General features: G+C 39.4%; 48 protein-coding genes (2 of these 48 only partly in view). 14 read left to right on the top strand and 34 right to left on the bottom strand.

Features of this window, described 5'->3' with window-relative positions; translation table 11 throughout:
• The 8 genes from AC6H0V_RS03825 to AC6H0V_RS03790 all read left to right on the top strand — a co-directional run.
• Positions 1–287, top strand: partial view of a glycosyltransferase family 2 protein gene (locus AC6H0V_RS03825; protein WP_497562385.1) — the 3' end only. Its footprint begins 520 nt before the window's first position; only the last 287 of its 807 coding nucleotides appear in the window; its start codon lies off the left edge, out of view; the stop codon is at positions 285–287.
• A gap of 1 nt (position 288) precedes the next feature.
• On the top strand, positions 289–1698 hold the full coding sequence (locus AC6H0V_RS03820) for an oligosaccharide flippase family protein (protein ID WP_497562384.1): 1410 nt from the start codon (positions 289–291) through the stop codon (positions 1696–1698).
• Positions 1699–1817: 119 nt separating this feature from the next.
• Positions 1818–3482, top strand: a complete 1665-nt coding sequence (locus AC6H0V_RS03815) for a hypothetical protein (RefSeq protein WP_497562383.1) — start codon at positions 1818–1820, stop codon at positions 3480–3482.
• Positions 3475–4485 carry a glycosyltransferase family 2 protein gene (locus tag AC6H0V_RS03810; RefSeq protein WP_497562382.1) on the top strand — a complete coding sequence of 337 codons (1011 nt, stop codon included), beginning with the start codon at positions 3475–3477 and terminating at the stop codon, positions 4483–4485. The genes AC6H0V_RS03815 and AC6H0V_RS03810 overlap by 8 nt, the downstream gene beginning before the upstream one ends.
• Positions 4475–5611: a glycosyltransferase family 4 protein gene (locus tag AC6H0V_RS03805; RefSeq protein WP_497562381.1), complete on the top strand. Its 1137-nt coding sequence runs from the start codon at positions 4475–4477 to the stop codon at positions 5609–5611. Before AC6H0V_RS03810 ends, AC6H0V_RS03805 begins: the two co-directional genes overlap by 11 nt.
• Positions 5608–6717, top strand: a complete 1110-nt coding sequence (locus tag AC6H0V_RS03800; protein ID WP_497562380.1) for a DUF1972 domain-containing protein — start codon at positions 5608–5610, stop codon at positions 6715–6717. Before AC6H0V_RS03805 ends, AC6H0V_RS03800 begins: the two co-directional genes overlap by 4 nt.
• Positions 6718–6804: 87 nt before the next feature.
• Positions 6805–8043: an O-antigen ligase family protein gene (locus AC6H0V_RS03795; RefSeq protein WP_497562379.1), complete on the top strand. Its 1239-nt coding sequence runs from the start codon at positions 6805–6807 to the stop codon at positions 8041–8043.
• 634 nt (positions 8044–8677) lie between these two features.
• Positions 8678–9595 carry a nucleotidyltransferase domain-containing protein gene (locus AC6H0V_RS03790; protein WP_497562378.1) on the top strand — a complete coding sequence of 306 codons (918 nt, stop codon included), beginning with the start codon at positions 8678–8680 and terminating at the stop codon, positions 9593–9595.
• Between the two features lies 1 nt (position 9596).
• Here the strand turns inward: AC6H0V_RS03790 and AC6H0V_RS03785 are convergent, their stop codons facing one another.
• From AC6H0V_RS03785 to AC6H0V_RS03765, 5 genes are read right to left on the bottom strand one after another with little or no spacing between them, the layout of a single operon-like run.
• Entirely contained in the window at positions 9597–10430 is an 834-nt protein-coding gene (locus AC6H0V_RS03785) for a class I SAM-dependent methyltransferase (protein ID WP_497562377.1), read from the bottom strand.
• Positions 10418–11881 (bottom strand): B12-binding domain-containing radical SAM protein, encoded by a 1464-nt coding sequence (locus AC6H0V_RS03780; protein ID WP_497562376.1) that lies wholly within the window; start codon positions 11879–11881, stop codon positions 10418–10420. The genes AC6H0V_RS03785 and AC6H0V_RS03780 overlap by 13 nt, the downstream gene beginning before the upstream one ends.
• On the bottom strand, positions 11878–12930 hold the full coding sequence (locus AC6H0V_RS03775; RefSeq protein WP_497562375.1) for a radical SAM protein: 1053 nt from the start codon (positions 12928–12930) through the stop codon (positions 11878–11880). The genes AC6H0V_RS03780 and AC6H0V_RS03775 overlap by 4 nt, the downstream gene beginning before the upstream one ends.
• A complete protein-coding gene (locus tag AC6H0V_RS03770; RefSeq protein ID WP_497562374.1) occupies positions 12930–13658 on the bottom strand; it encodes a class I SAM-dependent methyltransferase in 729 nt (242 codons plus the stop codon). The genes AC6H0V_RS03775 and AC6H0V_RS03770 overlap by 1 nt, the downstream gene beginning before the upstream one ends.
• Before the next feature lies 1 nt (position 13659).
• Complete coding sequence (locus tag AC6H0V_RS03765; protein ID WP_497562373.1) at positions 13660–15162, bottom strand: B12-binding domain-containing radical SAM protein; 1503 nt, start codon at positions 15160–15162, stop codon at positions 13660–13662.
• Positions 15163–15308: 146 nt separating this feature from the next.
• Between AC6H0V_RS03765 and AC6H0V_RS03760 the strand changes: the two genes are divergently transcribed.
• From AC6H0V_RS03760 to AC6H0V_RS03750, 3 genes are read left to right on the top strand one after another with little or no spacing between them, the layout of a single operon-like run.
• Positions 15309–16049 (top strand): class I SAM-dependent methyltransferase, encoded by a 741-nt coding sequence (locus AC6H0V_RS03760; protein ID WP_497562372.1) that lies wholly within the window; start codon positions 15309–15311, stop codon positions 16047–16049.
• A complete protein-coding gene (locus AC6H0V_RS03755) occupies positions 16046–17203 on the top strand; it encodes an amidohydrolase family protein (protein ID WP_497562371.1) in 1158 nt (385 codons plus the stop codon). The genes AC6H0V_RS03760 and AC6H0V_RS03755 overlap by 4 nt, the downstream gene beginning before the upstream one ends.
• Positions 17204–17206: 3 nt before the next feature.
• Positions 17207–18307 carry a glycosyltransferase family 4 protein gene (locus AC6H0V_RS03750; protein WP_497562370.1) on the top strand — a complete coding sequence of 367 codons (1101 nt, stop codon included), beginning with the start codon at positions 17207–17209 and terminating at the stop codon, positions 18305–18307.
• Here the strand turns inward: AC6H0V_RS03750 and AC6H0V_RS03745 are convergent.
• The 3 genes from AC6H0V_RS03745 to AC6H0V_RS03735 are packed head-to-tail and all read right to left on the bottom strand — an operon-like array spanning position 18283 to position 21743.
• On the bottom strand, positions 18283–19356 hold the full coding sequence (locus AC6H0V_RS03745) for a glycosyltransferase (protein ID WP_497562369.1): 1074 nt from the start codon (positions 19354–19356) through the stop codon (positions 18283–18285). The genes AC6H0V_RS03750 and AC6H0V_RS03745 overlap by 25 nt on opposite strands.
• Complete coding sequence (locus AC6H0V_RS03740) at positions 19343–21007, bottom strand: ATP-binding cassette domain-containing protein (protein WP_497562368.1); 1665 nt, start codon at positions 21005–21007, stop codon at positions 19343–19345. Before AC6H0V_RS03740 ends, AC6H0V_RS03745 begins: the two co-directional genes overlap by 14 nt.
• 4 nt (positions 21008–21011) lie before the next feature.
• Entirely contained in the window at positions 21012–21743 is a 732-nt protein-coding gene (locus AC6H0V_RS03735) for a sugar transferase (RefSeq protein ID WP_497562367.1), read from the bottom strand.
• 237 nt (positions 21744–21980) lie between these two features.
• Between AC6H0V_RS03735 and AC6H0V_RS03730 the strand changes: the two genes are divergently transcribed.
• Positions 21981–23219, top strand: a complete 1239-nt coding sequence (locus tag AC6H0V_RS03730; protein ID WP_497562366.1) for an LVIVD repeat-containing protein — start codon at positions 21981–21983, stop codon at positions 23217–23219.
• A gap of 137 nt (positions 23220–23356) precedes the next feature.
• On the opposite strand, the gene AC6H0V_RS03725 is transcribed toward AC6H0V_RS03730, so the two are convergent.
• The 8 genes from AC6H0V_RS03725 to AC6H0V_RS03690 form a co-directional block, all read right to left on the bottom strand.
• A complete protein-coding gene (locus AC6H0V_RS03725; RefSeq protein ID WP_497562365.1) occupies positions 23357–25522 on the bottom strand; it encodes a hypothetical protein in 2166 nt (721 codons plus the stop codon).
• Positions 25523–25674: 152 nt separating this feature from the next.
• The gene (locus AC6H0V_RS03720; RefSeq protein ID WP_497562364.1) at positions 25675–26616 is read right to left on the bottom strand and encodes a YncE family protein; all 942 of its coding nucleotides are present in this window, start codon (positions 26614–26616) and stop codon (positions 25675–25677) included.
• Between the two features lie 24 nt (positions 26617–26640).
• The gene (locus tag AC6H0V_RS03715) at positions 26641–27489 is read right to left on the bottom strand and encodes an NAD(P)-dependent oxidoreductase (protein WP_497562363.1); all 849 of its coding nucleotides are present in this window, start codon (positions 27487–27489) and stop codon (positions 26641–26643) included.
• Between the two features lie 167 nt (positions 27490–27656).
• Entirely contained in the window at positions 27657–27938 is a 282-nt protein-coding gene (locus tag AC6H0V_RS03710; RefSeq protein WP_497562362.1) for a DUF6958 family protein, read from the bottom strand.
• Between the two features lie 83 nt (positions 27939–28021).
• On the bottom strand, positions 28022–28429 hold the full coding sequence (locus AC6H0V_RS03705) for a VOC family protein (protein ID WP_497562361.1): 408 nt from the start codon (positions 28427–28429) through the stop codon (positions 28022–28024).
• An 11-nt stretch (positions 28430–28440) separates the two neighbouring features.
• Positions 28441–28890, bottom strand: coding sequence for an SRPBCC family protein (locus AC6H0V_RS03700; RefSeq protein ID WP_497562360.1), 450 nt, complete (start codon positions 28888–28890; stop codon positions 28441–28443).
• A gap of 23 nt (positions 28891–28913) precedes the next feature.
• Positions 28914–29294 carry a DoxX family protein gene (locus AC6H0V_RS03695; protein WP_497562359.1) on the bottom strand — a complete coding sequence of 127 codons (381 nt, stop codon included), beginning with the start codon at positions 29292–29294 and terminating at the stop codon, positions 28914–28916.
• A 12-nt stretch (positions 29295–29306) separates the two neighbouring features.
• Complete coding sequence (locus AC6H0V_RS03690; protein ID WP_497562358.1) at positions 29307–29726, bottom strand: SRPBCC family protein; 420 nt, start codon at positions 29724–29726, stop codon at positions 29307–29309.
• Between the two features lie 130 nt (positions 29727–29856).
• On the opposite strand from AC6H0V_RS03690, the gene AC6H0V_RS03685 reads away from it, so the two are divergent.
• Together AC6H0V_RS03685 and AC6H0V_RS03680 are read left to right on the top strand one after the other, a co-directional pair.
• A complete protein-coding gene (locus AC6H0V_RS03685; protein ID WP_497562357.1) occupies positions 29857–30834 on the top strand; it encodes a GlxA family transcriptional regulator in 978 nt (325 codons plus the stop codon).
• A 120-nt stretch (positions 30835–30954) separates the two neighbouring features.
• Positions 30955–31983: a redoxin domain-containing protein gene (locus AC6H0V_RS03680; protein WP_497562356.1), complete on the top strand. Its 1029-nt coding sequence runs from the start codon at positions 30955–30957 to the stop codon at positions 31981–31983.
• Positions 31984–32114: 131 nt separating this feature from the next.
• Here AC6H0V_RS03680 and AC6H0V_RS03675 read toward each other — a convergent pair whose 3' ends face one another.
• The 18 genes from AC6H0V_RS03675 to AC6H0V_RS03590 form a co-directional block, all read right to left on the bottom strand.
• Positions 32115–33878, bottom strand: a complete 1764-nt coding sequence (locus tag AC6H0V_RS03675; protein WP_497562355.1) for a HAMP domain-containing sensor histidine kinase — start codon at positions 33876–33878, stop codon at positions 32115–32117.
• Between the two features lie 72 nt (positions 33879–33950).
• Positions 33951–35063: a sensor protein KdpD gene (locus AC6H0V_RS03670; protein ID WP_497562354.1), complete on the bottom strand. Its 1113-nt coding sequence runs from the start codon at positions 35061–35063 to the stop codon at positions 33951–33953.
• A gap of 142 nt (positions 35064–35205) precedes the next feature.
• Positions 35206–36276 (bottom strand): porin, encoded by a 1071-nt coding sequence (locus AC6H0V_RS03665; RefSeq protein ID WP_497562353.1) that lies wholly within the window; start codon positions 36274–36276, stop codon positions 35206–35208.
• 83 nt (positions 36277–36359) lie between these two features.
• The gene (locus AC6H0V_RS03660) at positions 36360–36923 is read right to left on the bottom strand and encodes a K(+)-transporting ATPase subunit C (RefSeq protein ID WP_497562352.1); all 564 of its coding nucleotides are present in this window, start codon (positions 36921–36923) and stop codon (positions 36360–36362) included.
• Positions 36924–36964: 41 nt separating this feature from the next.
• On the bottom strand, positions 36965–38995 hold the full coding sequence (kdpB, locus tag AC6H0V_RS03655) for a potassium-transporting ATPase subunit KdpB (RefSeq protein WP_497562351.1): 2031 nt from the start codon (positions 38993–38995) through the stop codon (positions 36965–36967).
• 79 nt (positions 38996–39074) lie between these two features.
• Entirely contained in the window at positions 39075–40793 is a 1719-nt protein-coding gene (gene kdpA, locus AC6H0V_RS03650) for a potassium-transporting ATPase subunit KdpA (protein WP_497562350.1), read from the bottom strand.
• Positions 40794–40906: 113 nt separating this feature from the next.
• Entirely contained in the window at positions 40907–40984 is a 78-nt protein-coding gene (locus AC6H0V_RS03645; protein ID WP_372820355.1) for a potassium-transporting ATPase subunit F, read from the bottom strand.
• A gap of 246 nt (positions 40985–41230) precedes the next feature.
• Positions 41231–42568 (bottom strand): sigma-54-dependent transcriptional regulator, encoded by a 1338-nt coding sequence (locus AC6H0V_RS03640; RefSeq protein ID WP_497562349.1) that lies wholly within the window; start codon positions 42566–42568, stop codon positions 41231–41233.
• A gap of 127 nt (positions 42569–42695) precedes the next feature.
• A complete protein-coding gene (locus tag AC6H0V_RS03635; RefSeq protein WP_497562348.1) occupies positions 42696–43394 on the bottom strand; it encodes a DUF1826 domain-containing protein in 699 nt (232 codons plus the stop codon).
• Between the two features lie 386 nt (positions 43395–43780).
• Positions 43781–45367, bottom strand: a complete 1587-nt coding sequence (locus AC6H0V_RS03630; RefSeq protein ID WP_497562347.1) for an aldehyde dehydrogenase (NADP(+)) — start codon at positions 45365–45367, stop codon at positions 43781–43783.
• A 33-nt stretch (positions 45368–45400) separates the two neighbouring features.
• The gene (locus AC6H0V_RS03625; protein ID WP_497562346.1) at positions 45401–46774 is read right to left on the bottom strand and encodes a sugar porter family MFS transporter; all 1374 of its coding nucleotides are present in this window, start codon (positions 46772–46774) and stop codon (positions 45401–45403) included.
• Between the two features lie 51 nt (positions 46775–46825).
• Positions 46826–47689 (bottom strand): amidohydrolase family protein, encoded by an 864-nt coding sequence (locus AC6H0V_RS03620; RefSeq protein WP_497562345.1) that lies wholly within the window; start codon positions 47687–47689, stop codon positions 46826–46828.
• A gap of 57 nt (positions 47690–47746) precedes the next feature.
• Entirely contained in the window at positions 47747–48709 is a 963-nt protein-coding gene (locus AC6H0V_RS03615) for a Gfo/Idh/MocA family protein (protein ID WP_497562344.1), read from the bottom strand.
• 5 nt (positions 48710–48714) lie between these two features.
• Complete coding sequence (locus tag AC6H0V_RS03610) at positions 48715–49845, bottom strand: mandelate racemase/muconate lactonizing enzyme family protein (RefSeq protein WP_497562343.1); 1131 nt, start codon at positions 49843–49845, stop codon at positions 48715–48717.
• A gap of 66 nt (positions 49846–49911) precedes the next feature.
• Positions 49912–50880: a U32 family peptidase gene (locus tag AC6H0V_RS03605; RefSeq protein ID WP_497562342.1), complete on the bottom strand. Its 969-nt coding sequence runs from the start codon at positions 50878–50880 to the stop codon at positions 49912–49914.
• Positions 50881–50919: 39 nt separating this feature from the next.
• A complete protein-coding gene (locus AC6H0V_RS03600) occupies positions 50920–53034 on the bottom strand; it encodes a DUF2961 domain-containing protein (protein ID WP_497562341.1) in 2115 nt (704 codons plus the stop codon).
• Between the two features lie 216 nt (positions 53035–53250).
• Positions 53251–54813, bottom strand: a complete 1563-nt coding sequence (locus AC6H0V_RS03595) for a RagB/SusD family nutrient uptake outer membrane protein (RefSeq protein ID WP_497562340.1) — start codon at positions 54811–54813, stop codon at positions 53251–53253.
• Positions 54814–54851: 38 nt separating this feature from the next.
• Positions 54852–57671, bottom strand: partial view of a TonB-dependent receptor gene (locus AC6H0V_RS03590; protein ID WP_497562339.1) — the 3' portion only. 477 nt of this gene lie beyond the right edge of the window; the window shows 2820 of its 3297 coding nt (coding positions 478–3297); its start codon lies off the right edge, out of view; its stop codon occupies positions 54852–54854.

Here is a 57671-nt window from a genome sequence, read left to right as displayed (position 1 = left end):
AATGTGATCAAAAAGCAATGTATTATGCAGGTCTTAGTGCCGAAGAGTACTCAATGAATCATCACAGGTTCTATTTTAAACTTTATGTTTCTCCTACTTACGGATTTATCAGAAATTATATCATTCGACTGGGGTTTTTGGACGGGATAGAAGGTTGGAACATTGCTTTAAGCATCTATAAAAATACCTGGACAAAATATGCGCATTTAAAGCACCTTCAGCATAAATCAGAACTTAAGAGCACCACACCACAGATCCTAAAAGATCTTGATATGGAATATAAATAATTTGAAAAACAAGCTGCTTCAGAATTTATCGGCAAATGCTATACAACTCATTGTTAATCAACTTTGTGGATTGGTAATCTTCTATATCCTTTCTACCCAATTAGATAAGGGAAGCTTTGGCAAGATCAACTTTGTTTTAGCCATTATGCTCGTTTCTTTTAATCTGCTTACTCTTGGGATCGACCAGATTTTAATCCGCAAAATTGCTTCAAATCATGAGCTTAAAGAAATAGTATCCCTCTATTTTCTACATGTTTTAAGTACTGGATTTCTCTTTTTTACCATTTTGATCTTGTGCAGCTTTCTGGTGCGCCCAGCAAATGAACTCTATTCCATCCTACTTACTATTGGGGCCGGCAAACTTTTAATCTATTTTTCTACACCTTTTAAAACATTGGCCAACGGACTAGAGAAATTTAAGCTATTGGCCTATATGATGGTTATTTCTAATCTTGTTAGAAGTTCAGGACTGCTGGTTTTAGCATTAGTTAAGATCGTTACCTTACAGGAAGCTATTTTAATTTTTGTGTTTGGAGATATCGCCGAATTTATCTTGTGCATGTATCTGTTCAAAAGAAACATAAAAGTTCCCATTAGCGTATCACTAGAAAAGAGAACCTATTTGGCTCTATTGCGAGAATCAATGCCCCAAACCGGAGTGGTAATGTTAACGGCATTAATGTCGCGTTTAGACTGGATTTTTATTGGGGTGATGCTTTCTGCCGTAAAATTAGCCGAATATAGTTTTGCTTATAAAGTTTTCGAAATAGCCACACTCCCACTCCTAGCTATAGCACCTCTGTTGTTACCCAGACTTATTAAAACTTTCAATAGTGGACGTGAGGCTGTGGGTAAGTTTAGGTTCGCGATTAAAATAGAGTTAGGTATAGCCATGTTAAGCTGTTTAACATTAAATATATTGTGGCAACCAGTGGTTGATTTTGTTACTGATGGCAAATATGGGGCGATCAATGTTAATACCATTTTTTTCCTTTCACTTTGTATTCCTTTTCTTTACCTAAACAATTTCTTGTGGACCATCTATTTTGCGCAGGGCAGGATGAGGATGATCTTAATTAGTTTTATCATTTCCTTTTTGTCTAACCTGTTACTCAATATCATTTTAGTGCCTTATGCCGGAAACGAAGGGGCTGCCATCGCATTTTTAGGTGCCACTATTGTACAGAGCATATTTTATCTTTCAAAAAATCAGCTGCAAGAATTAAAACCAATAGGAACTGATCTGATTATCTTTCTGGTATGCGCTCTTTTTTGTGGTTTCCTATTTAAGCAGTTACAAATGGCCTATCTTGTGAACCTGATTTTATCCTTATCATTATTTATTGCGTTGGTGCTTATCACAAAACAATTTAAATGGAGTGAGATGAAAGCATTTATCCAAGGGGCTTAAACCTAAAACTACATAAGGCAACCAATTCATTAGGCCGCTCGTATTCTCCAAAGAGAGTAGTAGAAAAGCAATCCATATCCAAAGACTTAAGCAAACCTATTCTCATTAAAAAAGGATGAATGTTTGTTTTAACAAGTGGAAATTTCAAAAAGTTAACTAATCTAATAGATTGGAAACTTCTTTTCTTATTGCTATTTTTTTTAAATGTAAAAATGGCAATAAAGGTTCCTTCAATTGCCCTGATTTATTTATTACAGCCCAACCTTCGTTTTGGTTTTAGTTTTAGAAACTCAAGACTACCCCTTTTTTATCCTTTTGTAATCATGCTTGCTCTGCTGGCAATGTGTGTAAATAAAAGCTACAACAACCCCCACTACCTTTTAGTGCTATTAACCGGGATGGGATTTTGGCTGCTCTGCATTTTAACTATCCATCAGTTAAAATTAAGGGTAGATCAACAAGCAGTGGAGATTATACACCAAACAGTAATAGTTTTTTTCATCATCAATGCGTTATTTTCTGCACTTAACCTAGTTAAGATCATTTGGGAAATTGGCACGATTAACCCCTATCTATACCAAGGGCTCTATCAAAAATATTTTATGGGAACTGGAGATTATATCAAAGGGGTCACTTTTGATACCTCCACAACCAATGCTATATTAAATGCGATGGGCGTAATCTACTTTTTAACGAAGAAACAATACCCTATGTTGATCCTGTGCATGATCGTGCTCATTTTTACAGCAAGCAATTTCTCAAATATTATACTCTTAGTTATTCTTGCCGGACTTTTCATTTTTAAAAGTACGAAAGACCAGAAAACCATGATCATCATATGCCTGCTGCTACTTGTGGTATTTATGGTAAAGGTATCTCCCCAAAACAATAAATATGTAAATGAAACATTCAAAAGAGTATTTGAGAAAGATTGGAAGGAAAACCTCAGCTCAGCGCAAAATAAGCCCATCCCTTTAGCAGAAAGAGCAGATTCTACCTTAACGCAGAGCGAAAGGAGAGATAAATTTGCCATCAACTATTTAGACAGCATCACCAGTTTACAAAATCTTAATACACCGCAAAGCCTGGCAAACAAAAATGAAACTATAATCCAAGATGAAAATGGGAGGATTCTCTTACCTCAGGACAATATCCATTCTGCAACATTCCAGAGTATTAAAGTTCCTTTAAAAATACAAGAACCCATGATCTTGTTTATTGAAAAACATAGGGGTTCTTTGCCCTATTCTTCAAAACGCATACCCATTCCCTCTTTACCCGGAAAAGCGATAGGCCTGCGCCAAACCTTAGAGTTTTTTAACGATCATCCTTCAAAAGTCGTATTAGGAGATGGAATGGGTAATTTCTCATCAAAATTAGCCTTCCGCGTAGCCAATTTGGGCATTACGGGAAACTATCCTAAGCAATACACCTACATTAATACAGATTTCCTTTCGAACCATCTTGATGTTTACCTCTACTTTTTTAGCAAGCAAAGCGGATATCATTCCCTTACCAACAGCCCCTTTTCGGCGTATGACCAATTGTTGGCAGAATATGGGATAATAGGCATAGTACTTTTCGTCATTTTCTATCTCGGTTATTTCTATAAACATCTGAGGAAATTAACGTATGGTGTGCCTTTATTGTGTTTACTCGTTGGAATCTTATTTATAGATTATTGGTTTGAACAACTCTCTGTGTTAGTGCTATTTGAGCTGATGTTACTATTGAACATCAAAGAATCTTCACTTCAAATTTTGGGAGGAGAGGAAAATGAATAGCCCAAAAATCACGGTCCTCATGCCTGTTTACAACGCAGGCCAATTTATCGAAAAAGCAATTAAATCGGTATTAAATCAAACATTTGAAGATTTTGAGCTATTGATTGTTAACGATGGCTCAACAGACAATTCGGTAGCTGTAATCAAAGGTTTTATCGATCAAAGAATCAGGCTAATAGAACAGTCCAATAAAGGTGTGGCTGCCGCTTTAAATAACGGTTTAACCCAAGCAAGCGCCGCATATATTGCTCGTTTTGATGCTGATGACATTTGCTATCCCCATCGGTTACAGGTACAATATGATTTTATGCAAGCCAATCCCAGCTATTCTATCATCGGCACCGGCGTTGATTATGTGAGCGTAGCTGATGAATATATTTTTACGTATAGACCCAGCGCACTTACTTACACTGAAATCCTAGCACTTCACCCTAAGATCTGTCCGTTTATCCACTCCAGTGTATTTTACAAAAAAGAGGTGATTACGAAGTATGGCGGCTATAACGAGTATGCCTACACGTTTGAAGATCATTTGTTATGGGCAAACATTATAAAAAATGAGAACGTTTGTAATTTAAGTCAGGCCCTTATTAAAGTTAGGCTTAATCCAGGTTCAATTACGATAGACGAAAAATGGCGGACTAGATTATTTAAAAAAATAAAATATACGGCACTTCTCCAACTCGACATTTCAAGACATGACGGGCTTAAATTAATAGAAATCTGTAAAAAACAATATGTGGGTAGAATTAAGGAAGGTGCCTATTACGCACTGCTTGGAAAAAAATACCTCTGGAACAATTACCAACCTATAAAAGCTAGAGAAAACCTGCGCAAAACATTATCGATCAGTCCTTTTCATCTAAAAAACTATTTGCTGTTTCTTGTATCTTTTTTGCCAGAAGGGATTTTACACAAAGGATACCATTTGTTCAAAACCAACTTGGGCTATCAAAAGCACGACCTTTCCATTAACTCAACTAATTATAGCCATGGTACCTAAGCGCCTGAAAATATTTGTTGATGGACATGTCTTTGATCAGGAATATCAAGGTACGCAAACCTTCTTAAGAGGCCTATATACCCAGTTAATGGTCGATTATCCCACACTCGAAATCTATTTTGGGGTTCAAGACGTCGCCAAGTTCAAAAAGCAATTTCCCCATTTTCCCGCAGAGCGAATTTTGTGCTATCAAAAAAGATCCTTTGGGCTATTACGCTTTGTTTTCGACATTCCTTTTTACTTAAAAAAACACCGGTTCGATTTTGCGCATTTCCAATATATCAGTCCTAAACAAACAAATGACTGCAAATACATTGTAACCCTCCATGATACTATATTTAACGATTTCAAAAGCGATTTTAGCTGGGCTTATCGCATAAGTCGGAATGTATGTTTTGGGTATTGCATTAAACATGCCAGTATTAAGACTACGGTAAGTAATTATTCAAGGCAACAAATCCACCAACATTATCAGGTGCCACTTCAACAATTACATGTAATCCCAAATGGGATTGATAGCCATTTGCCCATAACCGATAATGTAAGGCAAAAGGCAGTGGAAAGGATTGAAAAAGAATTTGGGATCAAAAATTTCATTCTTTATGTATGTCGGATCGAGCCACGAAAAAATCATTCGCTAGTGTTAGAGACATATTTAAAGCTTAAATTATATCAGCAACAGATCTCCCTTGTTTTCATAGGATCAGAATCCATTTCGGTTTCAAAGTTTAATTCATTGGTTACAAGTCTCGATCCCGAACAACGTCAATTCTTCCATTGGATAGAAAAAGTTGATCAAACAACACTTAACGATTTTTATCTAGCCTCTAAGCTTTTTGTATATGCTTCAAAGGCCGAAGGTTTTGGCATCCCGCCACTGGAGGCCGCGGGATTTCATCAACCGGTTTTATGTTCAAAGGCAACTGCATTGAAAGATTTCGACTTTTTCGAACCGTACTTTTTTAACCCATTGGATAGAGCAGAATTTGAACATAAGTTGAGTTCTATGCTCACCTCTCCCCCAAGTGCTACTTATCTAAACAACGTTGCTGAACAAATTAAAGAGAAATATAACTGGAAAACCAGTGCAGCCCTATTTTACAATCTTTTAACTACAGCCCCATGAAATTGAATATCGCCATACTCGGCACACGTGGAATTCCAAACCATTACGGTGGTTTCGAACACATCACCGCACATATTGGAGCGGGTCTTGTGCAAAAGGGCCATTCGGTTACAGTATACAACTCTCATAACCATCCTTATCAGGAAAAAGAATGGCAAGGTGTAAATCTTATCCATTGTTATGATCCTGAACATTTAATCGGAACAGCTGGCCAATTTATCTATGATTTTAATAGTTTGAGGGATGCCAGGAAGCGAAGTTTCGATGTTATCGTGATTATGGGTTATACCAGCAGTTCGGTATGGGGACACCTATATCCTAAAAAAAGTGTAATTATTACCAATATGGATGGATTGGAATGGAAAAGAAGTAAATACAGCAAACCTGTTCAACAATTTTTACGGCATGCAGAGAAATTGGCTATTAAACACAGTCAATTTTATATCGCTGATTCCTTAATTATAAAATCCTATTTAAAGGAAAAATATGGAGTAAACAGTTGCTACATTCCGTATGGTGCAGATCTTTATTCCTTTGAAGAAAAAGAGCAATTCAACGCAAGTGAGATAGGCAGGGAAGAATATTTCTTGTTGATGGCCAGAATGGAACCTGAAAACAATATCGAAACCATCTTGGATGGCTTCACAAGTAGCAATTCTGAAAAAGTTTTCAAAGTTTTGGGTGATACGGGAAATAAGTTTGGAAAATTTCTTACCCATAAATATAGGAACGAGGATCGTATCCAGTTTAAAGGTTCAAACTTTAACAACGCTACGGTTCGTTCATTACAGCACAATTCTTACCTCTATTTTCATGGGCATAGTGTTGGGGGAACAAATCCCTCCCTTCTTGAAGCAATGGCCAGCGAAGCGCTGATTGCGGCACATAACAATCCGTTCAATAAATCGGTGCTAGAAAGGGATGCGTTTTATTTTAGCAACGCAGTTGATGTATGTAAACTGGTTGAAAGTGTGAAACGAAAGAATTCTGAACATCAAATGGTTCAAAACAATCTACTTAAAATCCAATACCAATTTAATTGGGAGAAAGTGATCGATGCCTATGAAAAGTTTATCATTGAATGTTATCGTCAGATGAAATTCTAAGAATTGTAAATCGATCGTTTTGTAATGACATTAGCGTCCGTCTTATTTACTCGCCAACAATTATAGCCGCCCTAACTAAGTAAACCAATGAAAGAACTATTTCAAATTAACGATCATACGGCAAATAAGGTCAGTTATTATCTTATTCTTTTGTTGTTATCGAGCTTACCGTTCGACAGATTTTATAGCCATTTGATTTTGATAGGTCTTTTGATCCATACGCTCATCCATGTACAAAAAAAGCACATCAAACCTATAATTACATGGCCAAACTTGGCACTTGCCTCTATTTTTTTAGTTACAGCAATCAGTACCATTTACAGCAACGATAAAGTTACGGGCTATCATGAAATTGGCAAACAGGCCTTCATTTTATTGATTCCCTTGTTATTCTGTTTAAACCCAATTGACCTTAACAAATATAGACACCAGTTTTTTTTGGTGTTTTCAATAGCTTCGAGCTTATATGTCGTTTACCTTTATCTGCAAGCTGTAGTAACTATCTGGCATTATCACTTGCCTTTATCGGCTTTATTTTCCGCAGCCTTCACTAGTCACAATTTCTCTGAACCATTTGCCATTCATGCCACTTATTTTTCGATGCAGTTATCTCTGGCATTGCTCTATTTGCTATCTATCGTTTTAAAAGGACCTATCAGCAAATTTAAACTCTTATTGATATGTTGCTGTGGCATCTTACTTGCTGGCATACTTCAATTGGGTTCCAAATCAATCTTTATTGCCTTATTGGTGATCATCAACTTTGCTATTCCCTATTTTTTGCTTCATTCTAAAAAACGTATTTTTTATATGGGAATTACCATCACCTTAACTGCACTACTTTTTATAATGATCAATAACACTACCAGCCTTAATGCGCGCTACTTAACAGAGTTTAAAAAAGATCTCAGCACTACGGCAACTAAAAATTTAACAGAACCACGTTTAATGCGTTGGCAGGTTGCGATGGAAGTGATCTCATCAGCACCGCTATTTGGCCACGGAGCGGGTTCTGAAACAGAGCTTTTGAGAACACGCTATTTCGAAAAGAAGTTTTACCGTTCGTATTTGGCTTCGTTAAATGCACATAATGAGTTTTTGAGTATGTGGATAAAAGCCGGCATTTTTGGGCTTCTTGTTTACTTGGTTACCCTAGCTTTTGGTTTAAGGACAAGCATTACAAACAACGATTTTTTGTTCTTTGGTTTCCTTATTTTGATAATCGTAGTATCCTTTTCAGAAAATATTCTCGATGTGGATAAGGGAATTGTTTTTTATAGCTTTTTCTTTTCGTTGCTTTATTTTTCAACACGGGCTCAGACTTAAAACTAAGGATGAGACTTGGGTGTCTTGGTTGCCTAAGGTGGTGAAAAAATTAACGCAGAGGACGCAAAGGCAGTATTCAGTTACCGGGTTTTCAACGGCCCCACCCTGAACTTGACGAAGGGTTCAAATGGTCTTCGACTTCGCTCAGACTGACAATAGAGGGATGGAAACTTAGGTGGTAGAACTTAGATGCTCTAAGATGGTGAAAAGGTTAATGGTCTTCGACTTCGCTCAGACTGACAACTAAGGATGAGACTTAGGTTTCTGAGGTGTCTAAGGTGGTGAAAAAATTAACGCGGAGGACGCAAAGTATTCGCAAAGAACGCAAAGTCAGTGCGCCGTTACCGGGTTTTCAAGGGCGCCACTCTGAACTTGACGAAAGGTTCAAATGGTCTTCGACTTCGCTCAGACTGACAATAGAGGGATGGAACTTAGGTGGTAAAACTTAGATGTTCTAAGATGGTGAAAAGGTTAATGGTCTTAGACTTCGCTCAGACTGACAACTAAGGATGAGACTTAGGTTTCTTAGGTGTCTAAGGTGGTGAAAATAAGCGCAAGGCAACCCAGTTAACAAAAAAAACGTTCTCTATATAACTGTATATTTTTATTAAACAGTTTTAACAGAAAAAATGAATTGCTAAACCTCAAGAAAAACATTGTTGCTACGCTAGCCTATTTCGATATGTTTGATTATCCACTATCATACAGCGAAATCTTCTTGTTTTTGGACTGCAAGTGTGATGAAACGGAGTTGAGGGAAGCAATAAATACACTGGTTTCATGCAATTTAATCTATCAGTTTGATAAATTTTATTCCCTAAGAAATGAGGATTTCATTATTACCAGAAGATATGATGGCAATAAAAAGGCAAAAGAATTACTGGAAAAAGCAAAAAATGTGGGGCAGTTTCTTATCAAATTTCCTTATGTAAGGGGTGTAGGGATTTCGGGATCGCTCTCTAAGAACTTCGCGGATGAAAATTCCGACATCGATCTGTTTATCATTACCAAAAAAAATAGGTTGTGGATCGCCAGAACCTTCATGCATTTTTTCAAAAAACTCACTTTTTTAGTGAACAAGCAACATTATTACTGCATGAATTATTATATAGATAATGCAGAACTCGAGATCGTAGAAAAAAACCTTTATACCGCCATTGAAGTAGCAACATTGATCCCTTTACAAGGAGAGGATGCCTTTTCAGATTTCTTTTTGGCCAACAACTGGATCACCAATTTCTTGCCCAATAACGCCATACGAAATCCCTCGGCAAAGCCAATAGCCCCCCATCTGCTAAAGAGCAGTATAGAATTTTTGTTCAACAATGCTGTAGGAAGTTGGGTAGACAAAAGATTAATGGGAATAACGGCAAAGAGATGGAGCAAAAAAACAGCATTGAAAAAATTAAACTCAAGGGGTACAATTATGGGTATGTGTGCAGCACCACATTTTGCCAAGCCAGATCCTAAGAATTTCCAGTTTAAACTTATTGAAAAATATCAGACCAAATTAGCCTTCCTCTTGGCACAAACCGGGGTAAAACTGGTTTAACCTATGGGCGCTTTTTAAGCGAAATGATATAATAATCGCCAATGTTTCTCCAGGGCCAGCTGCGTTTTAAGCTATTTTCGAGCTTAACCAAAAACTTATAGGTCTTTGGGTGCTTTTCGGCAAAGTTTTCTATGTAAGAAGGAGGTACAATTGTACATAGCCCTTCTACACTTAATACTTCAAAATCATCTTTCAGCACTGCTTTCACAAACGAAGGCGAATAATACCAACAGTTGAAATACGTTCCTTCTATGTGCGAAACCCTTCCCTTGTCGCTAAAAAATCTACGAAATGCCGTATAAAATTTGCCTTTAAATACCAATGCTATTTCCCATAAACAGAATTTGGGCAAAATAACCAAGGTTACAACTCCATCATTTTTTAAAAGTTTAGCAAAAGACAAAAGTACTACATCCAGCTCTGCTGTACAATTTAGTCCGGCAAAATTGGAATAAATGAGGTCGAACGGACCTTTATTTTTCAAAGTCGCCAATTGTGTAAAAGAACAGCACTCTTGACTTACATTCGCTTGTTGTCTTCGGCTAATCACCTTTTCTCTAAGCTTTACCTGCATTCCTGCCGAAATATCGGTAGCGTGAACATTAAATCCCCTCTGGGCAAAAAAAAGAGCATCCTCTCCGGTGCCACTGTTCAGCTCTAAAAGGTTTCCTGCAGGTTTTACATATTGGAGGATATGATCCCGTACCCGCTGTCGCTTGTAGTTAATGATGGTATTGGAATTATAAAGTTCATCAAACGAGTTAGCCTGCTTTGTAAAGGCAGATGCCACAAGAAGTTCATTCTTTATATTGCTATTTTCCATCAGCTGTTCCATTCTAATCTATCGAGCTTTAATTTGGCCACAAAGGTTAAGGGACCATAATAAATAACAGAACATGCTTTTTTCAAGCTTGAACGATTAACAGTAAGGGGATTTTTTAGCAAGCCCAAGGCACTGCTCTTTGCTAAATGTTTATGGTAGTTTTGGTGTACATAAGTATGTAATTGTTTATAATAGGATGCAGGAAAAGTATTCCTGAATAGTAATGCCATTTCATCAGAATCCGTCCAATTGGTTTTGCTTTTAAGTTCATTTTTTACGCTCTCATAAAACAAGGTTCCAGGCAACGGATAGGAAACCGAAATCCCTATTTCGAAAGGCAGCAGTTCATTGATCATTTCAATGGTACACCTAATATCAGCTTTGCTTTCTCCGGGATAACCAAATTGGATAAAGAAAGCCGGTTTTATATGATTTTTCTTCATCAAAAGGGTTGCAGTGCGAATTTGATCAACGGTAATGCCTTTATCCATGGCGTCTAAGATTCTTTGCGAACCGCTTTCTGCCCCTATCCACACGGTTTCGCAACCGGCAACTCCCAAGGCTGCAACCAGCTCGTCATGCACTAACAAATCAGCCCTTGATTGGATCTTAAACCTAATTTTAAGACCTTCCTTTTTCAAAAGAGTGGTAAACTCTAACACCCAACCCGGTTTCAACCCAAAGATATCATCACAAAACCAAATATGATCCATTTGATAATTATGCTGTAAGTACTTGATTTCTTCTACTACATGCATCGGACTTCTAGAATTGTAGCGATTTCCATAAATCGGCTTTGCGCACCAATTGCACTTAAATGGGCACCCTCTAGTTGTGCTGATATTAACTGAAAAGTAACCTTTACTTTTGGTCCAAATTTCCTTATATCTTTTCATGTCTACCAAATCCCAGGCGGGCATGGGCAGCGAATCCAGGTCTTTGAGCACGGCCCTGTTCGGGGTCTTTTGCCATCCGTCTTGCGTTTTAAAAGCTAGGCCGTTAATGGTATGATAAGCTAGAACTTCGTCTTTTAGTGCATTTACGAGTTCTAATAAGGTCTGTTCTGCCTCTCCTAAGATCACAAAATCAGCCCCTTCGTTAAGGTATTCGGCAAAGCGATCGGTAGAATCGGAGCTAGAAACAATTACCGTACAACCTTCTGCTTTTGCTAGTTTGCACATTTCGAAGGCCGCTTCGCGCATATTGGTAAGACACATTTTTGTGAGGTAATTAAATCCATCATCATAGATTACAAAAAAGCGTGGTTTCCATTTTTTTAGCTCAGGAAAAATTTCTGAGGCACTTGCAGCAAACATCGTATCGAATAAAGCAATTTTATATCCTTTTTCTCTCATCAGAGAAGCAGCATGCAGCGTGGCCAAGGGTGCATAAGGTTGCTCCAAAGCCCATTGTTTGGGGTCGAATCTCGAAAAATAGGAATGTGTAAATAGGATATCCATCATGCCTGCCCTATTTTAGCTAATGGTGAAAGATTTAATGAACACACACATTTGATGCAGGTGGGGTTAGTTTTTATAGCTAACGATTTTCTAAAATCCATTGCAGCCTCTCCATTTAAGATTTGATCTAGCGAGGAGTGATAAATATTTCCAATGCCCTCATGAAAAAAGCAGGGCCTCACCTCTCCATCTGCTTCAACTACGGTTGATACCCAAGGAGCGTTACATTTCTTGAAGGGAAAATTGTTGAGGCCATAAAATGCAGCGTAATAACGGTAAATATCCATCATTTTGGTGGGAGACTCCGCGATAAACTTTGTACTCATATCAGCTGAATGCACGATGAGCAACTCATCGAGGATAGATTTTAATTCTGGGAGTTCGTTTTTACTTGGCAGGATTTCGTGCTGTTTTGGTTCGCTCCAAGCTGCTTGCCTATTAAAGGCATGACTGCTCACATCAGCAGGTAAAAAACTGATCTGGTTAATTCCTATCGCCTTTGCAGAAACAATAATTTCTTTCCAAGTTCTAAAATTTAATCGATGGATAACGGTTCTTGCCGTAATGCGAAAATTAGGATCAAGGTGATGAATAAACTGTACCCCTTCTCGTAATTTATCAAATGCACCGGGAATATTTCTGATCGCATCATGTAAAAATTCATCTCCATCTATAGAAACTATCAGATCGTCTATCCACTTTAAAATTTCAATCGCATGTTTTTTAATGGTTAGACCTGTAGAGAGCAAGGTAATTTTAATGCCTTCTTTCTTGAGGATTTCGCAAAGGGTAAAAAAATTGGTGTTTAACAGGGCTTCGCCACCAGACATGACAACTTGTTGTGTTCCCAATTTTTTCAGGGGCAAGATCAGCCCCTGCACATCTGAAATGGTTAATTGCTTTAAATTCTTATTGTCTTTCCAGATATCGCACATTACACACCTACAATTACATGCACTATGAGGCATCAAAATCACAATTGGCAAAGCCGAAATTCGGTGGGTTTGCAAGGTGTGATAGCGTTTAAATGTTTGGGCGAATGGCAATTTCATTAGTTTGACCGAATAAGGATCCAATAAAATGGATTTTTAACAAATAGCCTATTGAAAAAGGATTTGGGATGATACTTAATGTGATAATTAAAACTGATTAACTCATCCAGTTGATGGTGAAAGTAAAATGGGCACATTTCGGGCGATCCCATCGTTTCAAAATACTTTTGGGTTCTTTCTTTTGCTAATTTAGCCGCTAATGGGGTATAAAATTTGGTATCTAAAAGGTGGATTTCTCCATCATCCAAGAGCAAGCGCTGGGCTTTGGCAATAATTTCTTTTGCAGAGGCAAAATACTGAAGAGATGCTGCAAATAAAATGATATCAAATTTTAGATCAACAACATCAGTTGTTTCAAAATCCCCTACTTTTAACTTCAAATTTTCTCTTTTAAAATTTCGCTGCCCTTGATTAATTTCTTCGGAATTAGGATCAATTCCAATCACCTCGGTTTGTGCAATTGTTGCTAGTTTTGAGGCCAGCCATGCATTACCGCAACCAATTTCCAAGATTTTTAATGGTTTTTCTTTTTTTTTCAAATAAGCGATGAGCTTTTGGGAGGATTGTTTTCTAACAAGCCACTCTTTAACATATCGATGGGTTTGAGGTACGTTGGGCAATTTTTTTAACTCTTCATCGGTATAGATGCGCTGCTCCTTTGTCCTTAAGGAATGATAGGCACGCTCAAATGCGGTAGGCTGAGGTGGTATGTCTATTGAAACTTCCATTTCAGAAACCTTGGATTTCGGGCTGACGGTAGCGCCAAACCTTTTGTAAAAGTTTAATTTCGTACGGATAATGGTATAAGCTGATTCGGTAACGCAAACTCGAAATTAGCCTGATCGCCAACCTTTTTACCCTATTTAGTCTGATATCGGTTACTGTTGGGTACACTCCGTTCAATACGGTTTCAAAATTCCTGATTTTATTGATGATCTCGGGTGTAAGCCAAGGAGTTAAAGGATTTTTACGAAGATCGAAATTCTCCCATGCCGGGCTTATCCAATCTTCTAATGTTTCAGGAAATTTAAATCCCGTTGCCAATACCTGTTTAAACAATTCTGAACCTGGCGTTGGAACTGGGCTATAGGTATAGATTACAATTTCGGTACGTGGATTAACCTGTTTAACTTTCTTGATAAATTCTATCTCAAAGTTAATCTGGGCCTCTACCTCTAATTGCGTTGGTGCCGGCGTGCCCAGCACAAAAGAATATTCGGGAATGATATTGAACTTTTTAAGTCTTTTGGCAAATTCGATAATCTGTGCTCCAGTTTGCGTTCCTCCTTTATCCAATTGCTCCAGGATGGTATCACTTCCACTTTCTGCGCCAAAAAAGATGATCTGACAACCTGCTTCACTAATGGCTGCTAACGACGAATCCTTAAATTTAGACATGGTATCAATTCTTGCCATTGCCCACCACTTCATCTTTTCTGGAGCAATCAGTTTCGCAAATTCAACCGCTCGCTTTTCGGACACAAAAAAATTATTGTCGTGAAATTCTATGGCATCTGCGCCCCAATTATCTTTAATGTATTTAACATCGTTGTAAACTGTTTGTGCGGATTTAGCTTTCCATCGGGCCTCAAAAATGGGCACTACCGCGCAAAATGAACAGGTAAATGGGCAACCTATGCTCGAATGGTAGGCCATTGTTTTTTCTCCGAGATAGGTTTTCCCCAAAAATTTTTGAAATGGATAAAACGTTGCCAATTTATCATAGGGCAGCGGTGGTAAAGTATCCTGTTCCATTAACTCTTCTTTTTCTGTTTTAAAGATTTTCCCATCCACTCCTCTATAGATCAAATTCTTGATAAATTCGTAAGGTTTATCACTCGCCAAGGCATCAATCAACAAAGGAAATGCATAATCGCCAGGACCGTTGATGATAAAATCTACATAACCAGAATACAGTACGGCTTCTGGTTGGCTAGAAGGAAAATAACCGCCCCAGATCATTTTTGTAAAGGGAAATTTGGTTTTGATGGCCTTTGAAAATGCAATTGCTTGTTTCAATTGCGGGCCAGGCATTACGGTAAATCCCAAATAATGATATGTTCCGGTGTTCAGGTACTCCTCGAGTTTTGCTAAGGCATTATTTTCAAAATTTCCATCCACTACCACCCAATCGTATTTCCCTTCTATCGAAGCTGCGATACTTAAAATTGAGTTTGGAATACGGTGTTTATGGTCGGCGCTTTTAGGATTAAACAAGAGAACTTTTTTCATAGGCCTTAAACAAAATAACCCTGATAATTGATGGCTATCAATGAATACGATATCCGAAGTACAAAGGTTGCCAACGCGTAATTTAAGCCTAGGGCAACCATTTTGGTAGCTAGAACGTATCCACATTCAATCAGCGTACTATAGAAATGATTGCTACCCTTAAGAACTACCTTAAACATACGTTCTTCACTTCGCCCATCAGGGAGAAAGATCCCATAGCGGCCTATGATCTTTGGGCGAAAAATTACGATTCACAACCTGGTAATCTAATGCTCGATATTGATAAGATGACTTTAGATAAATTGCTAAAAGACATCAGTTTATCGGGTAAAAAAATTGCTGATATAGGCTGTGGCACAGGAAGGCATTGGCCGAAAATTTTAGCAGAAAAACCGGCTGGCCTTATAGGATTTGATGTTTCGGAAGGGATGCTGGATCGTCTAAAAGCCAAGTTTCCATTAGCGAATACCAAACAGATTACCGATAACCTTTTCACGGATATTCCGGACAAGAGTTTCGACATGATTATTTCTACCCTAACCATGGCCCACATCGAAGACATTGTTGATGCGCTAAAGGCTTGGGCAAGAATCTTAAGAGACGAAAGCGAAATCATTATTACAGATTTTCATCCCAAAACCCTCGCCTCTGGAGGTAAAAGAACTTTTATGTCTGAAAATGGATTAATCTCCGTTCAAAATTTCGTTCATTATACGGATCATATCATATCCATTCTTGCACAACATGGCTTTACCTTGATCAAGCAAGAACAGATCCATATTGATGAAACCTTTAGGCATTACTATGAAAACAAAGGGGCACTTAAGGTATATGAGACTTATGAGGGTTTTCCAATTTTATATGGATTATACTTTACAAGACAATGATCCTGGCAAATGTGGTTCTCGTAGCAAACAATCAAACAGTAACTATTGAGGTTAAAAAGGGCAAGATTTCAGCAGTTTTAACCCACACAACTACTGATGATTTGATCCACATACAATTTGAGGATGCGATTGCTTTTCCAGGTTTGATCAATTCTCATGACCATCTTGATTTCAATCTTTTCGATCAACTTGGCGATGGGACGTATGAAAACTATACCGAATGGGCAAAACATATCCATCAAAAATATAGTCAACAAATTGTGGATATCCTTAAAATCCCAATCTTATTGAGGGAACACTGGGGGATATATAAAAATTTGATTTGTGGGGTTACTACCGTGGTAAATCATGGTCCGAAGCTAAAACTTGCAGAAAAACTGATCAATGTAGTTGAAGATGGTCAAAGCCTACATTCAGTCCATTTTGAAAAATGGTGGAAGATTAAACTTAACAATCCTTTTAAGCGCAATAAAAACGTAGTTATGCATATTGGAGAGGGCATTGACCAGTTGGCAAGCAAAGAAATTGATACCTTAATTAAGTGGAACCTGTTAAACCGAAATTTGATAGGCATCCACGGTGTAGCAATGGATGCCAAGCAGGCCGCAGCTTTTAAAGCCTTGATATGGTGCCCACTATCCAATTATTTTTTATTAAATGAAACTGCCAATATCAGCGCAATAAAAAAATCGAGCCCAATTCTTTTTGGAACCGACTCAACACTAACGGCTAACTGGAATATTTGGGATCATCTTAATTTTGCGCGGAACTTAAACGTATTAACCGATCAAGAGCTTTACGATAGCAGTACAACCAATCCTGCAGAGGTTTGGCGGCAAACGGGTGGTAAAATAGAAAAAGGTGCTGCTGCCGATATAGTCGTTGCTAAAAGAAAAAACAATCCCGAAGCACTTGATGCCTTTTTTAGCATTCAACCAAGTGATCTTTTAGCAGTAATCTGCAAGGGGAAAATCCTACTTTTTGACGAAAGCTTAAACCTGCAGCTACAGGCATTAAACATGGATAACTACCAAAAAATAGCAGTTAATGGCAGTTTAAAATATGTGTTTGGAACTATGCACGAGCTTATTAAGCAAATCCAATCGTTTCAACCTAAAGTTAAGTTTCCTGTCGAAATTGTTAAAAATCCATAAGTTATGCGTTTTGTCTTTGCCAGTTATACATATACGAAAGAATTTGACAATCCCGCAATCTGGCTCGACCGCATCAATACCTTTACGGGTTTTCTCTCGGCTCTGGCAAAAGAAAATGAGGTCCATTCTATCCAGCAGATTAATTTTAAGGGATCTCTCAAGGTTGAAAGTGTTAACTATCATTTTAAAAAATATAACGGTTTAGCCTTACGTTTTTTTCCTTTAAAGCTAAATCTGGATCTCAAAAACCTAAAACCAGACGTAATTATAATGCAGGGCCTGCACTGTCCACTTCGTGTGATCCAGCTTCGCTTAATTGTAGGTTCAACAGTAAAAATCATTCTGCAGCACAGAGCAGAGAAGCCTTACAAAGGATTTAAAAAAATCTTTCAGCGATGGGCAGACAGGTTTGTTGATGCTTATTTTTTTGGCTCAAAAGCTATGGGCATGGAGTGGATGAAACTGGGCAACCTAAAAAGTGTTGAAAAACTCTATGAGGTTGTGGGTTTATCGTCAAGGTTTTACCCAATAGCTAAAATAATTGCGCAACACTACACTAAGGTTAGTGGAAATCCAGTCTACTTATGGGTTGGAAGGTTAAATAGCAATAAAAATCCCCTTACGGTGATCGATGGTTTTTTAGGCTATCTAGCTATCAATCCGGATGCCCAACTCTATATGGGCTATCAAACAACAGAACTCCTAGCAGAAATACAAACAAGAATTGGCAATCATCCTAGCGGGAAAAATATCTCCTTAATCGGAGCTATTGAGCACAACGACCTGCTCTATTGGTTTAATGCCGCTGATTATTTGATTTCAGGCTCCTATTATGAAGGTGGTGGAACGGTAATTACTGAGGCCCTATCGGCTGGATGTATGCCCATTGTAACCGCCATTCCATCTTTTAAAATGTTAATCAACGATGGTGAATGCGGCTTTCTATACGAACCAGGAAACGCAAATGAACTAGTAGAAATACTAACTAAAACGCAACATTTGGATTTGGTACAACAAAGAGAAAAATGTTTAGCTTTTTTTAAAACCCGCCTCTCTTTCGAAGCGATTGCGCATAAAATTCAAGAGATTGCATCCGTTTTGTAACCATACAACTGCAAAACCGCTCTAGCAGATGCTGATGCAGCAAAGGGCATTACTTGTTTATAGTGATGATCTGCCTTTGTTAAGATTTCTTTTATCAAAAAAAGCATGTCTTTAGGGTTAGCTACATGAAACCAGTTTTCTATTTCATGGCGCATGGGTTTAACAAAGCTGATTACTTTTGCTCCTGCATAGAGTGCTTCTAGATTTACGAGGCCTAAGCCTTCATAATTTGAGGTATGAACCAACAACTTTGATCTGCCCATAATCCGTAATACCTCTTGATGCGGCAGTTCCCCCGTTAAAGTAACATTAGCTGTTAAGCCGAATTCTCTGATCCATTCGTTTAACTTCTCCCTCTCGGGCCCATCGCCGCAAATTAGCACCTTTATACTAGGAAAAAGTGGCTTTAAATGTTTAGTTATGACTAACAATAAATCATATTGTTTAAGAGGAATCAATGATCCAACACCTATAATATCAATGTCTTTAGTTGGGTCTGGCTGATTGAACATGCTGGGGTCTATTCCGATAGGAATGACATGCTTGGGCAAAATCTGAAAGTTCCGATAAAATTCATCAGCAATAAAATCAGAAAGTGCAATTAATGATTCTCCTTTTGGTTTAATCATCTTTACAAACCTGTTCTGTTTTTTTGCATCCTGGCCCATTAACCAACAAAAGTGTGGAATCTGGTATCTTTTACCCAAAATGGTAGCCAAAAATGCACTTTTATCTAGCCAAAGGCTAAGTAAACCTACAATATCAAATTCCTTTCGTAGCTTCCCAAACCTTAGCAGCACTTGGCAAAAAGTAAACCATCTAGAAAATCTCCCTTTATTTTCTCTGCCAAATGATATTACCCTGATCCCATGCCATTGATAGGTTCTATAAAAAAAAGGGTATTGAAGCGATAAAACTATCACATTTAATAAAGGATCCACGCTTTTCAAGGCCTTTAAAGCAACCTGTATGGGAGGCACACAGGCTGTATCATCCTCATCCTTAGGAAATCCTAAGGTAATTACGATCAATGCTTTAGGCTTGTTCATTATCAACAGCGATTATTTTATTGCAAAAACTTAATCCAAGTTTACCGTGGGTAATAAGCATAATAATTTTTCCGGCTTTGGTAAGCATTGATAACTTGCTAAGGATGCGATTTTCGGACACCTCATCCATCTCACTAAATGGCTCATCTAAAATCAGCATATCAAAACCATGATATAGTGCACGGGCCAAAACAATTCGTTGACATTGCCCCCCACTTATGTTTTTACCATTCTCAGTTAAATTCTGGTAAATACCTTTTGGATATTGGCTCAATAAGTTCTCCAATCCACAAAACTCAACTACTTCAGCTAACTTGGTTTTATCAGCAGTATCTGAAAGGCAAATATTTTTAAGGATAGTATCGTTAAAAATAAAGGACTGTTGTTTTACATAAGAAATCCTATCCCAGTACTGTTGCCTTGTTAGTTCATCCGCTGGTGCATAATTGATAGAAATTACCCCTTGCTTAGGTTTTAAAAACCCAAGTAAAAGATTAATAATGGTCGTTTTACCCGCTCCAGATTCTCCAGAAATTCCCACAAAATCTCCGGCACTAAGATTAAAACTAAAATTAGACAATGGCTGTTGGTTGCCATAGTTAAAATTTACCTGATCAAATTTAACCGAATTGATACTCTTGCTTTTTGCTAAAGGTTTTTCCGTAGGCTTTGCATCAATAAGGAGATCAGTCAATGTAAAATCATAAGCTTTAATTTGGCCCATGCTACTTAAAATTTTCACAATCCCAGGAATAATCTTATACGAAGCGGCCATAAAAATGCCTATTTCGAGCAGATCAATTTTGAGTAAGGGGTTGGCAAACTTGTTCATTGCCAAAAGAATTAGGAAACCTAGGATCGCAACTACCTCAATCATTCTTGAAGGCAGTCCCTGTAATGCCTGTTGTGCAGCAATAGTTGAATTTAATTTTTCTTGGTATGCATGATAGCGTTTGATAAAAAAATCTGCGCTACTATAGATATTGCTTTCTACAAATCCCGACAGGGATTCTTGCAAATGTTGAAGTGTTTTTTCGCTGGTTAACTTTATTTGTCCTCTGATGTTCTTGAGTTTCTTTTTTATAAAATAACCTAGGATAGCAATTGGTGGTACCAATATTAAAAACAGCAATAAAAATAAATTGGGATGATAGCACAGAATAGCGATAATAGTGAATAATATCAGCACACTTTGAGAAATGATTTGTTGTACATTAACCAAAATATAATTACTGAATTCAATTGGCTGCTGCCCAATTTTTCTGATCTGCACAGCAGAACCAGTATCTACAAATTGGCTGTAGTCTTCATTGAGGTAATGTCTGATATTTCGTTCTGACAATCGAGAGGCAACACTAAAAAAAAAGTGCCTTTGCAATGAGGAGATATAATAACCGAGCCAGTTTTTAGCGCTAAATAACAGAAAGAATACGATGATGAGGGTTAAAGAATCAGATGTGCCCGAATAATAATTGTGGAGCAAATTCTTTTGCGCACTACTATTTGTATAAAAATCAATCACAAGTAGCGTAAGCCCCAGAAAAGCAATGTCCAAAATTCCTATCACCAGATCAAATGCGATTAGATTGATCATTTTGAGCCTTTCTTTTGTATTAAGAATAGCCAAAATTGCAGTGGTTAAGCGTTTCAAGGTATTAGGGGATAAGCAACTTTTTATAAACGATGGTTACGGTATCCACAAGAATTTTCAGATCCAGAGAGGAAGACCAATTTTTAATATAATGGATATCGTATTCGATCTTCTTTTCTACCTCACTTGGGCTGGAAACTGGTCCGTGATAGCCCAACGACTGGGCCAGGCCAGTAATGCCTGGTTTTACCGAATGTCTTTGGTGGTAAAAGGCATACATCGAGTTATATTTAAGATTTTCGAAAAACATATGCGGGCGGGGGCCAATCACAGACATATCGCCAATCAGTACATTAATTAATTGCGGAAGTTCATCAAGGTGGCTCCTGCGTAAGAATTTGCCCAACGTTGTAATCCGTTGATCGTTTACTGTGGCGGTTAAAGTATCTGATTGCGCATTTACTACCATCGTTCTGAGTTTGAGGCAGTAAAAGAATTTTCCGTCTTTTTTATTTCGTTTTTGCACGAAAAACACTGGTCCAGCAGAATCCAGTTTTATGAGTAGTGCTAAAATAGGCAAGAGCCATGAAAGGACGAATAAAACTGCAGTGGCAGAAATAGCGAGATCTGTTATCCGTTTAATTGCTCTATTTTGGAGCTTATACAACGGTGAAGAATTAACACCGCTTATTAATTTTAAATTTACTACTCCGGTTACTTCCGAAGCCATATAGCTTTCGCTTGGAATATAACGATGATCGTAACGATCTTTTAATTTGAGTAAACTATTGTTCATTAATTAGGCCTCAATCTTAAGTGGATACCTACTATTACGGACTGGTGTTGAATTGGTTGCCTTATCAATTTAAAAATTTTAGACGCTACCAACATTTACATCCTCCTTCGGGGATAATTAGGGTTGCATAGGCCGAAGATGTTTGTACATTATTAATCCATTTTCCTAAAAAAGATAAAATAATGCTGTAGCGTTTCTACTAGTCTTTGCGTATTAGGTAAAAACAACTATAGCCCTATGAAAAAATTTTTATTATTTAACCTACTTATCCTTCTCGCTTTCTTGGTATTTACGCAATGCAAGAAAAACGAAGGCGAAAAACTAGAAGTTATTCAGATAACCAAGCTTATGTCTGCAGCCCAAATGCGGAATTTGCCAGTTGGAATAACCACCCCTCAAAAAGCCAGAAAAAGCGGCAAGATATATATCTATAAAGATTTGTTGTTTATTAACGAGCCCTATAAAGGCATCCACATATATAACAATGCTAACCCAAATTCACCTGTTAACATTGGATTTTTGCAAATACCCGGAAATATTGACATTGCCATCAAAAACGACATTTTATATGCTGACAGTTACATAGATCTATTGGCTTTTGATGTTTCAAACGTAGCGAACATAAAACAAGTTAAAAGACTTACAGATGTCTTTAGGCAGTTTTATACATCCACTGGAGCGCAGAATTTCGTAATCACTTATAAGGATACAGTAGTTAAAACCAGTCCTACTAAATATTATGATGCTGTTGCGTTTAGTACCGCAAGCACGAGTTCTTCTACGGGCACCGGCGGTTCTATGGCGAGGTTTGCTCTACTGAACGATTATCTTTACACTGTAGGTCAGCTGGATCTTAGCCTATTCGACGTAAAAGCACCATCAACTCCGACCTTTGTGAAATCAATCAGTTTGAGTTGGGGCGTAGAAACGATTTTCCCTTACGAGAACAAATTATTTATAGGTACCAATACCGGCATGCATATTTTCAATGCTGCTGATCCAGCAAATCCAGTAAAATTATCTACTTATAGCCATGTTTTGGCTTGTGATCCAGTATTTGTGCAAGGTAAATATGCTTATGTAACCTTGCGTACTGGAAATATGTGCAGACAATCGATCAATCAATTAGAGGTAGTGGATATCGAAGACCCAACTAAGCCCAAACAAATAGCGGTATTTCCGATGCTTAATCCACACGGGCTTAGTGTTAGTGGAGATAACCTATTTCTGTGTGAAGGTAGCAATGGATTGAAGTCGTTTAATATTTCAGACAAAAATAAAATAGATAATAACCTGTTGCAGTATCTAAAAACCATTAAAAGTTTTGATGTTATTGCTGGTCCCAAATCACTTATAGTGACGGGCGAAGATGGTATTTATCAGTTTAATTACAGCAATGCAGCTAATTTAATAGAACTCAGCAAAATCACGGTGAAAGCTACTACCTCAATAGAAATTTTTAACTTAAGCAAGTAAGCGATTTTCGGAGGCACAATATGCCAGTGAGGGGAAGATTGAGAAAGAAGACTTCAATTAAACACCCAAAAAATAATAACAAACAAAAGCCACTCATTTAAGTGGCTTTTGTTGTTAAACGTAATCGTATACTCCAATTAGCATAGACCAAAGCATCGCTTTGCTTTCTTAGCCAATTTCTTTAGCGTTTTCCCTCCTTCATTGATTATGTTTTTTGGGATATCACCTATCGCTTTACCTGGTGTTTTTCTGAATTTATCGATTTCGTGGCTTACATTTTTTAGGGCTTTGGTGATTTCATTTGACTCGCCAAGATTTTTTTCTGCATAGGAACTAACCGTTTCAAAAAATTTATAGGTGATATCATCTAGAGGCGTGGTATCGTTGATCATATCGCCTACGGCATCTATAATTTTAACAATTTCGTTATTATCTCCAGGACCTTTTATGATATCGTTCCAAGAATTACCTAAAAATTTAAGGATTTCATTGTTCGGTCCAAACTCCACCCCGGCTGCATGTACCAACATCGGTTCTTTCTTGCAGGTTAACTTAGTGTTTTTTAGTAAACTAATGGCTAGAAGCTGAAGGGAATCCGTCTTAATGAGGTCATTAACTTTTGTGCTATCATTGGTGAATGAAAAATTGGTATTAAACATCGTCTCAATACCAGATTCGGTAAGATTAAATGATTTGGGAACCGTTGCATATATGAGGTATTGATAAGGTAATGTAACCACCATTGAGTCGGATTTCGAAACCAAATAGGTTTCTTTCTTAAGCAATATTGATCTTGGAACGGAGCTTAAAACACTAACTGCTGATAATTTATTGTTTTCGATTTCAAAGGGTACGGTAATTCCAAAGCTTGGGATCTTGGTCCACCCGTAATCGAATTTGAATTTATCATCCGTTACGGCTTTTATGCCTATGCTTGTACAGGGAATGGTGGGCCGTGCCAATACAACGGGATATCCCATCACGGTATCAAGCTTGAATGTTACATTTGTCTTGAATGATTCACGGATGGATCCCAATATCCCAACCTTCGTTCCAACACCTCCACCAATATAAGGATCAACATGCAGATGGACATCGGCTTTTAAATCAACTTTCAGATTTAGCGACAAGTCTAGCCCTTTTTTTGCATCCCAATTGCTTTTTAGCCCCTCCAACAAGATTGATGTTTTTACCGCATTCAAATCCTCGAACCTGGCAGAAAATTCTCCATCACCTAATATTGAATTTTTCCATACTTTTTTGGATAAGTATCCCCCTATTTTCTGAGAATTGATATGCACTGTCCTTTTTTTCGCATCCAATACATTTATATTGTCTAAAGCCTCGGTCATCAAAAGTTTATTGATCCACAAATAAGTAGACGTTTTTGCCAGGTTGTTTCTGTTCACATATCCAGTGATGTCATTATCCATTTGATCATTTATTGCTCTCAAATTAGCCCCCTTTGATGCCAACGTACGAGATAGTGGTGCCGTCATTGGCGTGTCTGACAAGAGGAAAGATAACCATATGCCAGATTTTATAAATGCGGGCTGGTTTAGATGTAAGTATTTTCTTATGGTTGTGTTTTCCAAACTTGTCTTTAAGTCTACAAACCAGTTTTCGTCTTTGTCGATCACGATGTGCTGGTCCTTATCCGGCAGTAATTTTGCCAGCTCTATTTTTAGTCCATCTTTTATGGAGATTTCAAAAGAAGTTAGATTTTTCGAATGCAAATATATCGCCGCTAGGTCTGCTAATACTTTCTTGTACTTGCCCATTTGTAAATTAAACGCAAAAATCTTGGTCTTTGGATTTATAGAAACGGGTAATACCTCATATTTAACCACAATACTTGTATCGGTTTTTCGCAGCCCTGAAATGGTTAATTGAGCTTCAAGATCGATCGCAAACCTTTTTTTCTTTTTAGGATTCAATATACTGGAATGAAGGGTGATAAAGAAAACTCCATTTTCAGGCGAAGTATTTACCGAATCTACCTTTAGGGTCCAATTATTCAATTTCTTCACAGACCGGATTTGGGTACCTGAAATACTTTTGATTGCTGTATTGATCGTTTCCTTTGGTACAAAAATAGCCAAGGAAGAATTTGTGGGAAAACTCGCTTGTTTAATAACGCTGGCGGTAGAGTTCAGTCCATCCGCTCTCCATTGTTGCTTGTCCTTTATCACTACTTCCTTGAAAGATTTGCAGCTGATGAAGGTAAGGATTACCAGGTATGCAGTAAGCTTGATGAAGCATATAGCTACTGGATTTTTGATGATTGTAGGTTGAGAGTCCATTGTTTAGGGATTTAATTTTTGATAAGATGTATAAAGTTTTAGGCACTATTAACTTATCAAATTTACCCTGTGAGAAAACCGTAGACAATACCTATTACTAGGTATTTTATACCGAACAATGGAGAAGTTAATTCGTAAGAAAGACTTTTTCCCTAATTAACTTTCTCGTAAATATATAGCTCGTGGATTTCGGTGGTGTAACCTTCATTTATCAACGGGCCCTGAGACATCCCAAGAAGAATCTGTGTGCCACGATTGTTTAAAACAACAAGATCATCATTTGTTGGATCGATTGAAAGACCTTCTATCTCTCCGGCTCGCTTAAAATCAGACATTTCGCGAAAAAGCGTTAAACGCCCTCCCATCGCTCCGCTAGCAATTTTGCCCGGTGTTTTTAACGGTTTATTATCTACGATAGAAAATTGTTCGCCATCTTTTAGGCCAGTATATGGAACATTCCTTATATCGGCAATATAAATGTTATCAGCAATATTGTAGGTAGCTTCTCCATCATCGGCGGCAAAAAGTATTTTTCCATCAGCAATGAATATACCCTGGCACCAATAAGGCGCAGGGCGACATTGCATTTTCGTATAATACTTGCCGGTTTCTAGGCTATAGCCATACACATATCGACTATCTACCCAATCAGACATCCAAACCATTTTTTTTTCCCGATCAATGGCGATGCCCGAAACTTCCACCTGACCTGAACCTGGTTCCCAATTTATATCGCGTTTCCACTGCAATGTTTGTGCGTCATAGACCGAAACAGCAATATTCTGACCGCGACCGTACTCAAACTTTTCGATGCCGCAATAGATTTCGCCGTTAAAGATATCGATATCCCCGAAGTGGTTGGCAATTTCTGGGTTCTGGAAGGGCTGTAGGTTTTTCATCACCAAATTCCCGTTCTTATCGTATTTGTAGAGCGCCTTCGTGTCTGAAACGTAATAATACTTTTTATCGATGGCGATTCCCTGCCGCCCCAATACGGGTATCACTTTCTTTAAGCGATAAGATTTACCTATATGTTGGGCATTTACCGCCATTCCGGCAAGCATCGCCACAACTAATAAAAGTGCTTTTTTCATTGGATTTTATCCTTCTTGCAAAACCTAAAGATTATCTTTCGCGATAATGGTCCAATCATCAGCGCCATTTCCTTTTGCTATCCAATTATCCATTTCAGCAGCAACTGCAGGTAAAACGGTTAATTTAACTCCTTTATTTTTCGCTGCGCTCATCATAAGTCCTGCATCCTTACGTGCCATTTCCAATTCCCATGATGGTTTTCCAAAATTTCCGGTCCTAATTTTTTCCAATCTGGCGGGCGCACCTGCTCCTGGATTCCAAGAACTAAAGAGTGCCGATACCTCGGCTGAATCAATGTCCAAGGCTTTTGCTAGTGCAAGCGCATCAGATAGGCCAGCTGTCATTGCTATCAAAAAGAGATTACCAATCAATTTTATCCCTGCCGCCTTGCCCTCTTCAGCGCCGAAATTGATAAGCTTGCCAGTCATCTTAGACAGTTCGCCCTCCACCCTTTTGATTACCTGCTGATCACCAGACACCAGCATATTGCCGCTAGCCTCTAGCGCATTTGGTGGGCCCATAAAAACAGGCGCATGTAGATAGGTAAATCCCTCAGACTTCCATTTGAGCGTTCGTTCTGCAGCACCCTCTGCCGAAGTAGTTGTATGGTCAATTATCGTCACGCCAGGTTCGAAACCTGAACTTGCAGCCGCTAACACTTCGTTTACCGTTTCATCGTCTTTTAACGTTAGGTGGATTGTTTCTACCCCTTTTACTGCATCAACTATATTTTCAAATGCTTTTGCGCCATCGGCTTCAAGGGCTTTAGCTTTTGATGCCGTTCTGTTCCAAACCTGAACCTGATCGCCCCTACGGAGCATCGCTTTCACAAAGTTAGCCCCTAAAAGGCCCGTTCCTAAAAATGCTTTCATAAATGTATTTTATGGTAGTAAAGGTATGGACTTATGCTTTTGTTTTCATAACAAAAAATCCATGCTAATCACATTTACCCATATCGCATCATTGCGGAAGGCCCGCGAACTCCTGATATGCCCTTTCTAAGTGCATATCATCGGTTTCATTCTATAGCATTTGAGGTTTAGCGGACCAATCGATATTTCTGAGGCTTTTGTTCGGTCCTTTCGATCAGTTTCCTGGCTTCTAGATCAAGCTTAACTGTTTCGCCATACCACTGTACCCCTCCCACAAACTTGTCCTTTACATTTTGATGCAGTGTTTCCATCAGTTCGCTGTGGGTGAGTTCGCCTCTAGATAGGATAGCTAATAGCTGAGCCTTTATTTGCTCATACTTCTCCTCCGCAATTACCTTATTGGTCTTTAACGGATCGGGATGAAGTGTTTGGATGGTCTGTGTTTTCATCACAATTTGATTTGATCAAATATAACGAAATATTAATTTAGCCGACACATCTCCTGCCAAAAAGCCAACTCTCTAAGTTGCATTTAATTTACGCTGCTAAGTATCCATCTTACCCCAAAATTATCCACTATTTCAATCAGCTTTTGCTGATTATGTAGGTTTAATGCAGAATTATTTTTGGTGTTAACTAGTTTTTTGATAAGGGTTTCTCTGGCGGTATTATTTTCGCAGTGCAACACTATAGCCATAAAATTCCCTACTTTTCTACCTTCACTGGGCACCAGATCTGAACCATAAATAGTGAGTTGCTGCGCAACTAGTGAGCCACTAACAACTGGCTGCGTGATATAGCCATTTAGCTCGCCTTCAAAAGTATCGAATTGTAAGCGGCCCCCGAAACATGTTTGGTAAAAGGTGAGGGCCTTTTTACAATTTCCAGAGAAAGTGATAAAAATGGCACTAGGTAATGGGTTATAACTATTTTCAATCATTGCCTTATTACTTAAGCATCAGGAATTTCGGGCTCTACCAATTTGATCAACTTCTCGAGTGATTCTTGCCATCCGAGATAGCACATTTCTGCAGGTATGGCCTCAGGAATTCCTTCTTGATGCACTTTAAGTTCAGTGCCACATAAAACCTTACGAAGCGATATACTGGTTGTAGTTTCTCCTGGTAAATTAGGATCATCAAATCGATCTACGTATTTGATAAATTCGTTTGGTTTGATTTCAAGGTATTCGCCACCGAAGGACTGGCCTTTTTCGGTACTAAAATTAATAAAGGTCATTTTAAACGTGCCTCCTATCTTAAAATCCATGTGTTGTACGGTACATATAAATCCATAAGGCGGAAACCAGGCAGAATTGGCTATTGGATCTGCAAATGCCCGAAATACCTTTTCTGGGCTCGCTTTAATTACTCGATGTAGGGAAACTGAATTGCTTTTCATTTTATTAAAATTTAATTTAAAATTTATTTACTGTTGTACTGATTGATTTTATTGCGATACAAATAGGAAACCGCTAGTATGGCTGCAAATACGAGCGGCATTAGCATATATCCAATGTTCTTATCAACACAGGCATGGCTAATAAAGGCAAAGATCAGGCTAAAGAAAAGCCCGGCATAGGCCCATTCTCTCAGCTTTGCTGGTGTTTTAGGATAAGCGATTGCAAGAACTCCAAGTATCTTACAGATTATCAACGCATAGGCAAAATAGTCGGGATAGCCCAAAGCTTTAGTACCGATGGTTACATATTCCGGTGCAAACAACATGGTAGCAAGCGGCATTACACCCTCCCATAGTACGATGATGATGGTGGCCACCCAAAAGATTATTTTATTTCTTTTCATGATAATTGATAATTAATTGGATTCAACATAGTTAATAAAGTTGTTCAAGATAGACTGCCATCCTTGTTTCTGAAATTCAGGGGCGTTCTCTGTTTCAGGATCAAAAGTGCTGGCTATATGGGTTTTGCCGTTTTTTTCACTGAAGATCGTGGTCACTTTTCTTCCATCACCCATGGTGTACGAAATTTCTTGATGTAGTTTTACTTTGTCATACACCCCTCCGAAATCGAAACCAAAACTACCATCTTTGGCTTCCATCCTGTGTTTAAACTGGCCGCCTTCCCTTAGGTCGTTCTCGCTACTGGGCGTATGCCAACTTGGGTCGGGCGTATTCCATTTTACAATATCTGCCGGAGTATTCCAAGCGTCCCAAACTTTTGCTACGGGAGCAGTGGTTTCTGCTTCTACCGTAATTTTTGTTAATTGTTCCATCGTTATTTTTTAAGGTTTAATTTATTCAAAGGTATACAGGCTAACAAAATCCCGTCTATTGTGAAAATGACAAATTAGGGGTAGATTATGACAAACTATATTTAGCTTAGTACTAAATCTTGAAAATGATATGAGAATTTCAGTCTTTGTACCCGAGTATGGGGTAATTGAAGCCATTACTCCACCGTTTAGGAGTTTTAACACTGCTAATGAATTTTTAACCGCATTTGGTAAAAAGGCCATTTTCGAGGTAGAGTACGTCGGCCTAAACCCGTATGTGCCGGCCAACAATGGAGAATATACGGTTAAAACCGATCGATTGCTTAAAGATGTGACCGAAACAGACCTGTTGATTATACCTCCTACATTTGGGGATACGGCAAAGGGGATACAAGCCAACATAACAGCCATTCCCTATTTCAAAAAGCTGTACGAAAATGGTTCAAGTTTAGCCAGTTTATGTATTGGGGCATTTCTTTTAGCCGAAACAGGCTTGCTCGATGGCAAAAAATGCTCTACCCATTGGGCCCATGTGAGCGAGTTTAGAGAAAGGTATCCCAATATTACGGTTGAAGATGGAGCCATCATCACAGAACACGATCATATTTATAGCAGTGGTGGAGCAAGTAGCCTGTGGAATTTACTATTATACCTGATAGAAAAGTTTGCTGACAAAGAAACGGCGGTGATGATCTCAAAATATTTTGCTTTAGATATTGGGAGGGATAGCCAATCGCAATTCGCTATATTTAAGGGACAAAGAAATCACGGCGATTCGGAAATCGAAAAAGTTCAGGATTATATCGAAAAAAATTATGAAGATAAAATCACTATAGATACATTGGCTAATTTAATCCACACCGGTAGGAGAACTTTTGAAAGAAGATTTAAAGAAGCCACCAACAATACACCTATAGAATACATGCAACGGGTAAGAATCGAGGCGGCGAAAAAATTTTTTGAAGCTTCGAGAAGAAACATTTCTGAAATCATGTTTGAAGTAGGCTATACGGACACCAAAGCCTTTAGGGATATATTTAAGAAGATAACCGGGCTTACCCCAATTGAATACCGAAATAAGTTTGCCAGAATGGCGAATGAGGTATGATTTAATCAGCCAGCATCTTTTTTTCTCGTTGGCCATTTGCAAGGCCGATTTTTTTCAACTAAAAGGTTGTCCATCAAAAAGATCAAAAATTTGTTATGTTTGAATAAATAATTAACCCCTATGAAAAGACTATTCTTCATTATTGCAATGAGTTTCCCAACACTATTAATTGCGCAGGAGAGTTTTACAATTAACGGTAAAGTTGGCTATAATAACGCTGGATTTGCCTATCTAACCTATAAAATTAATGACCAGCCAAAAACTGACACTGCGGCCGTTAAAAATGGGGCATTTGTTTTTACTGGTAAAGTGCCAAAAATTGTTGGTGCAAATATAGAGGTACGCTATTATGCAGCGCCTGGTTTTACCAATGTTGCTGATAATCTGGGCTTTTATCTCGAAAACAAAGTGATTACGATTTCATCTTCAACCTATGTTAAAAACAGTAGGATAACTGGATCACCCTTTAATGACGAATTTCAAAAACTTAAAGAATATATCGCACAAGAAAAACCCGCTTCTTCTATTGCAACAGGTAAAGCCTATGAAAAATATGCGCTAAATAACTTAAACAGCTTAATTGGTCTAGTTGCTTTATCAAATTCTTTGGTAAGAGATGCAGACGAAACTGTTACCCAAAGCATTTTGGATCAGTTTCCTGCGGAGTTAAAAAATTCAACTTTAGCTAAAAATATCCAAACCACAATAAATGCCTTTAAAAATACTAGACCTGGTCATATGGCTATGTCTTTTACGCAAAATAATCCTGATGGCATGCCCGTTAGCCTTTCCGATTTCAAAGGCAAATATGTTTTAATCGATTTTTGGGCTAGTTGGTGTATTCCCTGCAGAAATGAAAATCCTAATCTGGTGAATACCTATAACCTTTTTAAAAATAAAAATTTCACGGTCTTAGGCGTTTCATTAGATCGGATAAAAGAAAATTGGTTAAAAGCCATTAAAGACGATCGTTTAAATTGGGCACAAGTATCTGATCTATTATATTGGGACAATGCAGTGGCAAAAATGTACGCCATTAAGGGCGTGCCCACCAATATTTTGGTTGATCCAAGGGGAAAGATTGTTGCAAAAAATCTTTTTGGCGATCAATTAAAACAACGCCTCACAGAATTACTAGCGGCGAATTAATCTTTATGTTTCGAGCCTTAGCACTCTCAAACTGGCACTATTCTTAGTGCCAAAGATTTTACGTTGGGCTATTTTGTTTGATAGTTTAATTCTATATTTTGGTCAAAGCCATTAAGATAGCTTTCGAACCACTAGTGCTTATCAGAATTTACAGGCAGCGTAAAACAGAATCTGCTACCCTCACCTATCGCACTTTCTACCCAAATCTTGCCGTGTTCTGCTTCGATAAAATCTTTCGAAATAGCCAATCCAAGTCCAGAGCCCGATTTATTCTGTCCATCTGTTGGAACCTGATAATACCGCTCAAATAAACGTTTTTGGTACTTTTCTTCAATTCCCTTTCCATAATCCTTTATAGAGAATTCCAAGAATTTTCCAGCGTGCTTAATCTGAACTACGATCTTGGATTTGGCTGCACTGTACCGCAATGCATTTGAAAGGAAGTTAACCAATACCCAAGCGGTTTTTTGAACGTCGGCATTAACCTTTGGAAGTTCATTTGCAGTTAATAGTTCCAATTGTATCTCTTTTTGGTTTGCCTGAAAACGAACAGCATCCAAAGCAAAATTTACTATGTCTAGCGGGTTAGAAAGTACCATGTTCAATTGTAGGTTTCCCGTCTCCACTTGTGCCAAATCAAGTAATTCGCCAGTAATTTTGAGTAAGCGTTCGGTGTCTTCCTTAATATGGGAAACCAGTTGGTGCTGTTCATCGTTCATCGATCCGACACGCTCATCATTCAATAACTTTACACTCATTTTTATTGAAGAAAGTGGTGTTTTGAGCTCATGTGAAACTGTAGCGATAAAATTGGTCTTTGCCTCATCCAACGCTTTGAACTTCGTGATGTTTTTTAGGACATACACTTTTCCGGCAGATTTAGCAGCAGTTCGTAACGTATCACTATCCTGTTCATCGAAATTTGGAATGGTAATTTCCCTATTCTCGAGCAAAAAATAGGATTCCTTATCATTGGCGAAAATTTTAAATGGTTCTTCAGACGGCTGATCTGCCAATACACGCTTCAACAGCTCATTCTTTTGAACCAACGCTTCAACATTTTTCCCTATAGCATGTTCTGGGTTCAAATTTAACAGTTCGCTGGCCACTCTATTCAGGAAAAGAATTTCCCGCTTTTCATTTATACCGATAATGGCATCCTGCATCTGTTCTATAATCGTTTCGATACGTTGCTTTTCAGATTTTAGATGACCAACATTGGTATTGTCCCAATTTCTTAGTTCGAGCGCCATTTTGTTAAATGCGGATGCAAGTTCACCAAACTCATCATTTCCTTCAAAATGCAGGCGTTGCTGATAGTTTTTTTTGCTGATTTCCCTAATTCCGTCTAAAAGTTCTCTTAAGGGGTTGGCAATAAATCCAGGAAAGTTGACAATAAAGCTGAACAGGATGATAAAGCAAATAAAGGCAGTGATCCCAAGATAGATCGTAGCTTTTTCAGTTGCTTTTTGCGCATGATCATTCTTACGAACGATTGCATTCATGTTCAGTTCATCAATTTTTCGCAATTGCAGTCGTATTGCCGTCATTGCAGCATTTTTATCACTGCTCTGGTTGGTTGGTAGGCTTATTTTTTCGAAAGCTGCTCGAAGTGCGATAACTGCGTTCCTTTCACCATTTTCGGTAACGTTTTTTTCCTCAAGCTTCAATGCTTTATCAAAAGCTGGTGCATTAGTTGAGTTGATATTTCCATATTGATCGTCAAGAGCGATACGCATCTCGTTTACATAGATCAACGATTTATAGTTATCTTTTAGGATTACCTTTGAGCGTTTAGAAATTTCATTGATATGATATAGAGAAATGCCCCCAAAGCTAATTACTACCAAGAATAAAAAGCCGAAACCAAGTCTGAGTTTTGTTTTAATTTTCATTTGAATATATTTTTTTGGCCACAGATGAACAGGTTAACTTACTAAAATCTGTGCATCTGTGGCTTTTTAAAATTAAGATAAGATAACCAAATCTGTTTCTGTTTTTGCCATTGCCTTTAAAAGCTGATTAAATATACTTGTACTTAAGATGAGCTGAAAGAGGTTAAAATGGGGTTTGCCAATACAAATGGTTGTAATTTCTTTTTCTACAGCCAAATTGATGATGGTTTTTGTAATTTCATTGCTTTTGATCCGTATAACTTCTGCACCCAATTCGGTGGCCAATCTTAAATTATTCAATAAATATCGCTGTTTATCCAATTGTATACGGTCGGCATTTTCATTATTACTTTGCACGTACACAACCAGCCATGGCGAATGATAATAGGATGCCAGTCTGGCGGTTTTCCTGATTACCACCTTCGCTGTTTGTTGATTGGACGATATACATGCCAAAAAACGTTCCTGCCGTAACTTGATCTGCTTCGGTATTTCGATACTTACTTTTCGCTCAACTTGGTGCGCCACTTCTTTGAGCGCCATTTCTCTAAGCTGAAGTATCGTTTCAGACTTGAAAAAGTTATTTAGTGCCTGTTCAATTTTATTGGCTTTGTAAATTTTACCTTCTTTCAAACGATTTAACAGTTCATCAGCGGTGAGATCTATATTTACAATTTCATCTGCTACCTCCAATATCTTGTCGGGGATCCTTTCGGTAACCTGAATACCAGTAATGTGTTCGATCTCCCCATTTATACTTTCTAGGTGCTGAATATTCACAGCTGAAATTACACTTATCCCGGCATCCAAGATATCAAATACATCCTGCCATCGCTTTGCGTTCTTGCTTCCCTCTACGTTGGTGTGCGCCAGTTCATCCACAATCACGATTTCCGGATGGACATTGATGATACCCTGCACATCCATCTCTTCCAATTCTTTCCCTTTATAAAAGATCTTCTTCCTTGAGATCATTGGAATTCCGTCCAGTAGCTCATGTGTTTCTTTCCTAAAATGGGTTTCTATATACCCTATCCTAATATCGATATGGTTTCGGAGCAAAGCATGGGCCTCCTGTAACATGCGATAGGTTTTACCTACACCAGCGCTCATGCCGATGTAGATTTTAAGCTTGCCTCGTCGGTTTTGTTGCACTAGGCTCAGAAAGTCTTGTACTTGTTGCATAACTTGTTTGTGTTGGAAGAAGGAAATAGAGGTTTGGAAATTGGAAATAGATTGTGTGCAGATAGTCCATTTTGTAAGCCTATCGTCTACTTACTATTCCCTATTCTGTATTCCCCATTTCTCTATTCTATTTGCTAATTCCCTAGAAACCCACCGCTATACTTGCTGTTAAAGCGGCATTATGGTTTACAAAATTGATATCTCTTACAAAAATCTTATCCTTGCTATCATAAACTTTGCCTTCCAACCTCACAACGGCATTGCTGATCGGTGAATAGTCGAGATTTAAGGAGTAGCCCATTGTATTAAAGCCGTTTGCTGTGCCAGTGGCGATGAAAATCCCGTCCTTATCTTCGTAATATTCTGCTCTACCTGCTAGGCTCCATTTAGGCTCAAATTTATACTGGGCAATGAGTACAGGCGAGAAAACCTCACTTTTAGCCGACCCGCCTTTCACTTTTTGTTGAGTAGCATAATCAAATCCTGCCGTTACCCCGAAGCTTTCTGTTATTTGGGCGATGGCATAAAAGTTATGGTAAAACCTGTTTACACGAACTGCATTCATACCTTCTGAACCTAAATAATTACTATAGTTAAAGGTAAGTGTAGCAGTCGGTTTATAGATTAATTGCAATCCACCTGCCGGTTTGCTGTTCCCGTCGAGCCTTTTGATTTTTTGCCATCCATTTAGGTATAATACCGTTGTCATGAATTTTCCATCGGCGGTGCCATAAGATAGCTTTGCCCCTGCTTCATAATACGGTGTGTTTTCTGATGAAATTCCTCTTGTTAAAACCCAACAATCTTTGCTGATGGCACTTTCAAATCCAATATGGGAAGAGAAAATCCCTGCATCGATCCATAGGTTTGCTTTTTGGCTCAATTTTAATCCTGCATTGGCCTCGTAGATATTTTTAAGTACGCCTGGCTCTGCCGAAAGATTTGAATTTGCATAGGTTCCCGCCATGATGGCAACGTTGGCCCTAACTTTTTCAGATTCGTAACTTGCCTTAATAAATCCCAAGTTCAGGTTAACCTCATTGTGCCTATTATGTGAATAAACAAATGATGGACGGTTATTATCAATGGGTTTATTGAAATCATATCCGTAATAAGTTTCCAGGTATCCTGTTACCTTAATTTTTGGGAGTTCTTGCGCTTTTGCGTAGCATACTATTGTAAAAGCTATCGCTAGGATGATAATTTTTTTCATTGTTATAAAACGATTACACCGAAAGATTACACCGATTAAGGCGCTTTATTACGGTTGATTTGTGAAAACTGTAAACTGTAAACTTATCTTAGTTCATCCAACGCCAAATTCAGTTTCAATACATTAACTGTACTTGGTCCAAAAAGTCCAAGAAAAGGAGTACTCGTATTGTCGACAACCAATCTTGCAATTTTTCTCTCGTCGATTTTACGATAAGCTGCGATTCTTTTGATCTGGATAATGGCCCCTTGCTCAGAGATATTTGGGTCTAACCCACTTCCGGAGGCGGTAACCATATCGGCTGGAATGTTCTCTTTTTTTATTGTCGGATTATATTTCAATAAGGTATCGATCCGATTAGAAACGTCTCTTAAATAGTCGGGATTTGATGGACCTTTGTTAGATCCAGCCGAACCTGCGGCGTTATAATTAACCGCGGATGGTCTTCCCCAAAAATATTCGGGTTTGGTAAATGATTGGCCCAACAAGGCATATCCGATTACTTTCCCATTTTTGGTGATTTTTTCTCCTCCACCTTTCCCTTTACTGAATTTTGCAGCCAAAGCAATACTGATGGGGTAGATTACACATAACAGTACTAACAATACGAGTGTTAAACGGATGGATTGAATGATATATTTTTTCATGATTAAGTGATTACACTGATTTAAATTGACTACAACGAATTTTAAACAAATAGGCCTACCGCTAAATCGATGAGTTTGATCCCTATAAAAGGTGCCACAATTCCTCCGATTCCATAGATAAAAAGGTTTCTTCTCAATAATGCAGTTGCACCGATTGGCTTGTAGGCAACACCTTTTAGCGCTAACGGAATTAAGATTGGGATGATGAGGGCATTAAAAATTACGGCCGATAGGATTGCACTTTCTGGCGTGTGCAGTCCCATGATATTAAGGCTTTGCAGGGCTGGAATGGAAGCGATAAACAGAGCGGGAACAATCGCGAAGTATTTGGCCACGTCATTGGCTATAGAAAAGGTGGTTAATGTTCCTCTTGTGATCAAGAGTTGTTTGCCTATTTCTACAATCTCGATCAGTTTTGTGGGGTCATTGTCGAGGTCTACCATATTACCAGCCTCTTTCGCCGCCTGTGTTCCGCTGTTCATCGCTACACCAACATCGGCCTGGGCCAATGCTGGGGCATCATTTGTGCCATCCCCCATCATTGCAACCAGTTTTCCAAGCGCCTGTTCATCTTTAATGTAGTTCATTTTATCTTCTGGCTTTGCTTCTGCGATAAAATCATCAACTCCAGCTTTTTCGGCAATATATTTGGCTGTAAGTGGATTATCACCCGTAACCATTACCGTTTTAACCCCCATTTTCCGTAGTCGCTCAAACCTTTCGCTAATGCCAGGCTTGATGATATCCTGCAATTCGATAACGCCCAATGCTTTTTCGTTTTCTGAAACTACCAATGGCGTGCCTCCATTAGAAGCAATTGATTTTACCTTTTCTTCAATATCTGAAGGAAAAACATTTCCCGCCTGTTTTACACTATACCTAATAGAATCAAATGCTCCTTTTCTGATTCTTCTCCCATCGGCCGTATTTAAACCGCTCGACCGGGTTTCGGCGGTAAACTTGATAAATTCTGACCCAGCAGGTGCGGTTTCTAAGACTGCACTATTATCGCCTTTGGCCAGTTCGATGATCGATTTTCCCTCTGGGGTTTCATCAGCTAGTGAACTGAGTACACAGGCGTCAATAAACTGCTTAATGATTACGCCGTCGGTTGGATAAAAATTGGTGGCCTTACGGTTACCGATGGTGATCGTTCCTGTTTTATCTAATAATAGTACATCGATATCCCCAGCTGTTTCTACCGCTTTTCCCGACTTGGTAATTACATTTGCCCGTAAAGCCCTGTCCATTCCAGCAATGCCAATGGCCGAAAGTAGTCCGCCAATTGTGGTGGGGATCAGGCACACGAACAAGGAAATCAGTGCAGCAATGGTAATGGGCGTACTTGCATATTCGGCAAATGGTTTGAGCGTGATACATACAATGATGAATACCAGTGTAAAACTTGCCAAAAGGATGGTCAAAGCGATCTCGTTAGGCGTTTTTTGGCGTGATGCACCTTCAACCAAAGCTATCATTTTATCTAAAAAGCTTTCGCCTGGTGCCGTACTTACCGTAACCTTGATTTCGTCGGATAATACTTTTGTACCGCCTGTAACCGATGACTTATCGCCACCAGCCTCCCTGATTACGGGTGCAGACTCTCCCGTTATTGCAGATTCATCAATCGTAGCGATACCTTCGATTATTTCTCCGTCTGTTGGGATCGTATCATTCGCTTCACAGATAAAAACATCACCTTTTTTCAAGGTATTGGAAGAGCGCATTTCGAGACTCCCGTTTGCCAAAACAACTTTAGCAGGTGTTTCTTCTCTAGTTTTACGTAGACTATCAGCCTGCGCTTTTCCCCTTGCCTCTGCAATTGCTTCAGCGAAATTGGCGAACAATACCGTGAGCAATAACACCAAGAAGATGAAAAAATTATATATTGGAAAGCCTTGACCGCTGTTGAAGATGGAATAAACGGTAACATAGGCCATTACCAAAGTACCCACCTCTACAGTGAACATTACAGGGTTTTTGATCATCATCCTTGGGTCTAGTTTGAGGAACGATTGTTTGAGCGCTTTTTGCACGAGTGCCGGCTCGAATAGTTTATTGTTAGATTTCATTGGATTAAATTTATTTTACGCTTCGCGGTTGATTATACCGTTCCGATAGCTATCGGGATTGAGATTGCACAGATTTTATCTACTGGAGCATGGAAAAGTATTCCGCGAGTGGCCCTAAAGCCAAAGCCGGGAAATAAGAAAGTGCATTTAACACCAAGATTACCGCAAAAGTCATCAGGCTGAAGGTTATCGTATCTGTTTTCAAGCTACCTGCTGATTCTGGGATAAACTTCTTTTTTGAGAGCAATCCTGCAATTGCCAACGGCCCTATAATTGGGAGGAAGCGCCCTAGAAAAATGATAATTCCCGTAAGCAAATTCCAAAACATATTATTATCGCCTAGGCCTTCAAAGCCTGAGCCGTTGTTGGCATTGGATGACGTAACCTCGTATAGCATTTCGGAAAAGCCGTGGAAGCTTGGGTTGTTTAGCCAACTCTTGGGCTGCACTGTCCACTCGGCATCGCCATGGGTTGTAAAGACGTAAGAAGCCAGTGCAGTTCCTGCCAAGATCAAAAATGGACTTAGCAATGTAATGATCGCCGCGATTTTTACTTCTCGTGCTTCCACTTTGTGGCCTAAAAACTCTGGCGTTCGTCCAACCATCAGTCCTGAAATAAATACCGCAATAATCAGATAGATGAAATAGTTCAGGATACCAACGCCACAACCCCCGTATAGACCGTTGATCATCATGGCCAATAGTTGCCATAGGCCCGTTAATGGCATAGTACTATCGTGCATTCCGTTAACCGAACCGGTAGAAATAACGGTGGTTAAGGTACTCCAATAGGCAGTGGCTGCTGGGCCAATCCTTACTTCTTTACCTTCCATTGCGCCCGTAGCTTGGGCTATTCCTAGTTTTTCAAGTGCAGGATTCCCTCCCAGTTCTGATGTTAAACTAGGGATCATCAACAATAGCATCCCAATGGTCATTACCCCGAAAATCATCCATCCCAATCTTCTTCTGCGGATGAAATGCCCAAAACAGATCACCATGGCAATGGGAATAATACATTGCGCAATCATTTCTACCATATTGGTTAAGTAGTTCGGATTTTCGAAAGGATGGGATGAGTTTGCTCCAAAGTAGCCACCGCCATTTGTTCCTAAATGTTTTATGGCAATCAGCTGTGCGGCAGGACCACGGGAAACATTAACCGTATCGCCCTGTAAGGAAATAAATTGATCTTTGCCATCATAGCTAGCAGGCGTTCCGTTAAAGGTTAATATCAAGGCGACAACAATGGAAAGTGGCAATAATAATCTGGTTATCGCCTTTACGAAGAACTCCCAAAAATTGCCCAACGTTGTTGTCGTTTTATCCCTAAACGCTTTGAACAGCACTACGGCAGCTGCAATCCCGGTACCCGCACTCAAAAAGTGCAGGAACATCAGTACATACTGTTGGGTAAGGTAGCTTACACCACTTTCGCCAGAGTAATGTTGAAGGTTACAATTGGCTACAAAGCTGACAATGGTATTCAAGGCTAGATCAGGTGTCATGCCCGGATTTCCATCGGGATTAAATGGCAGTTTATCCTGATATAACAGTACAAAAAAGCCGTAGATCAGCCAAACTGAGTTAATGAGCAATAAAATTTTTAAGTGTTGTTTCCAATCCATCTGTTCTTTTGGATTGATACCCGAAAGTTTATAGATTCCACTTTCAAAAGGTTTTAAGAAGTCTGTCCATACTTTTTCTCCTGCAAATACCTTTGCCAGGTACTTGCCAAGCGGAATAGCGATTACAAGGGTGAGCAGGAAGGTGGCGATAATGCCTAGGAATTCTGTATTCATGTTTTTTGGGAATTGGGAAGTGGAGAATGGGAAATGGGAAATGGATTGGGTGCTTAAGGATTTTCTCTATTCCCTATTCCCTGCTCGCTATTTCCTATTTCCTATTGCCCTAATTAAAATTTTTCGGGTTTAATCAGCACGTATACCATATAAAGGAATACTGCAATTGAAATGATGAATAAGGCTAGCATAGGTTAGATGTTTTCGAACCAATCGATGGATCTATACATAATCCAGCAAATGATGAGCAGGGTGAATAATAAAACAATTGTGTACATGTGAGTTAATTTTTCTTCACTGTACCAATTCTTAATCCAACAGAGTCAATAAACCGGCATTAGATTGATTGTCAGAATTTTAAATAATAAGTTAAAATTTTATGCACAAAAAAACCCTTCCAAAATGGAAGGGTTTTTATCGAAATGGAAATTATGAATCTATAATTCCGTTAGCTGATATTCTTCTATTTTTCTATAAAGTGTAGTTAACCCTATATTCAACAAACGGGCAGTTTCTGTTTTATTTCCTTTTGTATGGGCCAACACTTTTTGAATATGCTGTTTTTCTATGGTTTGTAGGTCGAAAGCACTTGCATTTGGTACATCAATCAAAAACTCGTTTGGCAATTGGGAAGTGCCTATGAGCTCTCCATCATTCAGGATTACCAATCTTTCGATTACGTTCTTAAGTTCCCTTACATTGCCTTTCCAGGTATGCTTGGTAAAAATGGCAAGCAGTTTTTCATCCATTTTCAGGTTTAGCCGGTTTACCTTTTTTGCGAACTCCTTAAGATAATGTTCTGCAAGTATTGTTATATCATCTTTCCGCTCTCTTAGTGATGGGAGGTTAATCTCAAACACAGACAAACGATAATAGAGATCTAGCCTAAAATGACCAGACTCTGCCTGTTCTTTCAGATCGCGATTGGTAGCTGCCAATATTCTAACATTAACCTGGCTTGTAGTAGTTGAACCCACTTTGATGAAGGTTTGGTTTTCTAGCACCCGAAGAAGTTTGGCTTGAAGGTCAAGGTTCATTTCTCCAATTTCATCCAAGAAAAGTGTACCACCGTTTGCTTCTTCTAAAAGTCCTTTTTTGTCTTTGGCGGCCCCAGTAAATGCACCTGCTTTATAGCCAAATAGTTCACTTTCTAACAATTCGGGACTAAATCCACTGCAATTTAATGCCACAAATGACTTTTGTTTTCTTGAGCTTTCATAGTGGATGGCTTGCGCGAAAACTTCTTTTCCAGTTCCAGTTTCTCCCAGCAACAATACGGTTGTATCTGTTACTGCAACTTTTTTAGCTAGTGAGATGGCTTCCTGAATGGCTTTTGAATTGCCAAGAATAGTCGAAAAGCTATATCTTCCAGAAATTTTATTTTCGAGTTCATATACCCTGAGTTGAAGCTCTGCTTTCGAAACGGCCTTATAAACAAGTGGAATAATCTTTTCGTTATCATCACCTTTGGTGAGGTAATCAAAAGCACCATTCTTTATGGCCAGCACTCCGTCGGCAATTGTTCCATAAGCTGTGAGGTTAATAACCTCTACAAAAGATTTAATGGCTTTGATTTGCTTCACCAATTCAACGCCATTTGCATCGGGTAGCTTTACATCACTAACTACAACCAAAACATCCTGTGCTTGTAGTAATTTTAACCCTTCTTTAGCTGTAGCGGCCTGTAAAACAGAGAATCCTTCAAGTTCTATTATCCTTGCGAGCAGGCTTCTGACCTTGATTTCATCATCGATAATAAGTATTGAAGATTCCATTATTCGTAATTATGAAGCAATATTAAGAATAAACAATTTAATATGGTATGAGCAATCTGCTTCGCGAAGGTACTTAATAAAAAGCACGAAGAAATACCAGCGTAACCAATTAAGCACGCCATTACTATTAACAAATCAAAAGCAGTCTGTATTCACCCTCATTTTCCTTAGGCGCCCGATGAACGCAAGGTAGAACCTGTTGGTCAGGATGATCTACTGCCAATTTCCACAGGTGGCCTTGGCCTAAGTTAAAAGGATTAGCATTGGGTTTAGGATGATAATGCAGATCAAAAAAATTTTCCTTCAAAAAATCCTCAAATTCTGATTCTGGACCATTGTGTAAATACTGAAGCTTTCTACGGATTTCTGGAATTAAAATCTTTTTTTCAACCTGATGATTAGGCAAGATATCACTTGCAGCGCCATAATAGGTACATAAAAAAGTGTCGGTAGCAATAGGCGAACGATCTACATGATAAGAATATACATCGATTGAGATGAAATCTAGTTCTTCATCTCGTTCGTAACTTTTGAGCAAATTAAGAGATGGCAATGCACCCACATTTGACAATAATCTTAAATCATTTAATATCATATCTCTAGCCATAGTCCCTTCCTGTGATAGCGACAGGGCTAAAAGCTCTTCGATTGAAATAGCTGTAACATTCTCTTTTAATTGAAGCTTTTCCACAACTTCTTCGAAATCTCCAATTAGGTTCCTATGCCAGCAAATAGCGTTCATCTCGCCATGAAATCGTGTATGTATAAGTTCCTCAAATGTAGAGACTGTTCCGATTTGGTTGTTATCGTCGAATTTAGTGTGCATAACATGCCTTATGATGATCCTGCTCTAATACAATATTTGACGAAACAACACAGCCTCTAAAATACACTTAATGTCTTCTCTTTCTAGCGCAAGTCTTAATGCCAAAGATATAGATATTCTTTGTATCTACTCCTCAACAATAATGATTTCAACATGTGTCGTTGCACTTCGCACCTGCGCCTGTGGGAGGATAAGATTTATGCATATGGCGCTCCCATCTATTCGTCTACATCAAGCATTATTTTATAGACATATAACCTCTTTCGATCACCATTATGTCTCCTCCCAAAACCTAACTAGGTTCTTCTGTCAAAGGTGTCCGTCATCTCTCGAACCAGCCTGTTTACACTAGAACAATTAGGATTACTTTTCATCCATAATTACTTTTATCCCTGATCTTTTGTCCAGTTTCCATCCATCAGACGCATAATATTTAATGGGTTGGCGCATCGAAGAGGTTCAGGAAGGAGGTGATCAGGGAAATCCTGGTAGGCTACAGGTCTTAAAAAACGATAGATTGCAGCGGTTCCGACGGAGGTTGACCTCGAATCGGTGGTTGATGGAAAAGGCCCGCCATGCTGCATAGCATCACAAACTTCAACACCTGTTGGATAGCCACCATAAATTATTCGTCCTGCTTTTTGCTCTATAATATTGATAACGGTAGTCAAACTTCTTTCATCTTTCGGGGCAGCGTGAACACTTGCTGTTAGTTGACCTTCCATGGCTTGTAAAACCAGATGCAGTTCATTCTCAGTCTTACAATTAACAATTAGTGTAGCAGGTCCAAACAGCTCATCTGAAAATTTCTTATTTAGCAGAAAGTCTGCGGCATTTACAATATGCACAACGGGTTCGCCCTGGTGCGCTTCGTTGTTGCCTTTACGTGATGCTGCGAGCAACGAAATTCCTTCTACCTTTTGTAACTCATATACCGCATTTAAATAGGCGTAATAGATGTTTTTGTTCAGCATTGTTGTTGGTATAGCTGCCCGGATATGTCCTGCAAATTGCTCTAGGAAACTTCTCGATCTCTCACTTTCTACAAGCAGAATTATGCCCGGATTGGTACAAAATTGCCCTGAGCCTATAGTAACTGAACCGGCAAGTTCTTTTGCAATTTTTTCCGCGGACGTTGCTAATGCCCCTTCCAATAAAATCACGGGATTTACGGCGCTCATCTCCGCATATACGGGTATAGGTTCTGGCCTGGACACTGCTGCATTGTAAAGTGTCATTCCCACGGCACGCGAACCAGTAAAGCCAACGGCCTTTATCCTTGCTTCCTGTACAAGCTTTACTGAATGCTCGTTAGAAAGATAGAGCGACGAAAACACACCATCAGGCATTGCGGTTTGCTTTGCAGCGTTGACAATAGCTGAAGCAACCAATTCATTTGTTCCTGGATGCGAAGGGTGTGATTTCACAATAACTGGGCATCCTGCCGCCAAGGCCGATGCGGTATCACCACCAGCTGTTGAAAATGCGAGAGGAAAGTTACTGGCGCCATATACAGCAACGGGACCTAATGGGATAAGCATTCTTCTGATATCTGGTTTGGGCAAAGGTTGTCGCTCAGGCTGCGCTTTATCAATACGGGCGTCTACCCACCATCCGTCCCGTAACAGCTTAGCAAATAGCTGTAGCTGATTGCATGTCCGGCCTCTTTCTCCAACAATTCTTGCAACTGGCAGACCCGACTCTGCAACACACCTTTCAATCAAAATATCTCCCAGAAGCATGATCTCCTGGGCAATGGCATCGAGGAATGCTGCACGTTCTATTGAAGGCAGTTTACTGAATACCTGAAAAGCGTCACCTGCTACCTTAACTGCAGCTTGAAACTCTTCCTCGGAGGCCAAGGTGAACTTTTCTGGCAAATATTCATTTTGAGCCGGAGCAAATGCTTGAAAGGTTTTATCTCCGCCTGCACTTTTTTTAAATCCTATAAAGTTTGCTCCTGTTAACTTCATTATTAATCTTTTTTAGTTTTACCATGTATGTTGTTAATTATCCGTTTTAGCCCTTGAAGGAAGAAATTCAGGTTCTTCGTTACCGACCAGTTCTTTTTCTATTTGCTCAAGGGATTTTCCTTTGGTTTCGGTTAAAAACTTCATCACAAACAACAAGCATAGAAAACACATCAATGAGAATATCAAAAACGAATATCCCTGCAGGTTCTTTAATAAATAAGGGAAGGAAAACGACACAATAAAGTTAGCCAGCCACAGCAGGAAAACGGAAACTGCCACAGCATGACTTCTGAGGTTATTTGGAAATATTTCAGAAATAAGCACCCAAACAACTGGCCCAAGGGAAAATCCAAAGGAAGCCAAGAAACCCATGATGCAAAAAAGCACGAAATAACCTTCGAAATTATTTGTGATAAAGGTAATAGCAAGGAGCAATAGTGAAATTCCCATTCCGGCAGATCCAATGACCATTAGTGGCTTGCGGCCCAGCTTGTCGACAAAAAACATAGACACTACTGCAAACGTTAGGTTTACCAGACCCATTAGGGCAGTTTGAAATAATGCCGAGTCTGATCCAAAACCAGCCGATTTAAAAATTGAGGGCGCATAGTACATAATTACATTGATGCCCGTTACCTGCTGAAAAACAGCCAATGCAATTCCAATCAGCAGCAATTTAAACATTCTCCCTTTAAAGAGCTCTGCCAGTTTTCCCTGAACATTTGCATGAACGGATTCATTAATTTTCGCAAGTTCGTATTCGGCTAACTCACCGCCATTAATTTTTGTAAGTATATCAAGAGCCACACCGTTCTTTTTCTTTTCAACCAACCAACGGGGACTTTCGGGAATAAAAAACAGCAGCAAGAACAAAATTGCAGATGGTACCACCTGTATTCCGATCATCCACCTCCAGTTATCCTCTCCGCCCACATCCCGCAGTAAAAAATTGGAAAAAAACGCTGCAGATTGTCCTAAAAATATGGCAAAAAGATTTAGCGATACCAGTTTCCCGCGATGTTTGGCCGGAGAAATTTCGGCAATATAGATTGGGGCTAACATGGAGGCTGATCCGACAGCAAATCCCGCAATAATGCGGTTAATAACAAACACAAAGTTGCTCTGGGCTAAGGCACAGCCAAGTGCTGAAAGAAGAAATATAAGCGCTGTGACTATTAACAACGTTTTTCTGCCATATTTATCGCTCAATGGCCCAGCAAAAACACATCCCACCATGCAGCCAATAATGATGCAGCTTACGGTCCAGCCTTTTTCAAGTTCGTCTAAATTAAAAACTTTCGGAGATTGTATAAATTCTATTGCTCCCGAAATAACGGAAGTGTCAAATCCAAACAGGAAGCCACCGGCTGCAGCAACAAGGCAAGTTAATATCAGGTACAATTTCATATCATGGTTTATTAAGTAGTATTAAGAATATCTTATCATTATTTTCTTATGCTAGCGAATTATATACTTCAGTTTATAAAATTTCGCTGCATTGTTGCCAAATATTGCTGCTTTGGCCATATCGTTCAAGTTTATAGGAGAATCCGACAATACCTCCTGAAGCAATTGGTAAGTTTGGCTATAATCTGCTGCTTGCAAACAAACCGGCCAGTCGCTTCCATACATCAGTCGGCCGCTGCCAAAGTATTTTACTGCTCCCCACACATAAGGCACAAAATCTTCTTTCTTCCAGTTCTTGTGATCTGCTTCTGTAACCATTCCTGAAAGTTTGCACCATACATTGGGAAGCTTGCTGATTTTCTCCATCCATGATTGCCATACTTCTAATTGATTATTGCGAATTTCTGGCTTAGCCAAATGATCGATTACCACACGCAGACCAGGTACTTGCATAAGCATCTTATATACATGAGGTAAATGTCTTGGATAGACAAGTAGCTCAAAAGGAAAATCCAGCGAGGCAATTATCTTAAGATTCCCTAAAACCCGATCCTTTAAGATAAACTGATCGTCGGGAAGATCCTGCAGCATGGGGCGTACTCCGACAAATTTCGGGTATTCCCTAAACACGGCTAGTCTTTGTTTAAACGTTTCGGGATCCGTATCAAAATTAATCCATCCCACCACACCTGCTACATACTCTACATCCTTTACCAGATCCAGAAGCCACTGTGTTTCTTCTTCCGTTTCAGCTGCCTGTACTACTATGGTATAATTTATACCCGCTGTTTCCAGATTGGGCTTGATATCCTCAGGTAGATAATCTTTATATAACACACCTGCTGATGGTGTCAAAAAACCGTAGTCGTTAGGTCTTTTCAAAGACCAAAAATGTTGATGCGAGTCTATTTTCATTGGGCACTATTGTATAGTGAGTATTGTGCGGTACGATTAATTTTCATTTCCCCTTCCTTATGTTGACTTTTTCTCCTGCGAATCCGTCTCGGCCTGAATCACCATTTCTAACACAGCTCGTGCATCGCCGAGGGTCGATAAAGGCGGTTTGCCCTTCATTACACATTCGTTTATAAAATATTGGATTTCATGTTCGTATGTTTCTTCGTACCGGCCGTAAGAACGGGATAAGGTGCCTAGGGCCCTGTCTAGCACAACATCCTGCCACGAAAGCTGCGTACTGCCCTGTGTTCCAAGAACTTTTACTACAAAAGACCATGGATTAGTTGAATGATCGCTAACTGCAAAACTGGCGAACAAGTTGCTCATTGAACCATCAGGCATCATCAGCGTTAGCATCATCTGGTCATCGCGATTGAGCTTTGGATATAAGAATCTGGTGGTTTGAGCGGTCATGGCAATTGGCTCACCAAACAAATACCTATGGGTATAAAGCAGATGTGTACCAATCTGACGGATGATCCCTGGATAACGAGCACACAGTTCTTCATTGTGGTGAATATGGTACAAGATCCACGAAACAGCAATTCTTCCAAGGTTCCCGGCGGCAATATTTTTCTTTAGCCGATACATATCCGGCGAATAGATATAATTATGAGCCGGCATGCATTGCAATCCTTTAGCTGCAGCCAATGAGGCCATCTCTTCAATTTCTTCTATTTTATTGGCCAGCGGCTTTTCGACAAGAACATGTTTGCCTGCGTTCAAAGCAGCTATTACATGATCGTAATGGCTATCAACTGGAGTTAAGACAAAGACTGCCTGTATATCTTTATGCTGCAGCAGGCCTTCAAGACTTTCAAAAGTTAACACATCCCAAGCTTTCGATCTTCGGTGCATTAATTGTACATCCAGATCGTATATTCCGGCTAGCTCTGCCTGCTCACAAGCCAATAATCCCTGATAATGGAGTTCTGCTACGGCACCGCAGCCAATAAAACCAATTTTTATTTTTGACATATGAATCACAAAGAATTTAGATTGGGAATGTCCGATTGGAGATCAGCAACCTTATATAAACTCAAAAGTTCCCAATCAAACTCAATCCCATGTCCAGGGAGGTCTTTGGGTCGTAAAATTCCGTCTGTTGTGGTGATCGGATTAATCTGCACAGGATGAAACCATGGCAGGTATTCCGCTATGTATGCATTAGAAATGGAACACAGTAGGCTAACATGCAGATCAACCATAAAGTGAGGTGCCATAGGTAAGTTGTAAACTTCGGCAAGGTGTGCTACTTTTAACCATTCGGTAATTCCGCCGCAACGCACTACGTCTGCCTGAACTACCTGGATAGCCTGCTTTTTGAAATAGTCGTTAAACTGATATTTGGAGTAAAGGTTCTCGCCGGCCGCAATAGGGATACCGGCCATTTTTGAAAGAAAAGCGTGCGAATCAATATCTTCTGGTATAAACGGTTCCTCGATCCATGCCAGCCCAATCTCACGCAACGCATTTGTACGCATAATTGCCTCATTTAAGTGCCAACCCATATTGGCATCTACCATGATTTTAACTTTATTGCCAATTAGCTTTCGCACTTGTCTTAAGCGCTCAACATCCTCCTCAATATCGGGCATTCCCACCTTAATTTTAACGCCCACAAATCCGCTCTCCATATGCTCTTTCGTTTCTTCGAGCAGTTCATCAATAGAATATGATAAGTTTACCCCACTACCATAGGTTTGTATACCGGCACGGTGCTCACCTATAAATTTATATAAGGGAAGACCTTCGGCTTTAGCCATCGCATCCCATACCCCGATATCCACCGCTGCTACGGCAAGTGCCGAAACACCACCACGGCCTGCCCAATGTGTATTCCACCAAACCTTGTTCCATAGGTATTCATATTGACGCACAGGCTGGTTTAAATAAACAGGTACAACCTCTTCAATGATCATCTGTTTAACGGTTAGTGCGTTATGTCCGGTTGTGTAGGTATAACCTATTCCCTCGATCCCTGTATCTGTTTGAACACGGGCAACGATGATTTCAAGCGATGGAATATGATGTGTAGTATCGCTTACCTCATTTTTTGCAAATAAAGAAGAGGGTACAGAATAATGTTCAACCTTGATTTTTTCTATTCTCATAAAATATTTTGGTTATTTTTTGTTCATGTAAATTCCTTGTGTAAGACATAATCCCTATAAATGGATCTATGGATGCATGATAGCTGTTTCGCTTCCCCTGTCGTTTATAATTACCGGCACCCCCAGATCAGCTGCCCCTCGTTTTGAAGTTATTGCATCAGGATAGTATCGCTCTATCATTTGCTGTCCTAACATCGCCCGATGCACACGTTCGCGGCACAGTGTAATATTGGTAGCTTCCCATTGCTTTCCTGATGGGTATACGTCTGGGTGATTTCGCAAACCGAACTTTAGATAAACAGGCGATAAAATCCTTATAAACTCTGCGATTTCGTAAAGCCGTATAAACCCGCCGAAATTATCCGGAACTTCTACATACAAATCGATCGGAATATCAATGGCCTGGCGGATGGCTGCAAGTTTAGGCAGTGTTAAAGCCGTGGGTACGTTGTAGGTATCGGCACCAAGATCCTGCATGATACGAACAGACACGGGATTGGAAGCCATCATCTGAACAGAGCATTTCACCACGAAATCTTTCGGCAAAAGTCCCTGCAGTTTCATTTCCCTGGTTAGCAGCAATAGTCCTTCATCTCCAACAAGAGCTCCTCTTAGCCCAAGTTGAACGCCGCGTTTCAGGTCTTCCATAGCATACACCAATTGATCAGCGCCTTCATGGCGAAGGCCCAAGGCTTTTCCGGCCGGGGTAAAAGGAAGTGCACTAATGTCCCACATTCCGCGAGGCCCAACAAATAAGCTTAACTCCATTCCCCTTTCGGCGCACATCGCTGTCATTTCCATAATTTCCCCATCAGAAAGCAGCATGATTCCGCTTCCTTGTGAGACCCTGTGAACTAGAAGACCGTGTTGGTCAATCTCCTCTAATGTAGCCTCAAGTGCTCTCGGCCCTTCAACACTTGGCAATTCTACCCTGTATTGGGCGCCATCCGGAAACCGTTTATCTGAATCTGGCAAATTATAAAGATCACCGCCGGGATAACCTAATGACCTTAGAAAGTTTCTGCTTTGTTCCATTCTTTAATTTGATGTTGTAATATTTCCTTGCTATCTATACTATTTAAGTATTGGCACTATGGTTACCTTAATTTTCTTTTGCCCTGCGGTATATGCCGCAGGTATCTCAAAATCACTATCAAACCAGCCCTGATTTTGAAGATCCGAAGGTTTAATTACCGTCTTTTTATCGATCACATAGATCTGATGTTTGGGAGCGGAAGGGTTGGTTACGATATGCCATGGCTTTTCTACCTTCTTCCCGTTTACATAAACCCATGCCGTTTGTACTCCATTATCAGTGCGGTAAATTCTTCTGCGTAAACGTACTCCGTCATTTGCAGGGTTTATCGTCACCTCAAACGTACTGCTTCCTGTAAAGGCCCTGCCATTGTCCACTACCTTGTTATAGTCTATCGCTTTGGTGTAACCATCATAATAGTTAGTAATCGTTTTGTTCCAAACCTGTCCCTTGACATGGTAGTTATGGGCGGCTTCGGATTTTGCATTGCCGATATCCATCTCGTCTGTCAGTTTAAGGGTATCTGAGGATGAAGATTTATAATAATAGATCATTACATCCGTCTTCGTATTTTTAAAACTGCTCACTTTTTCATATTCATACCGTATATCTATATTCTTGTTAAAAATATAGGCATCGTTCATATAAATACGATAAGAGCCCTGAAAGCCGTTGATAAGTCCGCCCCATAATGGTTCCTGGAAGGCACTTCCACCCCATCCCTGATTATGATCGTCTTCGGTACCGTCGCCATGCATTTGTGGAGTACGTGAACCATCGATGTAGGTAAATTCGTCGCTGTCCATGTCATAATTATTACTGTAAAACATCAGACCGACAACGTGTCCCCGGCCCTTCTCCTGGAAGGCAACGGCATAGGGTTTTGAAGACCAGGCAGTATCTAAGGTGCGTTTCGCATGAAAATAACCAGATTGTTGAGGCGGGTAAGCATATACTTGACTTGGTTTAAAACCAATACTGCAGTTTAAAGAATCTATTGGGGCTCCAGTTCTGTTCACCACCACAATCCGGGCCTTTTTCCAAAAGGGCATTGGCCAGTAGCTAAAAAAGCTGTGATCCTTGCCGCTGAAACCGAACAGCAGCGTTGTAAGGTTGTATGAGGGTATATCTACATCCTTATCAGTCGGCTTATTTTTTAAAGGAAAATCCTTCCCGCCACCACCAAAAAAATACCCTAGGGGAACGTCAATTGCAGCTTCCTTTTGGTCGTCCCAGTATATTTTTAGCTTTGTGTTATTAAGTGTCTGGCTATTATAAGGTAAAAGCTTCATTTTTAGCGACGAAATTGACCCGGCTTTGTCGAGATTAATGGTTACAGAGTCCCCGTCCTTAACAGCCAAATCATAATTAAGCGTCAGCATCCCCGCGGTATCTTTGGGATCTTTGCCCTTACTGTTCCATTGGTCAATCGCCTTATGGCTAACAGCGGCATTTTCTTTCCAACTTTGAACCGGTGTTTGCTGCGGATAGGTAAGATAGGTGTACTGGTACCAGGTTGTCCACCGGTCGGCCCAGCTAAGTTCTGGCATTACCGTTATTTTTAAACGCTTTTTAAAATTTAAGGGATAATATGCTATTGCAAAACGGCTGGCCTTATCCATAAAGCGAAACGGCGCTACAAATACAGACGAGTCTGACTTGAACAGTTGATCTATTGTGCAATCTATACGGGGCTTTATTTCATCATCAAAATAATACCTAATTTTTGCACTGCCCGCCTCGGGAAATAACTTTCTGTGTTGATCAAAATCGTACCAGATATTCATTTGTTGACGGTAGAGGGAGCCCGGGCCATATTCGTCAAATATCACATGCTCCCCGTTACTATCAATGTATTTGGTGAATGCATGCTGAAAATCGCCGTCTGTGTTTGCTCCCGCCGCATCATAGGATATGAACTGTTTGGTCTGGGTTCCGGAAGGAAACAAATAAGGCAGTCGCTCAACAGCCGACACGGCATCGAAACCTATTTTTGGAGCTTGTTGTTTTATACCAGGATGACTGTATACCCAGTAATAAAACTCATTGATAGAATTTTTTCCTGAGACGTTCGCCTTCTGTGCAAAAGCCGATTGTGCAGCTATCAGAAGTAACATGCATAAATACACCCTAGAAATTGGATAATGGTTCATAACTTATTTTTTATTTGGGTCAGCTCTTAAATATTATATCTTTCTAACGCATCAGTGAGATGCGCCTCGCCGTTGCGGTTTGTATGCTATTTTATTTTAATTATTCTGAGTAGGTTTATACTTAATTATAGCATCTTATCACACGATCATCTAGTACAATAGGAGAAATTAACCCTAAGAAGTTGGCTTCTTAGGGTTATTACGCACAAATACCTGTTAATAGCCTGGGTTTTGAACCATTTTAGTATTACGCTGTATTTCCCATATTGGGATAGGAAATAATAGCCGGTTACTAGTAACCTGATATGAATTAGATGCCAAATAACCGTAAAGCTGCTTTTGCTTAACTCCAAAAGCAGTCATCACCGGAATAGCGTTAGCAGTCCTTAGCAGATCTAACCATCTCTTATTTTCAAAAGCAAGCTCTATCCGGCGCTCATGCAAAATGACATCACGCAAAGTCGCCTGGCCGGTAGTTGAAACATTACCTAAACCTGCACGTGTTCTTACCTGGTTTAGATAGGGTAAGGCTTCCGATGACCTATTTAGCTCATTAAGCGCTTCTGCTAAAAACAGTAGGGCTTCGGCGTAACGGTAAACGGGCCAATTATCATCCGTGTTAAGCACAATAGTATGGGCATGCAGGTATTTCCTGATAAAAGGTTTAGAAATTTTTCCGGCGGGGGTAGTATAACCAATTATACTTTTAAGCGCCTGGCCTTGAAAGTTACCTGAGGCGTCGTTTACACCTTCTGCTATGGCAATAGAAGCATCTAATCTCTTATCTCCAGACTCATATGCACTTATTAAATCTTGTGTTGGTACATTCCATCCGCCAGTTGACGTACTATTAGAGTTTACGCCGGTGATGGCAGTTGTGCTGGCCATCCGCGGGATAAATGAATAGGTAAATGCGCTGTTAACTCCCTGGGTTCCCTGTTGATATTGCACCTCAAAGATAGACTCCCTACTATTTTTGTTAGCAAGGGCATAAACAGAAGCATAGTCAGGCAGCAAACTATAACCCATCGTGGTTATTTCTCTCAACAAAACCTCAGCTTCTGCATACTTCTTTTGTACCATATAGACATTTGCTAATAACATTTTGGCAGAACCAGATGTGGCAAGTCCAGATTGAGGGAAGGCCGTAGGTGCAGGCAATTTCTGTATAGCATCTTTAGCATCTGCAATAATTGCATTGTAAACCTCATCAGCTGTCGCACGTGGCAAATACGCTTCAACTTCGTTAGTAACCTCATGTAAAAAAAGAGGAACGCCTCCGTAATATTGTACCAGATCAAAGTAAAAGAAAGCCCTTAGAAATTTTGCATGACCAGTAGCTGAACTTTTCTCAGCGTCAGACATACTTGATGATCCAACGCGATCTAAAATGATGTTAGCCCTCTGAATACCTTTATAAGCAAGGGCATACTTTGCCTGGGTAGTAGCAATGCCATTACCTGCAGTATATACGTTTTGTGAGTCATCTATAAAATCAGCAACGTTTTCTCTATTTGTGGTGGCATTACCACGATCTGAATTATATAACTCATAGTGCGTATTATCCGAACGCATCTCGCCCATTATCCAGGACGAAGTTGTAGTTTGCCAGTCGCGTAAAGCAGAATAAGTGCCGATAACTGCTTTATCAAACTGATCTTTTGTTTTGTAAAAAGTATCGGAAGACAATTGGTTCTCAGAGCTAAGTGTAATAAAATCCTTTTTGCAGGAAACTATGCACAGCATTAATATCGTTAGGTATAAAAAGTTCTTTTTCATGTTCGTAATTTTTAATTAACCTTTATTATCCAGAGCTATTATAGCCCCAGACTCAAACCAAATGAAATGGTTCTTGGAACCGGATAAGCAAAATAATCGTTCCCCTGACTTAACCCATTCAATCCACCTACTTCGGGGTTTAACAGATCATAATTACTCAGGATAAACGCTTGTTGAATGCTGGTATATACCCTTGCACTCTTCATGTATTTAAGCTGAGGCAATTTAAATGTATACCCTAAAGAGATATTCTTACAAGTAAGGAAATAGTTTCCTTTATCTAGGTAATAGGTATTGCTACTACGTTGAAATGCTGTAGTGCCAGCTCTTGTGCTTGGTATAATTCCGTTTCCAGGATTAGCTTCAGAACGCCAGCGATCCATAAGTATGGGATCCATATTAAATGCGCCATCTAAGTTCCCGGTATCTCCTTTCCATCCATCACGCATTTTGGCACCAACTGCGCCAGAAAATGCGATGTTGAAATCAAATCTTTTATAGTTAAAATCATTGGTTAAGCCTAGCAGAAAATCAGGATTGGGATCTCCAATGAAAGTTTTATCCAGACTATTAATCACGCCGTCGTTGTTTAGATCTTTCATTCTAACCGTACCAACCTTAGATGTTGAGTGTTTAGCCTGAGTATCAAACTGCTGTTGGTTCATATAAACTCCATCGAATACCCATCCGTAATACTGTCCAATCGGATGACCTACTGCTGTGCTCCAGGTATCATAGTCGCCAACACCACCTATTGGCGTGTTAGTATTACCCAATTGCAATACCATATTGCTATTGAACGAGATATTAAAATTTGTGTTCCATTTAAATGCGCCTACAAGATTCTTGGAGCTAACAGAAATTTCATGCCCCCAAAACTCAAACTTTCCAAGGTTAGATTGGATGTTAGAAAACCCTGATGATTGCGGCAGATCGATCTGGTATAATAACCCATCTGTTATTTTATGATAATAATCATAAGCAACCAATAAGCGATTGTTAAAGAGCCCAATGTCTAATCCGGCATCAAACTGATTGGTCCTTTCCCAGCCAAGAAGGGAATTACCCAAATTACTAGGAGATAATCCTAGAGCTAAAGTATTACTTATTACATAGTTAGAACTACCTATCACCGCGATGCCTGGATAATTTCCTATATTATTATTACCTACAACTCCGTAGCTGGCACGCAGCTTTAGGTAGTTAATTACGGGCACATGTCGCATGAAGTTTTCTTCGCTGGCAACCCATCCTGCAGACACGGATGGGAATACGCCCCATTTTCTATCTGCTCCAAAACGAGATGAACCATCACGGCGCAGTGTACCCGAAAGAAGGTATCTGCCTTTATAGTTGTAATTTAGACGACCAAGCAGCGACAGTAATGACCAGGTTTGTGCGCCCAAGTAACTTCCTAAATTAGTTCCTTTGGTTACAGTAGCAGCAGCCTGAAGATTAGATATCACATCATCGGCAAAATCTGTTGCGTTCATGGAAATACCATCGCTTCTGTATTTTTGCGCTGTGAAACCTGCTAATGCCTCTATGGAATGATCTTTAATCTTAGTTTGATAATTTAGGGTATTTTCATTGGTCCACGACCGATAATTGAATGCACTATATGTTGCACCAGCCTTTAATGAAACCACCTGATTAGAACCTCCGTTTGATGTGCCTGGGGTAAAATTTTTGTAGGTTTCGTTTAACATCTCACCATCAAGCCGTGTTTTAAATTTAAGGCCTTTAAGCAAATCAACCTCTGCAAATGCATTGGCAATTAGACGGTTAGTTTTATAATCATCTTGTGTTTCGATCAGCTTCCTGTACCAGTTAGGCGTAGCCAGCATACCTGGCGAACTGGCAGCAGTTGGCATTGACCCGTCTGGATTAACAGCGTTGATAAGGGGCGATGATAATATGGCAGCACCTATATAGTTACGTCCTGCATCATTTAAACGATTATTATGTTCAACCTGTAGTGAAGGCGCTATGTTAAATCCCAATCTCAGCTTTTCAATAGGTCTGAATTCACTATTAACCCTTAGCGTATAACGTTGATATTGAGTATTCTTTAAGATACCTTCCTGATTAAAATAACCGGCAATCACATTTGTAGAAGACTTTTCCTTTGCGTTCGAAACGGATAAACTATAATTCTGAATGGGTGCGGTACGTATGATTTCATTTAACCAGTTTGTTCCCTCTCCATATTGTTCTGGATTTTGATAAACTGTAGGTATTGCACCTGTAAAACCTTCGTATTTGATTTTATCTTCATAAAACCCTTTGTACCATGTAGCAAGCTCTTGTGCAGTCATTACCGGATATCTGTTAGACTGATCCAATTTTTGTGTGCCGTAATAAGCATTAAAATCAATCCTTGGTTCTCCCGGCTTGGCTTGTTTAGTGGTAATTAATATAACTCCTCCTGCAGCACGCGAACCATATAACGCTGTTGCTGAAGCATCTTTCAATACGGTAACCGTTTCAACTTCATCAGGATTAAGGTGATTGATATCTGACATGGATTGGCCGTCTACCACGTATAAAGGAGCATTTGAAGCATTGATAGAAGCAGCTCCACGCACACGGAAAGCCAGGGCGGCACCCGGTCTACCGCTAGGCTGGGTAATTTCTACACCGGCAAGTTTTCCCTGTAATTTTTGGGCGAGCTGCAATACCGGCATATCCGGTAAGCTTGACACATTAACGGTTACAATGGAGCCTGTAATCTCTTTTGATCTTTGGGTTCCATAACTTATCACCACTTCTTGAAGGGCATTTGGAAGGGGCTTAAGCATTAAATCAATTGTAGTCTGATCTCCTATTACCACTTCCTTTGTTTCAAAACCTACGTA

It is taken from the genome of Pedobacter sp. NO84, from assembly GCF_059703915.1.
The sequence above is the reverse complement of the archived record's forward strand: the minus strand, read 5'-3'. Positions and strand labels throughout refer to the sequence as shown.

Coding starts and splice junctions, on each gene's coding strand:
- AC6H0V_RS03705 (WP_497562361.1), bottom strand. CDS start 28,429: ATGATTGAAAATAGTTATAACCCATTACCTAGTGCCATTTTTATCACT.
- AC6H0V_RS03695 (WP_497562359.1), bottom strand. CDS start 29,294: ATGAAAAGAAATAAAATAATCTTTTGGGTGGCCACCATCATCATCGTA.
- AC6H0V_RS03660 (WP_497562352.1), bottom strand. CDS start 36,923: ATGAAAAAATATATCATTCAATCCATCCGTTTAACACTCGTATTGTTA.
- AC6H0V_RS03765 (WP_497562373.1), bottom strand. CDS start 15,162: ATGAAAAAAGTTCTCTTGTTTAATCCTAAAAGCGCCGACCATAAACAC.
- AC6H0V_RS03615 (WP_497562344.1), bottom strand. CDS start 48,709: ATGTCAAAAATAAAAATTGGTTTTATTGGCTGCGGTGCCGTAGCAGAA.
- kdpB (WP_497562351.1), bottom strand. CDS start 38,995: ATGAAATCTAACAATAAACTATTCGAGCCGGCACTCGTGCAAAAAGCG.
- AC6H0V_RS03600 (WP_497562341.1), bottom strand. CDS start 53,034: ATGAACCATTATCCAATTTCTAGGGTGTATTTATGCATGTTACTTCTG.
- AC6H0V_RS03610 (WP_497562343.1), bottom strand. CDS start 49,845: ATGAGAATAGAAAAAATCAAGGTTGAACATTATTCTGTACCCTCTTCT.
- AC6H0V_RS03785 (WP_497562377.1), bottom strand. CDS start 10,430: ATGGAACAGCTGATGGAAAATAGCAATATAAAGAATGAACTTCTTGTG.
- AC6H0V_RS03670 (WP_497562354.1), bottom strand. CDS start 35,063: ATGCAACAAGTACAAGACTTTCTGAGCCTAGTGCAACAAAACCGACGA.
- kdpA (WP_497562350.1), bottom strand. CDS start 40,793: ATGAATACAGAATTCCTAGGCATTATCGCCACCTTCCTGCTCACCCTT.
- AC6H0V_RS03665 (WP_497562353.1), bottom strand. CDS start 36,276: ATGAAAAAAATTATCATCCTAGCGATAGCTTTTACAATAGTATGCTAC.
- AC6H0V_RS03700 (WP_497562360.1), bottom strand. CDS start 28,890: ATGAAAAGCAATTCAGTTTCCCTACATCGAGTAATTAAAGCGAGCCCA.
- AC6H0V_RS03735 (WP_497562367.1), bottom strand. CDS start 21,743: ATGAACAATAGTTTACTCAAATTAAAAGATCGTTACGATCATCGTTAT.
- AC6H0V_RS03780 (WP_497562376.1), bottom strand. CDS start 11,881: ATGATGGATATCCTATTTACACATTCCTATTTTTCGAGATTCGACCCC.
- AC6H0V_RS03675 (WP_497562355.1), bottom strand. CDS start 33,878: ATGAAAATTAAAACAAAACTCAGACTTGGTTTCGGCTTTTTATTCTTG.
- AC6H0V_RS03680 (WP_497562356.1), top strand. CDS start 30,955: ATGAAAAGACTATTCTTCATTATTGCAATGAGTTTCCCAACACTATTA.
- AC6H0V_RS03730 (WP_497562366.1), top strand. CDS start 21,981: ATGAAAAAATTTTTATTATTTAACCTACTTATCCTTCTCGCTTTCTTG.
- AC6H0V_RS03640 (WP_497562349.1), bottom strand. CDS start 42,568: ATGGAATCTTCAATACTTATTATCGATGATGAAATCAAGGTCAGAAGC.
- AC6H0V_RS03625 (WP_497562346.1), bottom strand. CDS start 46,774: ATGAAATTGTACCTGATATTAACTTGCCTTGTTGCTGCAGCCGGTGGC.
- AC6H0V_RS03690 (WP_497562358.1), bottom strand. CDS start 29,726: ATGGAACAATTAACAAAAATTACGGTAGAAGCAGAAACCACTGCTCCC.
- AC6H0V_RS03800 (WP_497562380.1), top strand. CDS start 5,608: ATGAAATTGAATATCGCCATACTCGGCACACGTGGAATTCCAAACCAT.
- AC6H0V_RS03710 (WP_497562362.1), bottom strand. CDS start 27,938: ATGAAAACACAGACCATCCAAACACTTCATCCCGATCCGTTAAAGACC.
- AC6H0V_RS03685 (WP_497562357.1), top strand. CDS start 29,857: ATGAGAATTTCAGTCTTTGTACCCGAGTATGGGGTAATTGAAGCCATT.
- AC6H0V_RS03605 (WP_497562342.1), bottom strand. CDS start 50,880: ATGGAACAAAGCAGAAACTTTCTAAGGTCATTAGGTTATCCCGGCGGT.
- AC6H0V_RS03755 (WP_497562371.1), top strand. CDS start 16,046: ATGATCCTGGCAAATGTGGTTCTCGTAGCAAACAATCAAACAGTAACT.
- AC6H0V_RS03630 (WP_497562347.1), bottom strand. CDS start 45,367: ATGAAGTTAACAGGAGCAAACTTTATAGGATTTAAAAAAAGTGCAGGC.
- AC6H0V_RS03760 (WP_497562372.1), top strand. CDS start 15,309: ATGATTGCTACCCTTAAGAACTACCTTAAACATACGTTCTTCACTTCG.
- AC6H0V_RS03595 (WP_497562340.1), bottom strand. CDS start 54,813: ATGAAAAAGAACTTTTTATACCTAACGATATTAATGCTGTGCATAGTT.
- AC6H0V_RS03720 (WP_497562364.1), bottom strand. CDS start 26,616: ATGAAAAAAGCACTTTTATTAGTTGTGGCGATGCTTGCCGGAATGGCG.
- AC6H0V_RS03745 (WP_497562369.1), bottom strand. CDS start 19,356: ATGAACAAGCCTAAAGCATTGATCGTAATTACCTTAGGATTTCCTAAG.
- AC6H0V_RS03815 (WP_497562383.1), top strand. CDS start 1,818: ATGTTTGTTTTAACAAGTGGAAATTTCAAAAAGTTAACTAATCTAATA.
- AC6H0V_RS03750 (WP_497562370.1), top strand. CDS start 17,207: ATGCGTTTTGTCTTTGCCAGTTATACATATACGAAAGAATTTGACAAT.
- AC6H0V_RS03725 (WP_497562365.1), bottom strand. CDS start 25,522: ATGGACTCTCAACCTACAATCATCAAAAATCCAGTAGCTATATGCTTC.
- AC6H0V_RS03805 (WP_497562381.1), top strand. CDS start 4,475: ATGGTACCTAAGCGCCTGAAAATATTTGTTGATGGACATGTCTTTGAT.
- AC6H0V_RS03795 (WP_497562379.1), top strand. CDS start 6,805: ATGAAAGAACTATTTCAAATTAACGATCATACGGCAAATAAGGTCAGT.
- AC6H0V_RS03810 (WP_497562382.1), top strand. CDS start 3,475: ATGAATAGCCCAAAAATCACGGTCCTCATGCCTGTTTACAACGCAGGC.
- AC6H0V_RS03770 (WP_497562374.1), bottom strand. CDS start 13,658: ATGGAAGTTTCAATAGACATACCACCTCAGCCTACCGCATTTGAGCGT.
- AC6H0V_RS03775 (WP_497562375.1), bottom strand. CDS start 12,930: ATGAAATTGCCATTCGCCCAAACATTTAAACGCTATCACACCTTGCAA.
- AC6H0V_RS03635 (WP_497562348.1), bottom strand. CDS start 43,394: ATGCACACTAAATTCGACGATAACAACCAAATCGGAACAGTCTCTACA.
- AC6H0V_RS03620 (WP_497562345.1), bottom strand. CDS start 47,689: ATGAAAATAGACTCGCATCAACATTTTTGGTCTTTGAAAAGACCTAAC.
- AC6H0V_RS03645 (WP_372820355.1), bottom strand. CDS start 40,984: ATGCTAGCCTTATTCATCATTTCAATTGCAGTATTCCTTTATATGGTA.
- AC6H0V_RS03715 (WP_497562363.1), bottom strand. CDS start 27,489: ATGAAAGCATTTTTAGGAACGGGCCTTTTAGGGGCTAACTTTGTGAAA.